This window comes from Streptomyces sp. NPDC048142 (assembly GCF_043202835.1).
In the GTDB taxonomy this organism is placed as follows: Bacteria; Actinomycetota; Actinomycetes; order Streptomycetales; family Streptomycetaceae; genus Streptomyces.
On the sequence record NZ_JBIDBC010000034.1, the window covers coordinates 1 to 54,782 of the forward strand.

The following is a 54,782-nucleotide window of genomic DNA, read 5'->3' on the forward strand; positions in this document are numbered from 1 at the left end:
CTGATACGTCGTCACAAACGTTCATGATCGCGGTGGCCGTACTCATGCCCGCACCCGCCCCGACCAGCACAGACGCTGGAACTACAGCTGCCGTGACTGATCAGCAGACTCTCGTCCTGCGGCTCCAGATAGACGAGATGCTCGTGCGCCGGGGTCTCCACCAAGGTCATCGCGCCGCGAGCACCGGCATACTCCCCGTACTTCCCGGCGTCCAGGGGCAGCACCAGCAGCGTGACATTGCGGCGCTGGCCGCCGCCGCCGAATAGCCGATCTCCGTGCCCTCCTGCTCCTGCGTCCACCCGCGCTGGATACGCAGCATCCGTGCCACCTCAGCGATCATGCGTGCCGTCGGACTGGCCGATTCCTTGTTCCCCGCACTTGCCATGACGTGATCTCTTTTCGACTCAACCGAACTCAACCGGTCACTACGCGATGTGGCCGAAATCAACTGCCCAACAGCGAAGTTCGCGCAGGTCAACGGCTGTGCGACGACGCTCGCCATTCATGGAGAACGCTAGGTGATCGCGGTCACAATCGTCTTGTGAATGCACTGAATGGTGAGCGGAATATCGAGTGGGTTCCGGACTCCGGATTCCAACTCCGCAAGGCGGGCGTGCAATTCGACGCCGTCCGCGCGGACGGCGACGACGGGCGGCGGCTGGCCGACCTGATGGAGGAGCTGGTCGGTGGTGAACCGGGGCCGGTCGTCTCCGAGTCGAACGGCCGGCGCGGGGTGTACTTCCTCGTTCCGGCGGGGTCGACGGCCGGGCGGCCGTGGCCGCGCGGGGTGACTCCCTTCAACGCGGCGACGGGCCGGATCAGTTACGTACCCGTCCCGGCGCTCGGCGGGGACACCTGGCCGCTGATGTGGCGGTACCCGCCCACGCGCACGGGGCGGTTCGTGCACACGTTGATCCTGTTCAACGCGGCGTACGCGTTGCTGAGCTGAGCTGAGCTGAGCGGGGCGGGTGGGGTGCGGCCGGGTTGAGCTGGGTGGGGCGGGCCGAGTGCGGGTGCGGGACTTCCCGCCGGTTCCGGCCCGCCCCGGCCAGGCGGACTTGACACTAAAGTGCATGATCGTGCAACCTTCTGGCCGTCCGTCAACTCCTGCCGCCCTGCCGGGGGAAGTTGTTGCTTGCGCGATCATTGACCTGGAGGTCTGCGCATGGCTGATCCCGTGAAGATCAAGATCTGGTCCGACTACGTCTGCCCCTTCTGCATGCTGGCCGAAGGCCCCCTCGAAGAGGCGATCGACGACGTCGGCGCCGAGGTGGAGGTCGAGTGGATGCCTTTCGAGCTGCGTCCCCACCCCCAGCCCACCCTGCGGCCGGAGGACGACTACCTGCCCGACATCTGGAAGCGCGCCGTCTACCCCATGGCCCGCCGTCTGGGGGTCGACATCACGCTCCCCGACGTGTCTCCCCAGCCCTACACCGCCCTCGCCTTCGAGGGCTACCAGTACGCGGCCGAGCACGGCCGGGGGACCGCGTACACCCGGCGGATGTTCCGCGCCTTCTTCCAGGAGAGCCAGGACCTGGGGCAGGTCGACGTCCTCGTCGCCCTGGCCGGTGAGGTCGGTCTGGACGAGGCCGGGTTCCGGGCCGCGCTGGCGGACGGCACCTATCGCGCCCGGCACCAGGAGGCGCTGCGGGAAGCGGCGGCGCACCGGGTGCAGGCCGTTCCCACCATGCTCATCGGTGACACCCGGATCGAAGGCGTTCCGCGTCCCGCCCAGTTGCGCAAGGCGATTCTGGACGCCCAGGCGCGGCAGGCGGAGGACGCCGCCGTCTACGGCGCCGCCTGCGGCATCGACGGGAGCTGCTGAGTTGTCCGGCACCGCCGCCGAGTCGTCCGGCGTACCTGCTGAGCCGTCCGCCATCGCTGTTGAGCAGTCCGGCACGGCCGTTGAACCGTCCGGCAGCCATCCCGCTCTCGCCGCCTGCCGGTTCGCGGGTCTTGAGCTGTGCAACAGATTCGCCGTCGCCCCCATGACCCGGATCTCCGCGACCGAGGACGGCCGGGCCACACCGGAGATGGCCGACTACTACGCGGCCTTCGCCGAGGGCGGCTTCGGGCTCCTGATCACCGAGGGGACCTACACCGACAGGGCCTTCAGCCAGGGGTACCTGCACCAGCCCGGGATCACGGACGAGGCCCAGGCCGCCGCCTGGCGGCCCGTGGTCGAGCGGGCGCATGCCGCCGGGGCGCGCGTCGTCCTGCAGCTGATGCACGCCGGTGCCCTCGCGCAGGGCAACCGGTTCCGCGACCGGGCCGCGGGCCCCTCGGCGGTACGTCCGCTGGGCGAGCAGCTGGCCAAGTACCGCGGCAGCGGCCCCTGGCCCGTACCGATGGAGATGACCCGCCGCCAGATCGCCGAGACCGTCGACGGCTTCGCCGCCGCCGCGGTCCGCGCCCGCGACGCCGGCTTCGACGGCGTGGAGATCCACGCGGCCAACGGCTATCTGCTCGACCAGTTCCTCACCCCGTACACCAACCTGCGCACCGATGAATACGGCGGTGACGTGGAGGAGCGCCTGCGGCTCGTACGGGAGGTGACGGCCGAGGTCAGAGGCGCGGCCGGGGCCGGCTTCACGGTCGGCGTCCGGCTCTCCCAGGGGAAGATCAACGATCCCGCGTGGCAGTGGCCGGGAGGTGACGCCGAGGCGCGCGCCGTCTTCACGGCGGCCGCCACGGCCGGGGCCGACTATCTGCATCTCGCGGGCAGCGCACGGGACTGGTTCCCGGAGGGCCGGACGCTTGCCGCGCTGGCCCGGACGGTCACCGGACTTCCCGTGATCGCCAACGGCGGGCTGCACCGGGACGCGGTGGCGCGGCGCGTCCTGGACGAGCGGCACGCCGACGTCCTGGCGATCGGGACGGCCGCGCTGGCCAACCCCGACCTGCCGCGCCGGGTGGCCGCGGGCACGGTCCGGGCGGCGTTCGACCCCCAGCTGCTCGAACCGCTGGCGACCTTGGGCAACGCCCGTACGCACGTAAACGCTTGACAGTTTTTAGATGCACATGCAAGAGTGGTCCTGCGAGCCAAGCTTTCAGCGGCGCCTTGCGGGAAACATTCTCTTGCATGTGCAGGCAAATGGACGATATAGGGCAACCGGGCAACTCGGGAGACGAACCGCTCATGGGTACACACGAAAGCGAACTGCTGGGCTACGCCCACGAAGCGATCCGGCTCAGCCGCGAACACGTCGCGCAGGGGGGCATTCCCTTCTCCGGCGTGGTTGTGGGCGGCGGACGGATCCTGGGGACCGGCTTCAACCGGGTCCGCGAGGACAACGACCCGACCGCCCACGCCGAGGTCGTCGCCCTCCGGGAGGCCACCACCAAGCACGGGATCCGCTCCGTGGCGGGAGCCACCCTGATCGCCTCCGGTGAACCCTGTGCCCTGTGCTACCTGGCAGCGCGGTACGCCGGCATCGGCCACATCGTGCACGCCGCCGACCGCAGGACCGCCGCACAGTACGGCTTCGACTACACGAGCACGTACACCCTCTTCGCCGAGGACCCGGCGGACTGGCCCATCAAGGTCACGGCGCTCCAACTCCCCGAAGCGGAGCAGCCGTTCCATGACTTCCTCACTCTGAGCCGGGCCGTGCGCTAGCCGAGGATCCCTCGACCCGGGCCGGGCCGCGCGCCGGCCGAGGAGCCTCGTACGTCAGCTCAGCTCACTCCTCGCGTATCGGTTCACCCCACCCGCCGTCAGCTCACTCCCCGCACGTCAGCTCACTCCCCTCACTTCAGTTCACTCCCGCTCATCCACCGCACGGAAGGACCTCCCATGCACTGGCTCTACCTCGCCATCGCCGTCGCCTTCGAGATCTTGGTCGCCATCGCCGCCGGAAAGGCCGAGGGCTTCAAGAACCGCAAGTGGACCGGCATCACCTTGGCCAGCGGTGCCGCCGCGACCTTCTTTCTCAGCAAGGCGCTGCTGACCTTCGACGTCGGCGTCGGCTACGCCCTGTGGACGTCCGTCGCCGGCGTCGGCATCACCCTCCTCGGAGCGCTGTTCTTCGGCCAGCGTCTGAACTGGAACAAGGCGATCGGCATCGTCCTCGTCATCGGTGGCGTCGTCGGCCTGCAGCTGAGCGGTTCCGCCTGAGCCCGGAGCCCGAACTCCCGGCCTGGCTCGTACCGCACCCCAGCACCGCACCTCCGCGCAACCACCTGACGCCATCACTGAGAGAGGACTCACCTCCCATGTCCAACGCAGCCAAGAGCTCCACCAACGCCTGGCTCTCGCTCCTTCTCGCCGGAGGCTTCGAGATCGGGTACGCGCTCGCCGTCGGCGGCAGCGAGGGCTTCACCGTCCTGACCTGGTCCCTGGTCGCGGTGGTGTTCTTCCTGCTGACGCTCTACGCACTGAGCCTCGCCCTCCGCACCATCGACGTGAGCATCGGCTATGCCGTCTGGGCGGGTATCGGCGCGGTCGGCGCCGCGGTGCTCGGCCCGCTCTTCTTCGACGAGACCCTCACCCTGGCCAAGGGCATCTGGCTGGCCGTCATCATCGTCGGGGTCATCTGGCTCAAGCTCGCCGACCGTACGAAGCCCGAGGCGGCCGCCGGGACCCAGGAGTCCGGGCAGCTCGCGGACCGGCCCACTGCGGTTCAGGTCTGACGCTCTTCCGGAGTCCGGTGTCCGGTGTCGCACGTCCGGTGTCCGGCGCCAGCGATCTCGCGACAGTACGCCCCAGGCGCCTGCTGCCCCTTTCCGATCAGGGGAGCAGGCGCCTGGGGCGTACGCGTGCCCCGTCACTTCGCGGTTCTGCCGCCGTCCACGGCGAGGGCGGTTCCGGTGGTGAAGGACGAGGCGTCCGAGCAGAGCCAGGCGGCGGCGCGGGCGATCTCCACCGGATCGGCGAGACGCTGCTGGATCGCCTTGCCGCCGAAGGCGGCGCGCACGGAGGGCCCGGTCGCGAGGATGCCGTCCATCATCTCCGTATCGGTGCTGCCCACCACGAGGGCGTTGACGCGGATGCCGAACTCGCCGTACTCGGCGGCCGCCGCCCTGGTCAGGCCGAGGACCGCGTGCTTCGCCGCCACATAGGGCGCCGATGCGGAGGTGGCGCGTACGCCCGCGACGCTGGAGGTGTTGACGACCGAACCGGCTCCGGCCGGCAGCATCGCGGGGATCTGGGCGCGCAGACAGTTCCACACACCGCGCAGATTGACGTCCAGGGTGCGTTCGAAGACGTCGTCGGGGAGTTCGTGCAGGATCGTTCCGGCGCTGGCGTAACCGGCGTTGTTGAACGCGCAGTCGAGCTTGCCGAACCGGTCGACCGCCGTGGCGACCGCGTGGTCCATGTCCGCCCGGCTGGTGACGTCGCCCGGTACGGCCACGGCTTGGCCGCCGTCCTTCCTGATGCGCTCGGCGACCTCCTCGACCAGCTCCGCCCTGCGGGCCACGAGCACGACGGCGGCTCCCTCGTCGGCGAAGTGCCGGGCCGCCGCGGCGCCGATTCCGCTGGAAGCACCGGTGATCAGCGCCACCTTCCCGGGCAGCAGCGGTCCGCCCGGCGTCATGCGTACATCCCCTGGCCGGCCGCGGACAGGGGGGCGCTCCACAGCGTGTCCGAGCGCATCTCCAGGTCGATCCGGTGCAACAGACCGTCGTCGAGCGCGTCGAGACCGCTGATCAGATGACGCACGCCCGCCTCCCGCATCAGTGCGCGCTGGTGGCTGTGGACGAAGTCGGAGGGGCGGCCGACGAAGGCGGCGCCGAGCTCGCGGGCCACGTCGGCGACCCGGGCGACGTCGTCGACGAAGAGGGCCTGGGCGGGGCGGAGCTCGAACACGTCCTCGGTGATCTCTCTGAGGCCGGGGCGGAAGTCGTTGGTGCAGACGTAGCCGGGTCCGTCGAACAGGTCGGCGTAACGGCCCAGATGGTGGTCGAAGTGGTCCTTGCGCAGACCGCCGTAGCAGACCGTGAGCAGGCCCGCTCCCCGCAGCCGGAGGAGCAGGTCGTGTGTGCCCGGCGTGATCGTGACCGGGTGGCGGTCGAGGTGGGCGGCGCGGTCCTCGAAGTAGGCGGCGAGCGCTTCCTCGCCCGTCATGTCACCGCCCACGGCGGCCGAGAGCAGCCGGCCGGCGATGTGCTGCGGCTGGGAGAATATGGATCTTTCCAGCTCGGCGGAGTACGTACCGCCTCTGCTGACGATGAAGTGGTGGATGACCGGGCTGAAGGTGTCGTTGAGCAGGACACCGTCGATGTTCAGGGCGGCCAGGCGCAGGGAAAGCATGCGGCTCCGTAGTGATCGTCGTAACGGACGGGGCGGGCAGGGCAGTCGGGCGGATCTGGTCGAGCTGTCGGGCTGTCGGGCTGTCGAGTTGGTCGCACTGGTCGCACTGGTCGAGCTGTCGGGTTGGTCGCGCTGTGCGGTCAGGGTGAGTCGGACGGTTCGGGCTGTCCGGACGGTTCAGGCTTTTCGGGCATCAGTGCGTTGCCGCGGGCGGGGGTCGCGTCGGCGCGGATGATCACCGATGGGACCGCGATGCCCGGGAGGAGTAGATTCCACAACTGCTGGGTGCGCTCGGGAAGGTCCTCGCGACCGCTCACGACGTTGGAGTACATCTGCATCCCCGTACAGGCGGCGACCACGAACTCCGCGACCACGGTCGGATCGATGCCTGGCTGCAGCTCACCCGCGTCCCGCGCCTCGTGCAGACACCCGGTCATGATTCCGCGGAAGTTCTCGTACGGGTCGGCGTTCAGGGAACCGCCCATGGCGGCCTGTTCGTTCGTCAGCCGTACGCCGGCCCGGAGCAGCGGGTCGCGCTGGAGCTGCCACGACCACACCAGGGTGAGGTCGATGAGCCGCTGCAGTCCGCCGGCGGCGAGCAGCGGGACGAGGGTCTCCGGCTGGCTGTTCATCACCGCCCTGGCCAGGTCCTCCTTCGAACCGAAGTGGAAATAGAGCGCCCCTGCCGTCACGCCGGCGCGCTTGAGGATGCGGGTGATGCTGGCTCCCGCGTAACCGAACTCGTCAAACACCTCTGCGGCGGCGTGCAGGAGAACGCGGCGGGTCTGTTCCGCCCGTTCTTGCTTCAGTTGCGCCATATCTTCACCTTCCCAAAAAGAATGCTCCTTACGTTACCCGAGTCGACTCCGGTCCTAGCAAGTCCGTTATGGCTGGATTAGATGGGTGTGGCGGTAAATTGCCCTTCGAGAAAATCAGAATGCCGCACCCCTTGACGCGAGAAAACAGAAGGATCATTATTTTTGAGTCGGGTACACGGAGTTGCCTGCACGCATCGCTGTGTAGTCACCCGCATCAACTACCGATCTTGGGGGGCCAAGTTGTCTGTTTCTGTACTGAGCCGTGAAGTCCAGCCGGTCCAGCAGTCGCAGGTGCACCAGTGGCAGGTGCACAAGCTTCGGAGTGAGGAAGTCCTGCTCGCGACGTGGGCCGAGCAGGCCCCGGGGCGCTATGTGCTCACGGGGCGCTGGCCGCGGGGGCACGCCTTCTACCGGCCGGTGCGGGGTGCGTACGACCCGATGCTGCTCGCCGAGAGCGTGCGCCAGGCGGTGCCGCTGCTGTCCCACGCCGTGCACGACGTTCCGCGGGAGTACAAGCAGGCGTGGGAGCACTTCAGATTCTCGGTCGACCCGCTGGCGTCGCTGGTGACCACCGTCGACGAGGAGGTGCGCATGGTGGTGACCTGCTCGGACGTGCTCCGCCGCGGCAGCAGGTTCGCCGGCATGACGATGGACGTCGAAGTCCACCTGGGGGAGCGGCTGATGGGCACCGCGCACACCCGCTTCAACAACCAGCCCGCGGCCATATACCGGCGGCTGCGCGGGAGTTACGCGGACGTCGACGCCGCGCTCGCGAACTGCCTCCCGGCGGGCCCGCCCGTGGAGCCGCACCGGGTGGACCGGATCTCCCCGGACGACGTGGTGCTCTCACCGGCTGCGGGCGCGGGGCCCGGACGGTGGATGCTGCGGGTGGACCCCACACACCCGGTGCTGTTCGACCACGCCGTCGACCACGCGCCCGGGATGCTCCTCCTCGAAGCCGCCCGGCAGGCGGCGCACGCCGTCGGTGGCGGTTCCTCGGCCGTCCACGGGATGGAGACGCACTTCGCGCGGTACGTCGAGCTCGACGCCCCCGCCGTCGTCGTGGCCGGTGAGCCGGTCCCGGACGGTACGGGCCGGCGCCGCGTGGGTGTGTCGGTCGAGCAGCACGGCGTCCGGGTGTTCACGTCCGAGGTGACGATCTAGACGATCCAAGGGCAGTCCGGCGTCCCCCACACGCACAGCGCGGCGGGCGGCCCGTATCCCCCAGAGGGACATACGGGCCGCCCGCCGCCGGGTGGGCCGGCCTGTTCCGGGCCGGGCCGGGCCTGTAACGGTCCGGGCCCGCCGCCGGTCAGGCCCGTACCGGCTGCGGCTGCGGCATCGGCTCCGGGAGCTCCTCGTGCACGGTGACCGCGACGTGCACCGAGGCCGGGACCGCGAAGCTGGCCTCGTACCCGGGTGGTGCGAGCAGCTGCCGCACCCGCCAGCCGAGTGGCTGACCGGTGAGATCCAGCCGGTTCATGATGGCGGCCATGCCCTGTCCCGTCGCTTTGGCCATGGCCTCCTTGCGGGTCCACAGGCGGGCGAAGTCCCGGACGAGTTCGTCGTCCGGGCGGCCGCCCAGCCACTCCTGTTCCTTCGGGTGGAGGAACGGCAGGTAGCCGGCGACGGATTCCGGGGTCGGCCAGGACTCGATGTCGATGCCGATGGTGGCCTCGGCGACCGCGATGGCGACGTGGTCCCCGCTGTGCGACATCGAGAACTCGGGCGGTTCGCCGGCCGGGTCCGGATCGCGGATGGCCGGCCTTCCGTGCGCCCCGCCGCAGCCGGGACACGGCTGCCGCAGGAAACCGACGCTCCTGGGTGAGCAGCCGAGCGAGGACCCGAGAACGCTCCGCAGCGCCCAGTGGGCGAAGACGTAGGCCTCCCGGCCGGCCGGCTGCGGTATCCCTGCCAGCCGGCGCCGTTCCTTCTCGTCGAGCCAGTCGGGCGGGTCCCCGCCGGGCGTGAGGTGCTGCCCGGCCGGGGCCCGGACGATCCAGACGCCGACCGGATCGAGGACCTCTCCCGGAGGAGCGTCGGACCACTTGAGGTCGTGTGTCATATCGATACGGCTCCTGATGCGGCGGGGACCCGGCCGGCCCCCGCCACGGTTCGGATCAGGCGGTTGCTGCGAGCAGCGGCCACGGGCCGGTCATGGCGTGCTGCTCCAGGTCCTCGGAGGCGAGATAGCGCCGGAACCCCGGCACCTGCTCCGCCGGGCGCAGCGCCCCGCGGTACAGCACCAGGCCGCGCACACCGGCCCCGTCGTCGTGCCAGCACACGAGCGGGAGGTGGTACTCCGGCGTATCGCAGGTCTCCTGCACGGCGGCCTGGTAGCCGTACGCGGGCAGCATGCTCATCGGGCCGCACCCGCGCCCTCGGGGCGGACGCCGAACAGGGCTCCGTAGTCGGTGATCCGCGCGGCCGCCCCGCTGCCGCCGGCGGCGTGCAGCGCGTGCCAGAAGAGCACCTGGTTCGCGGTGAGCACGGGAAACCCGAGCCGCTCCTCCAGGCCCGAGATGGTGCCCACCGCGCGGATGCCGTTGCCGGCGACCAGCACCGCCTGCGGCCGCTGCGGGGCGACGGCGGTCTCGATCCACTGCACCAGCGCCTCCGGTGTGATCAGTTTCTGGTTGCTGGGGAGGCCGCAGGGGGCGTGGTGGACGACGTCGAAGCCCCGCTCGCCGAAGTACGAGGCGCCCAGCGCCGACAACTCGTCGTCGAACCACGGCGGGTTGACGAGCGCGATCCGCTCGGCGCCCAGAGCCTGGAAGCCGGCCGCGGCCGCGTGGGTCGTGCCGGTGAGCGGGATGCCACGGGTCCGCGTCGCGAGCCGCTCGAACAGCTTCCGCTCGCCGGCGGCGCCCAGGACGTAGGCCGAGCTGGTGAACCCCAGGGCGATGGAGTCCAGCGGGGCGGCGGCGAGCAGCTCGACGGCGTCGTCGATGAAGGGCGGGTCGATGAAGGCGCGCACCGGGTCGTGCGGGATCTTGGGGTCCATCTCCCCGCCGGGGCGCATCGCCCCGAAGTGGACGCGTGAACCGTGGATGTAGACGTCGCGCGGTGCCATCGCCTGGAGCTCGGACTCGGGCCCGACGTCCGCGTGCGGGACGACGACACCGACGCGGGCGGCCACGGCCCAGCCGTCCTCACGGGCCTGGAACTGCGTCATGGGGTGCTTCTCCTTGTCTGCTGTTCTTCTGCTGGGTCGTTTCTGCTGGGTCGTTTCTGCTGTGGCGTTACGGGGACGGCGTCGCGGCTCGTCACGGGAACCGCGACGCCGCGGGTCAGGCCGCTTCGTCGGCGAGCGAACCGCCGCTGACCGTGCCGGTGCCGTCCGCGTTCAGGAACTTCGGGTGCTTGCGGCGCATGGTGTCCATCACGAACGCGTGCGGGACGTCGTCGAAGTCGCCGTGGTCGGTGAGGAACTCCATGCTCTGCCGCCCCTGCGCGTCGAAAGGGTGGTAGAGGCTGTCGGAGCGGCCGTCGAACTCCAGCGGGGTCATGCCGTACAGCCGGCACAGGAGCTTGTTGAAGACCGGGGTCACCTGCAGCCAGCGGCCTTCGAGATACACGGTGGCCAGGCCGTGGAAGAAGACGTCGCCGCCGATGTAGGAGCGCAGCCGGTCGGAGGCCAGGTGGTTGCGTACGTCGCTGTAGTGCAGCCGGGCGGGGATGCCGACGGCACGGCAGCAGGCGGCGTAGAGCACCGACTTGTGCAGGCAGAAGCCCTTGCCGCCGGCGATGATGCTGGACGCCTTCAGGCCGTCCGGCGACAGGCTGGCGTCGTAGACCTCGTAGTGGATGCCGTCGCGCACCGCGTAGTAGAGGGCGACGGCGAGGTCGACCTGATCGGCGTTCTCGCGGTCGATCTTGTCCAGGGCCTTGTCGACGAAGGCCTTGACGCGCTCGTGCTCGTGGTCGAGGAAGTCGGTGGCCGCCGTGAGGCGGGCGAGATCGTCGGCGGTCAGCTGCTCGGGCGTGGCGTCCGTGGTCGGCTGCTCGGGCGTGGCGTCGGCGGTCGGCTGCGTGGCCGTGGCGTGGGCCAGGGTGTCGGTCATGAGGGTGCCTCTCGTCACAGGCCCATCAGGGCGGCGATGCAGTTGCGCTGGATTTCGTTGGTGCCGGAGTAGATGGAGCCGGCGGTGGCGTTGCGGAGCTCGCGCTCGATGCCCGTGCCGGTCAGGTAGCCGCGGGCGCCGAAGATCTGGATCGCGTGCTGGGCGGTGAGCTGGTTGGCCTCGCTGACGACGATCTTGGTGGCGGCCACGTCCGTCGAGGCGTCCTTGCCCTGCTCGACCTTGTGGCCGGTGTCGTACAGCCACTTGCGGGCCGTCTCCACGGCGATCTTCATGTCCGCGATCTTGTGGGCGACCGCCTGGTTCTTGCCGATGGCGCTGCCGAACTGCTGCCGGGTGGTGGCGTGTTCGACCACCCGCTTCAGCCGGTGGGTCATCTCGCCGAGGTTGACGGCGAAGGAGAAGAGGACCTCCCGCTTCATCACGTAATCCATGATCAGGAAGCCGGCGCCCTCGCTGCCCAGCCGGTTGCCGACAGGCAGCCGCACGTCCTCGAGCATGACCTCGCTGATCGGGGAGGTGCGCAGCCCCATCGTCTCCAGCGGCTCGCCGATCGTCAGGCCCGGTGTGCCGCGCTCGGCGAGGAAGGTGCTCAGCCCGAAGGCGCCCGGCTTGCCGGTACGGACGTAGAGCAGGAAGAGGTCGGCGACCGGGGCGTTGGTGATGAACATCTTGCCGCCGTTGAGGACGTACTCGTCGCCCTCGCGGACGGCCGTGGTCCGGATGTTCATCACGTCCGAGCCGTGACTCGGCTCGGTGATCGCGTGTGCGGTGATGGCCTCGCCCGAGGTGACCCGCGGCAGGTAGCGGCCGCGCAGGTCCTCGGAGCCGAACGCCTGGAGCGGGATGCCGACGCTGACGATCTGCGTGGACGCCGAGAAGTTCAGGCCGGCGTCCCGGCTGGTGTGACCGAGGCCCTCCAGCGCGGCCATGGTCTCGGTGAGCGTCCGGCCGGCGCCGCCGTACTCCGGGGCGAAGGGGAGGGTGAAGAGCCCGGACCGCTGGAGCGGCTTCCACTTCTCGTGCGGGAACTCGGCGGCGCGGTCCCAGCGGGTGACGTCGTCGTTCAGCTCGTCGCCGTAAGGCGCTGTGACGCCGTAGGTGTCTGCGGCCTTCTCTGCTGACATGGGTGTTCTGCCTTGCCTTTCGCGGGGCCGTGGGGCGCGGGGCGTGGGGGGGAGCCGGGTGCGGGGCCGCGCCGACGCGGCCCCGCACCCGGCCTCGCGGATCAGTAGCGGGAGAAGCCGTCCTCGGAGAGCGAGTGCTTCTCGTCGCCCCGCAGCGCAGGGCTGAACACGGAGACGAGGAGGAGGTCCTCGTCGTCGGAGGCGATCAGGTGGTGGGCGTCGTTCTTGTCCAGGGCGTAGATGGTCCCGGTGGCGATCTTGTGGTGGACGCCCTCCGTGGTGACGACCTCACCCGAGCCGCCGATGCAGTAGCAGGCCTCCAGGTGGCCGAGGTACTGGAGCGCACTCGACGTGCCCTGGCGGACCAGCGTCTCGCAGACGGTGAAGCCCATACCGTCGGCTTCGGTGAGCAGGCGGTGACTGGTGCCGCTGCCCCACTCGACTGCGGGGACGTCGGAAAGAGAACGGACGATCATGGGAGTACTCCTGTCATCGCTGAGTTCTGGACGTGTGCTGGTGGTGCGCCGCCTGGGCGAGTCGTGCGGTCATGGGCGGGTGGTGCGGGTGGTGCGGGTGGTGCGGGTTGAGCGGCGGTGCGGGTGGTGCCGGTTGTGCGGTACGTGAGAGTCGCGCGGGTTTGTGCGCGTCGTGCGCGTCGTGCGGCGGGAGAGGCCGGTCCGTCAGCTCGCGGCCGCGGCCGCCGGAGCGGCCTGGCTGACGAAGCTGCGGATGTCGGCGAGCGTGCGGTAGGCGGCCGGCTCCAGCGGGATGTCGTCGACGGGGATGCTGTACGTGTCGGATATCCAGGAGATGAGGCGGACCAGGCCGAGGCTGTTCACGACGGTGCTCTCGATCAGGTCGAAGTCGTCGGTCAGGTCCTCGGCGTCCTCCCCGGCCAGGAACTCATTGACGATGTAGGCGCGGATCGGGTCGTTGCCACCGGTGTTCATGGTGCTCATCAAGAGGCTCCGTTCAGTTGGGTGTTCTTGATCGAATTACGGTCGGGCTTGCCGGTCGGGGTCTTCGGCAGCGGAGTGCGGGCGAGCCCGACCGAGCTGGGCACGGCGTGCCGCGGCAGGTGCTTCGCCGCGTACGCCCGCAGGCCCAGCGTGCTCAGGGAGGTGCCGTCCCGGCGCACCACTTCGGCGTGCAGCCGGGTGCCGGCCTCGGGGCAGGGCAGTGCGACGACGGCGGCCTCGATGACGTCCGGGTGGGCGCCGAGGACGGTCTCGACCTCCAGGGTGTTGGTGCGCACGCCGCGCACCTTGACCTGGAAGTCGGTACGCCCCTGGAGGAAGTAGCGGCCGTCGGCGTCGCGGTGGACGAGGTCGCCGGTGCGGTAGAACATGGCGCCGCCGCCGCGGGGGTCCGGCATGAAGGCGTGCGCGTTGCGGGCCTGTTCCAGATAGCCGCAGGTCTGGAAGGGCGTGTGCACGAGCAGTTCGCCGGTGCCGGGGCCGCGCAGGACCTCGGTGCCGTCGGCCCCTTCGATCAGCAGCACGGCGTCGGTGCCGTCGATCGGTACGCCGATGGGCAGCGGGTGCGTGTACGCGCCCGGATCGATGTCGTGGATGAAGCTGTCGTTGGTCTCCGTACAGCCGAAGACGTTGTGGAAGCGGGCGGCCGGGCACGCGGCGAGCGCGTCCCGCAGTCCCTGCTCGGAGACGGCCTCCCCGGTGAACACGACCGTGCGGACCGCCGGGTAGCGGGCGCCGTCCGCGGCCAGGAGCCGGTGCAGCAGGGGCACCCCCTGGACCAGGGTGACGTCGTTGCCCTGCGTGAGGTCACGCAGATAGCCCGCGTCCCCGCTGGCCCCGGCGTCGGCCAGCACGACGGTGCCGCCGGCCTCCAGCACCGTCCAGACGTCCAGGAGTGCCAGGTCGAAGTTGAGCGGGGAGAAGCTCAGCGAACTGGTGTCGCCGTCGATCCCGAACTTCGCCGTGGCCCAGTCGCCGAAGCGGTCGAAGGCCTCGGTGCGGACCGGGACGAGCTTGGGTACGCCGGTGGACCCGGAGGTGGTGAGGGTCAGCAGCGACTCCTCGGGGTCGGGGGCGCTGAAGCCGTCCGCCAGCGCGGGGTCGGCCTCCTCCCGCGTCAGGGTCACGCCGCCGCCGGTGACCGCGGTGGCCAGCAGCGGGCCGCGGGTCTGGGCGGTGAGCGTGGACAGGGCGGCGGCGCCCAGGGCGGGCGACGGGACCAGGGTGTTGATCCCCTGACGCCATGCCGCCAGCAGCAGCGCGACGGTCTCCGGCGACTTGTGGGCCGGGACGCACAGGGCGCGTACGGATCCGAAGCCGGCGCCGTCGAGGTCCGCGGCGGCGCGGCCGGTCAGCCGCTCCAGGTCCGCGTAGGTGACCTGTTGTCCGGCGAAGACGAGCGCGGTGCGGTCGGGCTGTTCCTGCACGTGTCTGCTGAATGCCTGCAACAGGCGAGGCGAAGGCAACGGTCCCCCCTCGGTGGATGGGCTGTCTTGGCTACGAGAGAGAACCTACGCGCTTCTATATGCATGGTCAAGCAAATAGATATGAGGTTCGAGTGATCCAGGTCACAGGCCCTTGCGCCGGTGAAGAAGCCCGAACATGCAAAAGACGGCGGGGGGCCGGGTTGCCCCGGACGCCTCCCGCCGCCTGTCGTCCTCGTGTCAGGCGGCGCTGCGCAGCGCCTGCACCGCCCGTGCGAGCTGGTCGTCGGCGCTCGCGGTGTTGAGGGCCGAGCTGAGGACGTCGGCGTACGTGGCGCGGGCATCCTGGTAGTGCTTGCGGCCCTCGTCGGTGATGACGGCGAAGACGCCGCGCTTGTCGTCGGCGCAGTTGTCCTTGTAGGCGTAGCCGGCGCTGTCCAGGCGTCCCACCAGGCGGGTGACCGAGCTCTGGCCGAGGCCGATGTGGTCGGCGAGCTCCTGCATGCGGCATTCGCCCTTCTCCGCCTGGGTGAGGGCCTCCAGGGCCCGGTACTCGGACAGTCCGACGCCGTAGCGGCGCTGCAGGGCGTGCGCGAGCTGGCGCTCCACGAAGGCGTGCAGGCCGAGAACGGCCTCCCACATGGTCTGATCGGAGGCGGCGCGTGGCTGCTGCTGGATCGTCATGGAACGGCTCCCCTTCTCGACTGCGATGAACAACAAGATACATGCCCATGCAATCATCTGGGGAGAGTTGTCGCCCGCAAGGAGGTGTCCGGTCGCTATATACTTGTATAAGCAAACAATATGGTTAGGGTGCCATGCCCTCCAGGGTGCTGGAGGCGTAGGCGGCCGAGACGAGTGTCATGTGCCGGTGCCAGCCGGGGAAGGAGCGGCCCTCGAAGTCGAGGAGGCCGAAGTCCTCGCCCATGCGACGGGTCGCGTCCAGCGCGCCCGCGGGCGAATGGGCCAGCTCCAGCAGTTCGGCCGGGTGGCGGTCGGTGATGTTCGTCAGCCAGATCCGCCCCGGGCGCCCGCCGCTCGTGTCCCACTCGGCCATCAGCCGGCCCGCCCCGTGGCTGGGCTCACCGTCCGGGCGCAGCCCGTGTACCGGCGCGTCGCACGAGACGACCTGCCGGCCCGGCCCCGCCGGGTGCCGCACACCCCGGCGCAGCAGCAGGCCGCGTGCCGACTCCCGTTCGCCGGGCGGCAGTTCAGGTCCGGAGAGGGCGGTCTGGCCCGGGATGGCGAGGACGAAGGCGTGCCCGCCGCCGTGCAGCCGCCGCGCCAGTGGTGCGACGTCGCACAGGGACGTCAGGTCGGCCACCACGGGCGCCGTCTGCCCGTTCGACCGTGACGCCATCTCCTGGACCAGGCACAGCGCGTGCTCCCACAGCGGCTGGGCCGTGGTCGTCGCGGGGATCTTCGCCCGGTCGCGCACCGCCTCGTCGCGGGTGAATCGAGGAGGCAGGAAGAGCCGCCAGTCGACGGGCAGGTGCGCCTGTCCGGCGTCCAGGAACAGGCCGAGGCCCAGTTGGCAGTTGACGGTGCGCCCGGCATCCGGGAGGAAGCGCTGGTGCACTCCGGCCGAGCAGTTTCCGCGCTTGGGCAGCACCGCGGGCGCCAGGGTCCAGGCCCGTACCGGCAGTGAGCGGGCGGCCCAGCGGGCCAGTTCGCCGCGTGCCGGGGCCCACTCCCACGGGCTGGCGTTGACGAACTGGTGCAGCGACACCGACGCCGCCTCCGAGCCGGTCACGACGGCCGCCATCCGGCGCACGGTCTTCTTGCCGTGCGTCCGCAGGAGCCCCTGGAGATACACATGCCCCCAACGCTGCTGGTCGGAGCGGTGCAGGTGGCCGAACAGGAGCCGGGACAGATCGCCCGGCGGCCGGCCCGTCGCCATGTCGGGCGTCTCGTACGTCGTCGTCACTGCAGGTCCCTCCCAGGTGAGCGTCGCTGAGCAGACTAACAAACATAGAGAATGTTCGTTATATTTCTTTCACAGAGCACGACTACTTGCCGAGGTCCAAGGAGAAGGCGCATGCAGGAACGGGCGGCCAGGACGCGCCAGGCCGTGTTGGAAGCGGCTGCTGATGAGTTCGCCGAGAGAGGCTATGAGGGCGTCTCCCTGCAGCAGGTGGTCTGGCGGGCGGCGACCTCGATCGGCGCTCTGACCTTCCACTTCCGGACGAAGATCACTCTGGCCGAGGAGGTGCGCAGGGTCGGGCGCGACCGCTTCGGGCGCTGCATGGAAGAACTCGCGTCCGCCGCCGACCCGTTGCGGGAACTGCGCACGCTGATCGGTGCGCTGGCCCGGCTGGCGGACGAGGACCCCTTCGTCCGCGCGGCGCGCCGTCTGGAGGCCGACCGTCCCGAGGGCGTACCGCCGCTGGCCGAGGTCTGGCTGCCGGTGCTCCGTGGTCTGCTCGACCGGGCCCATGCCACGGACCGGCTCCGTCCCGGTGTGTCTCCCGAGGACGCCGTGGCCCTGCTCGCGCACCTGGCGGAGGGGGCCATGGCCGCTCACGACGCGACCCGGAACCCGGCCTGGGACTCGGTGTGGGACTCGGTCTGGGACGTCGTCCTGCACGGTCTCGCTGCCGACCCGCCGGGCGGGGAAGCGGCCATGGGTGGAGAAGCGGCCCCGGGCGGGGAAGCGGCCCCGGGCCGGGAAGCGGCCACGGGCCAGGAAGCGGCCACGGGCCAGGAAGTTGCGACGGACGGGGACGCGGCTACGGGCCGCGAAGCGGCCATGGGTGGGGGAACCGCGACGGACGAGGAAACCGCGACGGGCGGGGAGACCGCGACGGGCTTACCCGGGCGCGGGGCGGAACCCGCCTGAAGCCGGGCTCCGGCCCATCCCATCCCATCCCGTTCCGGCCGTGGCTCAGGCGGTCCGCAGCGCCCGAGCCACCGCGCCCGCCACCTCGTCCAGGACCTGCGCGCCCGGGTCCGCCGTCAGCCGGCTGCGGACCCAGGCGGCCCCGGCCCTGGCCTGCGGCCAGGCCTGGTAGGCGATTCCGCCGGGACCCTGGTGGCCGAAGGCGCCGGAGCGGACGGCCGGGTGGAGGCCCTCGTCGAGGAGCTGGAGGCCGCCCTCGCCGTACGCGCTGATCCCGCCGAGCAGCGGATCCAGACCCTCGACCCAGAAGCTCCGCGCCTGGTCGAGCGTGCGGCGCGACAACAGCAGCGGCTCCTCGCCCGGGGCCCGTACGGCGTCCGCGGCCAGGACGCCCTGGAGCCGGGCGAGACCGCGGGCCGACGCGTACGCCCCCAGTGAGGGGATGAGCGCGTAGCGCCGCCGGCTCTCGCTCCACACCCCGGCGTCCGCGGGGAACGGTGACGGGTTGTTCCACACCCGCCCGAAGAGGTCCGCCCCGCTGTCGCCCGTCCCGCTGCCGGCCGTCCGGCCGTTGCCCGTTCCGCCGTCCAGCGCCGGGAAGCGGGCGCGGAAGTCCGCGTCGTACGAGATACGGGCGGCCTGCGGCAGTTGGTCGGGTACGAGGCCGAAATGGACGTCGAGACCCAGCGGGCCCGCGATCTCCTCCAGGAAGAACAGATCGAGATCGCGGCCGTCGACCCGGCGGATCACCTCGGCGGCGATCCACCCGGCGGCCCACGGGCCGTGCAGCACACCGCCGGCCCGGGGGTCCTCCTCCAGACTGTGCAGTTCGAGCAGCGCGGCCATCATGTGCGGGTTCTCGATGTCCCGCTGGTCGAGGTCCGCCGCCATGCCCGGGAGGCGGGCGGTGAACGTCAGCACGTCCCGCAGCGTCACCGCGCCCTTGCCGCGCGTCGCGAACTCCGGCCAGTAGTCGGCGACTGGCCGGTCCAGTTCGAGCGCGCCCATGTCGGCGAGCAGCAGGACCGCAGTGGCCAGGATCCCGTGGGAGCCCGTCAGCACCGGCTCCAGGGTGTCGCCGGTCCACTGCGCTCCGGTGACCGGGTCGGCGGTGCCGTGCCACAGGTCGACGACCAGTTCACCGTCCCGTACGACCGCGAGCGCGGCTCCCTGGGAGCCGGGCGGACCCGCTTCTCTGCAGGCTCTCTCGAAGAAGTGGCGCACGGAGGAGAACCCGGGCGCGGTGGTTCCGTGGACGTCGGCCGTCGCCGCCCGCGGCCGTGGCCTCGGGAGGACCTGCCGTACCAGAGAGGTCGTCATGTCAGAACTCCAGAAGAGGTGGGGAGTCGGTTGCAGCGGTGCGCGGTGCGCGGTGCGAGGCGGGAGCCGGGTCCGGCTCACACCTCGGGGGCGCCCGCCGGGTAGGGGAGGAACTCCAGGTCGGTCAGGTCCTGCTCGGTCAGGCGGATCCGGTCCCCGCCGAGGTTCTCCGCGAGGTGGTACGACGCCCTCGTGCCGGGCAGCGGCACCACGTGATCGCCGAGCCGGAGCAGCCACGCCAGGGCGACCTGCGCCGGGGTGGCCCCGTGCCGGGCGGCCACGTGGGCGACGGCCTGCGTGAGAGCGAAGTTGTGGCGGATGGCGCGCGGGGCGAAGCGGGGCTGGGTGCGCCGCCAGTCGTCCAGGGGCAGGTCGTCCGAGCGGGACAGCGTGCCGGCCAGCAGGCCGCGGCCGAGCGGGGCGCCCGCCAGCAGCGCGATCCTGCGCTCCACCGCGTACGGCACGACGTCGTCGAGACCGCAGCGCGTGAACAGCGACACCTCGGCCGCCATCGCCGCCGCCTCGTGCACGGCTTCGGCGTCGCGGGCCTCCTGCACGGAGACGACGGGCAGCCCCAGCATGCGGATCTTTCCCGCCCAGACCTGCTCGGCCAGCGCACCCCAGCTCTCCTCCAGCGGCACGCCGGGATCGACGCGGCGCAGCAGATAGAGGTCGATGTGGTCGACGTGCAGCCGGCGCAGGCTCTCGTCCACCGCGTCCCTCAGCGCCTGCGGACCGCCCGCGGGCCGCAGCGCACCGTCCGCGTCGCCGAGCAGCCCGCCGCCGGTACACAGCACGACCTCGTCCCGGCGGCCGCGAATGGCCTCACCGATCAGCCGCTCGTTGTCCCCGGCCGCGTAGGCGCCGGCCGTCTCGACGAGGTTGACCCCGAGGTCCACCGCCTCCTGCACCAGCGATACGGCCTTGGTCCGGTCTCTCAGGCCCGGGGCGTAACGGTACGAAAGGCCCATGGCCCCCAGTCCCAGCCGGCCGACGACCGGTCCGTCCCTGCCCAGTGTTGTGGTCCGCATCCTGCGAGAACTCCCTTCTCCACAGAGGAAAGCGACCACTCCATAGCAACAGCCCGGGACGTCGAAGCACAGGATCCCGTTGCTACTTGCCGACCTCGGACGACTTCGGGATGTTCACCACGCTCCGCATCCGATCGCGGGGTGGGGCGTGCCGGCCGGATCGGCAACGGCAGGACCGTGCTCCGCTTCGACTTCGCTCTCCGGCAGCGGTTCCTTGCGGCTGTCAGTCCGACTTGGTGTAGATCAGGCTCTCGCCCGCCCCGGCCGTGGACCGGCGCAGGCTGCCGTCCGGGAGCAGGGTCAGCTCGGTGGGCTTCCCGGGTGTGCAGGAGGAGGCCGGGCGGCCGGAGGACACGGTGGAGGGACCGATGCGGACCGGGCCGTCCCCGGCGGGGCTGCCGGAGAGGGGGGCGGTGAACTCGCAGTGGTACGTGGAGCCGGAGGCGAGGGGCCCCTCGGCGGTGAGGGCGAGGACCTGATCGCCCACGTCACCCTGCCGGATGGTCAACGTCCGTGAAGAGATGCCCTGTTCACCGGACAGGGAGCCGGACCAGGTTCCCAGGAAGTCCTCGGGTACGGCTCCCTCGTCGCTCTGTCGTCCGCCGCCGCCGGGCTCGGCGGCGCCTGCCGGGCCGGGGGAGGCGGTTTTCCCCGGGGCATCGCCGTTCATGAACGCGTACACCGATCCGCCCGCCCCTATCGCCACGACCACGGCGACGGCGATGAGCGCGGCGGTGGCCCCGGCGGAACGGCGCTCCGGGGCGGGCGGGGGAGGAGTGGGCGCGAAGTAGGCCGGGGGAAGGGGCTGTTCGGCGGTGTGGCCGTAGCCCGACGGCGGGGCGGCGGGGCCGTAGGGCGGGTGGTGCTGCGCGTACGGGTGGGGCGGCGGGGCGGCTTCCGTGCCGGCGGCCGGGGCCGGGGCCGGTATCGGGGCGGCGGCGGGCGGTATGGGGTTGTTCTGGGCGGCAGGCACGGGGTGGAACGCCTGTGGGTGCTGCGGGGCCTGCGGGTCGTGCGCGCTGTGCGGGCCCTGCGTAGCGTCCGAAGTCCCCGAGCCCCCCGGGTCCCCCAAGTCCCCCGGCTCCTCCGCGTCGAGCAAGCCCACCGCGTGGCGGCCGAGCTGGGCGATCAGGGTGGCGGGCAGCCAGGGTTCGTCCGTGTCCGGCTCGCCCAGGCGGGCCAGGAGCTCGGCGGTGCCGGGGCGGGCCGCCGGGTCCTTCGCCAGGCAGTCCCGGACGACGTCGGCCAGCTCCTCCGGTACGCCGGTCAGGTCCGGGTCCGCCTGGGCGATCCGGAACATCAGGGCGTGCACCCCGCCGCTGTCCGCCGTACCGAACGGCAGCCGGCCCGACGCGGCGTACGCGAGGACGGCCCCGAGGCAGAACACGTCGCACGCGGTCGTCACGCGCTCGCCGCGCACCTGCTCCGGGGCCATGAAGCCGGGCGAGCCGACCAGGGCCCCGGTGCGGGTCAGTTCGCCGTCGGGCACGGACTCCAGGGCGCGGGCGATCCCGAAGTCGATGACCCGGGGGCCGTCGATGGTCAGCAGGACGTTGGAGGGCTTCAGGTCCCGGTGGATGAGCCCGGCCCCGTGGATGTGCTGGAGCGCGTGGGCGAGCCCGGCCCCCAGGAACCGTACGCAGCGCGGCGGCAGCGGACCGTACGCCCCGGAGGCCGCGACCGGGGCGCCGGGGCGGCCCGAGACGACGCGCTGGAGGGAGGGCCCGGCGACGTAACCGGTGGCGACCCAGGGGACGGGGGCCTCGGTGTCGGAGTCCAGCACCGCCGCGGTCCACGCGCCGCCGACCCGGTGCGCGGCGCGGACCTCCTGGCGGAAGCGGGCGCGGAACGCGGGCTGCTCGGCGAGCTCGCGGCGGACGAGCTTGAGGGCGACGGTGCGGCCGCGGTCGGAGCGGGCGAGGAAGACCTGCCCCATGCCGCCTTCGCCGAGGCGGCCGAGGAGACGGTACGCGCCGATGCGGTGCGGGTCGTCGGACCCGAGCTTGTCCATGGTGCGCTTCCTCCCGTGCGGCCCGCACGAGGATAACGCCGCGCCCCGACGCCCGCCCCGCCCCGGATCTCCCCGCCGGGATCCGTATGCGCCGCCGCCCGCCCCGCTTGGTTTGGACGACCGTCCAGGGCTACCGTCCAATACGGACAGTGAGTCAGGCCTCCGCAACTCTGGAGTGCGTGATGGATCATTCCCTGTAGACGACCCTGACCGGCGGTGACCTCATCGCGGCGATGGACGGCTTCCTGCTCCAGCGAACGCTCGACCCGGACCTCGACCCCGCCCCCCTCATCGAAGGCATCACCGCCCTGGTCACACGCCAACTGGCATAGCGTTCCCGCGCGAAACCACGCCGGGCCCCAGCCTGCCCGGCCTCACAGGCCGGGCAGGCTGGGGCGGGCCGGGTCCGGGCCCGGGGCGGACGGCCCCCGGCGGTCAGTCACTGGCCCCGACAACCGCTCCAGCACGCGCACCGTCTCGCGGGTCCCGGACCCGACACCCTGCCGATCCATCCGCCCCAGGCCGTACAGGATGGCCATGGAGACGGCCCCCCACCAGCGCCTACGCTCGCCGCATGACCCCTCATGCCCCTCATGCCCCGTACGCCGACCCCGCGGCCGGTGCGGCCGTGAAGGCCGCGGACCGCGCGCACGTGTTCCACTCCTGGTCCGCCCAGGGCCTCATCGACCCGCTCGCCGTCGCCGGCGCCGAGGGGTCCTATTTCTGGGACTACGACGGCAACCGCTACCTCGACTTCACCAGCGGGCTCGTCTACACCAACATCGGCTACCAGCACCCCACCGTGATCGCCGCGATCCAGGAACAGGCGGGCAGGCTCGCCACCTTCGCGCCCGCGTTCGCCGTCGAGTCGCGCTCCGAGGCCGCACGCCTCATCGCCGAGCGCACCCCCGGCGACCTGGACAAGATCTTCTTCACCAACGGCGGCGCCGAGGCCGTCGAGAACGCCATCCGCATGGCCCGGCTGCACACCGGCCGTACGAAGGTGCTCTCCGCCTACCGCTCGTACCACGGCGCCACCTCCACCGCGATCAACCTCACCGGCGACCCGCGCCGCTGGCCGTCCGACAACGGCTCGGCGGGCGTCGTCCGCTTCTGGGCCCCGTTCCTCTACCGTTCCCCGTTCCATGCGGCGAACGAGGCCGAGGAGTGCGCCCGCGTGCTCCAGCACCTGGAGGACACCCTCGCCTTCGAGGGTCCGTCCACCATCGCCGCGATCATCCTGGAGACCATCCCGGGCACGGCGGGCATCATGACCCCGCCGCCCGGCTATCTGGCAGGCGTCCGCGAGATCTGTGACCGGTACGGGATCGTCTTCGTGCTCGACGAGGTGATGGCCGGATTCGGCCGCACCGGCGCCTGGTTCGCCGCCGACCACTTCGACGTCGTGCCGGACCTGCTGACCTTCGCCAAGGGCGTCAACTCCGGTTACGTACCGCTCGGCGGCGTCGCCATCAGCGCCGAGATCGCCGCCACCTTCGAGACCCGCCCCTACCCCGGCGGCCTCACCTACTCCGGGCACCCGCTGGCCTGTGCCGCCGCCGTCGCCACCATCGGCGTGATGGAGGACGAGAAGGTCGTCGAGCACGCGGCCCGGATCGGCGAGAGCGTCCTCGGCCCCGGCCTGCGCGAACTCGCCGAACGCCACCCCTCGGTCGGCGAGGTCCGCGGTCTCGGCGCGTTCTGGTCGCTGGAGCTGGTCCGCGACCGGGAGACCCGCGAGCCGCTCGTCCCGTACAACGCCTCGGGCGAGGCGAACGCCCCGATGGCGGCCTTCGGCGCGGCGGCGAAGAAGCAGGGGCTGTGGCCGTTCATCAACATGAACCGGACCCATGCCGTCCCGGCCTGCAACGTCTCCGAGGCCGAGGCCAAGGAAGGGCTCGCGGCCCTGGACGTCGCGCTCGGTGTCGCCGACGCGTACACGGTGCAGGGCGGGTAGCGGCACCCCGGCGCCCCGGCACCCGTACGCCGGGCAGCGGCACACCGGCCCGTACGCCGGTAACGGCACACCCGGCGACCCCTACACCGGGTAACCGGATGACCCGATTCCGTACACGATCGACCCCGTACGCCTCCCCGCCGTGCCCGGAATCGGGCACGGCGGCGGCCCTGGCTTAAGGTGACCCGAACCAGAGGTGCCCCCCGGCCGGAAACAGCCGGCGAACGGGGCGAGCGGGGCGGACAGGGGCAGACGGGACGTGCGGATGGGGGCCGGTATGAGTCCGAGCGGAGGTGTGACGCGCAACACCCTGCGCCAGCAGATCGCCGACGCGCTGCGTGACGAGGTGCTCGCGGGGCGTCTTCCGCCGGGCCGGGAGTTCACCGTCAAGCAGATCGCCGAGCAGTACGGGGTCTCCGCGACGCCCGTCCGCGAGGCGCTCTTCGACCTCTCCGCACAGGGACTCCTCGCCTCCGACCAGCACCGCGGCTTTCAGGTACGCGAGTTCACCGTCGCCGACTACCGGGCGATGGCCGAGGCCCGCGCCCTCGTCGTCGAGGGCCTCTTCCGCGATCACGCGGAGCGGGTCGCCGTCCGGCCCGAGAGTCTCGCCCCGATCCGCCGGCGGGCCGCGGAGGCGGTCCGCGCGGCGAAGGGCGGCGATCTCGACGTGCTGATCGGGTACGACCTGCGGTTCTGGCGGGAGCTGGGGCAGTTCGTCCTCAACCCGTACCTCGCCGACTTCCTCACCCGGCTCCGCGTCCAGGCCTGGGTGTTCGCCGTGCACCGGCTGCGCCGCGACGGCATGGACGAGAACGTGCTGTGGTTCGGCCACGAGGACCTGGTCGAGGCCATCGCCCGGTGCGACCACGAGCAGGTCCACGCCGCCATGCACTCCTACTACGCGCACGCGCTCGCCTGGGCGGACCGGCTGGAGGCGCGGGAGGCCGCAGGGGACATCCCCGAGCAGCCGCAGCCGCAGCCGCCCCCGCAGCCGTAGCCCCGGAGCCTCCAGGGGCTTGCCCGGAGCCTCCGGGCGAGTCCCTGGAGGCGCCGGGGCACTGTGCGTGAGGTTCGCCCCGCATTACGCTGTCCCGACGATCGCCCGAACCCGTTGGAGAGCGAGACTTCGTGGCCTGTGACCTGTGGCTGGTCCCCCTCGTCGATGTGCTGTGCCACAGCCCCGACAATCCGTTCGCCGAAGAGATCGCCGTCTACGACAAGGCGCTGAACGACGCCGGGCTGCCGCCCGTCCCCGTCTACGCGTACATGCCGGGCCTCACCGGGGACGTCGCCCCCGTGGCCGGTTTCGACTACGACGCCCTGCACTTCCTGCGCCGCGCCTACCTGCTCCGGCTGAGCGGCCTCGCCGTCGCCCCCGTCGCCGGTCTCGACGGCGACTACGAACAGCTCCTGGAGATGTTCGAACAGAGTGCGCAGCAGTCCCACCTGGTCTGGCACTACGACCACGCCGGGGCGTACGTCCCGGTGGACTTCCCGGTCCCGCTCTCCGACGACGCGCTCCTGGCGGGCGGCGGCCCGCTGGGCTCCGCGCACGGGCTGCTGCGGGAGCTGGAGTTCGTGGCCCCGTCCATCGGCATCGACCCGGCCAACCCGCCGGCCGCCCCGCAGCCCCCCTCCGGTCCCACCGCCCTGGAGGAACCGGCGGGCCCGATCCCCTACGACGACAGCCCGTTCGCCCGGGAACGCCATGTCTGGCTCGGCCTCCACGCGGCAGCGACCCGCAGCCTGGCCCAGGGCTCGATGATCATCTTCAGCTGAAGGCCCGAGCGGGCCGGGGCACCCGCTGTCAGCCTGTCCGGCGTTTGAGGACCGGGGGTACAGGGGCAGCGACCCGAAGCCCCACCCCGCACCCCCGGCCCCCATACCTCCGGCCTCCGTACCCCCCGGCCCCCGGATCCTCACCGCGGCGGCGACTCCGGCGGCCGCTGCCGCGGCATGTTCGGCCGTGCGGCCACCGACGGCATCGAGAACCGCCCCGGTGCCGTCCCCGGCTCGCCCCGCCCCCCGGTGCTCCCCGACGCCAGGGCCTGCATGCCCATCGGCGCGGGCCCCGCCCGGAACTCCACCATCCAGTCCGCCGTCTCCGACCGCACAAGATCGGTGATGTCCTCGGAGAACCTCCGCAGCACCCCCAGGCACCGCTCGGCGGCCTCGCTGGCCGTGCCCTCGGTCGGCCCGAGCATCTCCCGTACGCACTCCGAGGCCCAGTCGAACTGGAGCACTTGGAGCCGCCGTTGCACGGCCTGTGCCGTGGCGAGGTTCCTTATCCACCCGGAGGTGAGGCCGAAATACCGGTCGCAGGCCATGCAGGCGGCCCCCAGCAGCAGCGACAGATAGCCCCAGCCCGCCGAGCCGCTCAGCACGCCGGTCAGGTCGAGCAGCGGCAGGGCGGCCCCGGCGATCACCCCGGCGGCGGTGCCCGTCCGCAGGGCCCTGGCGGCCCGGCGCTTGAGGATCCGGTCGTTCAGATACCAGTCGGCGGTGTCCAGGGCGCCGGTCTCGACCCAGCGGTAGAGCTCGTCGAGCCGCTCGGCCGGCTCGCCCCAGTCGCCGAGCGGGAACGGGCGCCCGGTCAGATCGCGCCCGGCGGGGCGTTCCCTGCCCGAACCGGAAGCGGAATGCTCAGCTCCGGCCTCACCGGATCCCGCGTCGGACTCCTTGCGGGGCGGCCCCTCGGGCTGCATCTCCGGCTGACTCACCGGGGCACTCCTCTGCACTCTGACGGACGGGACGGACGCGTTGGGCTCTTCCGGGACCGACCGACCCGACCGGCCCGGAGAGGGCGGGGCGGTCCGCACGACCGACGACCCCCGCGAGGTAACTCTGCGTCACTGCACATGCGCGCTCGTGTGCCGATGTGCATGCCCTTCCTACCGCCGAATGGTGGGCCGTGGGGTCGAAATCGCGGGATTCCCGCCTGGGCGGGGCCGCTGGTCAGGTATAGGAGCCCGCACGCCGGGTCCGCGATCTCACCCGAAAGAGTTGGTCCCCGGTGGGTGGAGCGCGGTGACCGGGGAGCACGTAGGCTCGGCTTACCGAAACATTTGTCGTCGAAATGCCAGGAGTGACCGTGATTCCCGGTGGTGGTCAGCCCAATATGCAGCAGCTGCTCCAGCAGGCCCAGAAGATGCAGCAGGATCTCGCGGCGGCCCAGGAGGAACTGGCCAGGACCGAGGTCGACGGACAGGCGGGCGGCGGTCTGGTGAAGGCCACCGTGACCGGTTCCGGCGAGCTCCGTGCCCTGGTGATCGACCCGCAGGCGGTGGACCCGGAGGACACCGAGACGCTCGCCGACCTCGTCGTCGCCGCCGTCCAGGCGGCCAACGAGAACGCGCAGGCGCTCCAGCAGGAGAAGCTCGGCCCGCTGGCGCAGGGCCTGGGCGGCGGGGGCGGCATCCCCGGCCTGCCGTTCTGACCGGACCGGCTACGAGCAGGCCCACAGGGCCTACTGGTACCGACCCGTACCCACTACGGTACGGAGACAGGAAGCAAAGAGAGGCGTTCCGTTGTACGAAGGCGTTGTTCAGGACCTCATCGACGAACTGGGCAGGCTGCCCGGCGTCGGTCCCAAGAGCGCGCAGCGGATCGCCTTCCACATCCTGCAGGCCGAGCCCACGGACGTACGCCGGCTCGCGCACTCCCTCCTGGAGGTCAAGGACAAGGTCCGGTTCTGCGCCGTGTGCGGCAACGTCGCGCAGCAGGAGCAGTGCGGGATCTGCCGGGACGCGCGCCGCGACCGCAGCGTCATCTGCGTGGTCGAGGAGCCCAAGGACGTCGTCGCTATCGAGCGGACGCGCGAGTTCCGGGGCCGCTACCACGTCCTGGGCGGGGCGATCAGCCCCATCGAGGGCGTCGGACCGGACGACCTGCGCATCCGTGAGCTGCTGGCGCGGCTCGCGGACGGCTCCATCACGGAGCTGATCCTCGCGACCGACCCCAATCTGGAGGGTGAGGCCACCGCGACGTACCTGGCGCGGATGGTCAAGCCGATGGGACTCAGGGTGACCCGGCTGGCCAGCGGCCTGCCGGTCGGCGGCGACCTGGAGTACGCCGACGAGGTCACCCTGGGCCGCGCCTTCGAGGGGAGGCGGCTGCTGGATGTCTGACGCCACCGCCGTAGCCCCCCGGCCCCCGCACGTACTGCCGTCCGCTTCGCCGTCCGCTTCACCGTTTGTGACCGCGCCCACGGGAGGTCCCCTCGATGTCTGACGCCACGCTGAACTCCGTCACGCAGGACCCGGGCGACTTCGCCGTCCAGATCGCGGACCAGATCAAGACGTTCATCGTCGCGGTCACCGAGGTGTCCAAGGTCGACGAGCCGGAAGAGGCCGTCCCGGTCCTGCTCCTCCAGGTCTCGCAGCTCCTGCTCGCGGGCGGCCGCCTCGGCGCGTACGAGGACGTCCTGCCCGACGAGCGGTACGAACCGGACCTCGGCGCCGAGCCGGACGCGGACGGACTGCGCGAGCGGTTCGCGGCGCTCCTGGAGCCGATCGACGTCTACTCCGAGGTCTTCGACCCGTACGAGCCCCGCAAGGCCCCGGTCCCGCACCGGATCTCCGACGACCTGGCCGACCTGGTCACCGACCTCGGTCACGGTCTCGCGCACTACGACGCCGAGCGCACCGCCGAGGCGCTGTGGTGGTGGCAGTTCTCGTATTTCTCCAACTGGGGCTCCACCGCCTCCGCCACCCTCCGCGCCCTCCAGTCCCTGGTCGCCCACATCCGCCTCGGCCAGCCCCTGGAGGAGCTGGACGGCCTGGACACCGACCAGGACCCGGGCGAGGAGGAACTCGCCGAGGAGGCGGGCCGCGTGATGCTCCAGGAGATCGCGGCCCCGCTGGGGCTGCGCCCGGTGAAGTAGGGGTACGGGGCGGGGCCCGCGTGGCCCGGAACCACGGAGGTGTCCGATGAGCGAGCACAGCGGCTGGGCCGAGGTGAAGCAGCGGATGCGCGCGGCCGCCCGGCGGCAACCGACGCCGAGCGGGAAGGGCGCAGGCAGGCGGCGCGTACCGCCACCGAGGCGTACGTGCTGGGGCACCATCTGCGGGTGATCCGCGAGGAGCAGGGACTGACCCAGGCGCAGGTGGCCAAGTCCGTCGGTATTTCGCAGGCGCGGGTTTCCCAGATCGAACGGGGCGAGATCCACAACCTGGAGAGCATGCGCACCTACGCGGCAGCGCTCGGTACCAGGACCAAGGCGTCCGTTGAGTGAGGGGATCGAACGGTCGGGGCGGTCTGAAGGGCGGTCGTCGCCGGTGTGGGGCACGCCCAGCAGAACGCGCTACCCGACGCCTTCCTCGACGGCTTCCGCGAGGACGCCATCTGGACCACGGCCCACGGCAAGCGGCTGACCGGCCTTCCGGAGATCAGCGCCTTCACCCGCAAGGTGCTGCCCCCGCAGGCGGACTCCCCGGTGACCGCCACGTACACGGTCGACCTGATCCTCTTCGTCCGCCCCGACATCGCCGCCGTCAAGATCCGCCAGCGCCCGGCCACCCGGGACGGGGCGTTCCTGGACGAGATCTTCCACGGCCAGGAGGACCCCTCCGAGCTCATGGCCGCCCACCCCGAGGCGGTCCCGGCACCCCGGCCTACGGGCTGGCGAAGGACGACGGGTCTGGCCCCCTCCCCACGATCGCCGCACTGGCCGCTATTGCTGCGGTCCTCGTCGCGGCATGGCAGTTCGGTAGCCCGTAGCCCGTAGCCCGTAGCCCGTAGCGCGTAGCGCGTTGCGCCCTGCGTCGGCATCTGCTGGGGCAGGGCGCCCTTTGGCGTGTAGCCCCCGAGGTCTACGCCTCCTCGTCTGCGATGCCGCTTTCGATCTCGTCCAGCTCGTCGGTGGACAGCTCGCCGGCGAAGAGGGCTTCGACGCGAGTGCGGGACACGTCGGCAGGCGTCAGGCTGGGGGTCGGCATGTTGAGGGGATGGGACCACCAGCGACCAGGATGAAGTTCGTCCCAGGGCGGTCGCTTACCCGTTTTGCGGCGATCCTTGCCTGGATCGTGGTTGCCGAAGCCGTCGACGATGCTGTTCCAGACAGGGCGGTACTGCCTGATCATCACGCGCTCGGCCAGGCTGACGAACGCCTCAATCGCGACGAGGTACCGGACTTGGAAGTCATTGACCGCAAGGTCATGTACCTGCTCGATGGAGCCTCTGTGGTCCTTGATCCGATCCCAGAGCGCCGTTGAGTCCGCGCTCGCGTCCACAGAGCCCTTCCGCGTCCCCTGCGGGCGCGCCTGGCCGACGTAGATCGGAACCCTGCATTCCTCGGAGCTGATCGGCGCGTAGAGCTGGTTCGGGCCGCAGTAGTAGATCGCGTAGACGCCGCTGCCGTAGGTGGGACCGACTTGGCCGAGCGGCTCGGGGGCGCGGGCGAGGAGTTCCGCTTCGACGCTGCGGCCCAGGTTGTCCAGATCGAGAGGGTTGTACGGCTCGTAGTGCCGAGCGTCGGCGAACCATTTCTTCGTCTTGCGCGGAGACTTCGGGCGCTTTGGTGCGGCGGGCTGTTCGCCTTCCGGTGGTGGCGGAGCTGCGGCTGACAAGTTTTCCTCCGGTTGGAATTTCGATCAGCGCCTCATAGACGGGAGGGCGCCTGTGCTCAGGGGCGAAGGGAAGGGGCGACCGTCAGAAGACGTCTATGACGTCAGGGCCCCGGTAGTAGCGACTCGCGCTGGGGTACTCCTCGACCTTGGGATACATGATCACGTATCCAGGCAGTGCGGTGATCTGCCAGCCCGGCGGCAGGGACTCCGAGACCGACATCAGCACGTCGTGAGCGGTGAGAGGTGGCTCCGGGTACGACACGTAGATGTCTTCGAACGCCTTGGACGACTCGTAACGAAAGACGTACGGAAGCTCTTGCTTGGCGGCCTGAAGCAGCGAGCTGAGCGATACGGATCCGTCCAGCCGTGTGGGACCCAGAGGCCTTTCAACGCACTTGAAATCGAGATCAATCGGATAGTCCCGGTCGAAGTGTCCTTCGTCCACCTCAGTCGTGTCTCGCCTTTTGCCGGGGTCGTTGTTTCCGAACCCGTTGTAGTTCCACGGGACCTCACCACGCATCCGGTGACTGTTGATCAACAGTCGCTCCGGAGCCACGGCACCGAAGTCCTCGTCGACGTAGAGGCAGGTGAAGCTCATCTCGGCTATGTCGATGTTCGTTCGGCCCGAGATCTTCCGGAAGTGTTTCTCCACGCGCTTGGGCAGAGATCGGTCTGCCTTGCCGACGTAGACCAGCTCCTCGCCCTTGCGGAGCTGGTAGACGCCAGGCAGCGGACGGAGAGCGTTGATGTTCTCAAGCGTGAGCGGGGCGGGAACGAGGTCTTCAAGGGCGGCCGCCAGCTGGTCGCCGAGCGCCTTCGTGATGCTCAGCTTGAACTCGGCGTGGTTCTCCAGAGGCATGTAACCGGCTTCCTTCCGCGGAGTGATCAACTTCACCCTATCCGGTGAACCTGGTGAACACGTTGCGTAACTTCCTCAAGGAGGGTGGAAGATCACCAACTCCGCGGTATGCTTTGCCTATGTCTGAACTGCGAGAAGACCGCCAAGAGGTGGGAACGTGTGTCGAGCTGTTCGCCGGCGGCGGGGGGCTCGCGATGGCTGTGCACAAGGCCGGTTTCCGGCCGCTCCTGGTGAACGAGTACGCCAAGCGGGCGTGCAAGACGTTGGAGACCAATCCGCCTGAGTCCGACCGGCCGGATATGCCCTGGCCGCTCATCCCAGGGGACGTCCGGGACATCAAGTTCGCGGACGTGGTGACGGACGAGGTTGATGTCCTCGCCGGTGGGCCGCCGTGCCAGCCGTTCAGCCTGGGGGGCGCCCACAAGGGCATGGAAGACGAACGGAACATGTTCCCGCAGATGTTTCGTGCGATTCGGGAGCTGCGGCCCAAGGCTGTCATCTGCGAGAACGTGCGCGGTCTGCTTCGGCCGTCGTTCAAGCCGTACTTCGACTACATCCTGAATGAGATGCGTCTGCCGTTCGCGGAGCGGGAGGAAGACGCGACGTGGGAGGAGCACAACGAGCTCCTTGAGAAGATGATCGCGAACGACTCGGTTGACCCTTCGGAGCGCTACGTCGTCACGGAGATGTCGGTCAACGCGGCTGACTACGGGGTGCCTCAGATTCGGCAGAGGGTGGTGATCGTCGCCTTCCGTGCCGATCTGGATGTGGACTGGGAAGAATTCAAGCCCAAGCAGAGCCACTCCGAGGAGTCCATGATCCATTCAATGCGCGAGGGCGGACCCTACTGGCGGGAGCGGCACAAGAAGGTGCCCGCCGAGGTCCGTAAGCGCGTCATCGAGAACCTTCGCGAACTCGACTACGAGAACGAGGACGTCAAGGCCAAGCTCAAGCTGCCGCCATGGCGCACGCTGCGAGACGCGATCGCGGGCATCGACGAGAACGAGGGGAAGCCGCTCCCCCGAGTGTCGGAGGAAGCGGTCAAGGACAAGCTCAAAGTGGGCGGCATCGAGGACCACATCGGGTGGCCTGGTGCCCGTACCTACGCCGGTCACACTCCGAATCTGCTGGACCGCCCGGCGAAGACTGTTAAGGCTGGTGTGCACGGCGTCCCGGGTGGGGAATCCGTCATGCAGCTGGACGAAATCGACTTCGGTGGCACCGGGTACCGCTACATGACCGTCCGCGAGACTGCCCGAGTCATGACCTTCCCGGACCGTTGGATCCTCGACGGTCCACGTGGAGAGAAGATGCGGCAGTTGGGCAACGCCGTCCCGGTCAAGCTCGGCGAGGCATTCGCGAAGGCTGTTGCCACGGCCCTCACAGCCGTTGGAGCCCTGGAGGACCCGGAGAAGCGGAAGTGACCGAAGCCCCGAGTGATCGGCAGAGGCGCTGGAACGACCAGATGCCTCCTGATCGCGCGTGGAAGTCACGACCAGGAGTGAACAGGGCGTCCCGAGTCGCCGAGCAGGACCGTGCCGCCGGCGGACGGCACGCGCGAGCTGTCGATATCGGCGACGGTCGATACGCGCGCGCGTCGATCGCGCTCCGCCTCTATCGCAGCACCCGTCGCATCCGTGCCTACCTGCGATGGTCGCAGGACGGCGGCACCCGCGAGAAGTATGTGGGCGAGGTGGACGCGGCCACGCGCGCCGCGAATCTGGCACTGGCGTGGTCTATGGCACACGCGGCCGGACAGGCCACTGACGAGGTCGTGCCTCCGGAGTCTCAGGCGTCCTCGCCGGCTACCCGCGCGGTCATGGTGGCGAACAAGGGGCGCGACACTAAGCCCGAATTGCTCCTGCGCTCCGCCCTTCATCGCAAGGGACTTCGATACCGGGTGTCGGTGAGGCCCGTGCGTGATCTCAGGCGAACGGCCGACGTCGTGTTCACTAAGGCCCGCGTGGCCGTGTTCGTCGACGGCTGCTACTGGCACGGCTGCCCCGAGCACCACCGACCCGCTACCAAGCGAGCCGAGTTCTGGCAGGAGAAGATCGCGGGAAACCGGGCCCGCGACGCCGACACGAACGCGTCCCTCAGCGCGCAAGGCTGGGCCGTCGTGCGTGTTTGGGAACACGAAGACCCCGAAGCGGCCGCCGACAGGATCAGAGGCATCGTCGGATCCCGGCTCGGAGAGTCGTCACGCACCGCGCCCCACCGCGGCTGATGCCGAGGCGGGGCGCCTTTGTCGATGAGGTGAGGTCGTTACGCCGCGGCGACCAGCTCGCGCGCCCGTTCGTTGAAGTCGGCCACCAGGCGATGCGTCCCGAACGGCTCCATACGTCGCTGCAAGTCCTGCACGGCCTCGACGCACCGCGAACTCTTGACCTGCCGCGACAGCGAGAGTGTCCGCAGCCCTGCGGAGTGGGCCGCCTCAAGGTCACGCCGCTGCAAGTGGGATACAGCGAGTGCGGCCTGCGACATGGCACCCCGGCGGGCGCGACGCTGCTTGCGGGCGTGGTCGATCGACTGGCGCGCGTGCCGCTCGGCGGTCTCGGCCTGCCCGAGGTCCCGGAAGGTGTTCGCGTGCTCGCCATGGAGGTACGCGGGGTCGATGAACGCCGCCCACTCCTGCTCGTCCTCCAGCCGTACGCGTCCGTACGCCGTCTCGGACTGCGTCACAGCCCGAGCCGCGTCGGACTTGTCACCGAGCTTCGCCAGCGCACGAGCCTCCAGGGCCCACAGATCGGCGAGGCAAGCGGGGGAGGTGTTCTTGCCCAGCCCGGCGCGGCCGGCCTGGGCAAGCCGCCGGCCCTCCGCCGGGTCGCCGAGCAGCGTCGCCTGGTCGGCCATACCCGCGAGGACGTGAGCGCCGAGCGCCGCGTTCCTCGACTCCTCCGCCAGGCGCAGCGACTGGATCAAGTACCGCTGGGCCGTGCCATGTTCTCCGGTGTCGTACGCCATCCATCCGAGGAGATACGTCTGCTCGGCCGCCGCTTCGCACAGAGCCCGCCGCACCGCGTCCGAATGCGCTCGGCGCAGCAGCGGGTAGACGTGCTGGTTCATGTACTCGGCGAGGATGAGACGGCCCGAGCCGCCGCCCTGGAGTACGTCCATCTTCTGGAACTCGCCGAACATGTTCTTCACTGCGGTGACGTCTTCAAGGCGTACGCGCGGGCCGGGATCCGGGTGCTGATCAATGGTGTTGAGCAGCCAGTCGCGCGAGGGCCCAACGGCTGCGACTGCGGCGAAAGGTGCCGCTGCCAGGAACTTTCGACGATCCACGTCCGCTCTCCCCAAGTCGGCAACGGCTTCCACCGTAACGGCGAAAGAGGAGTTGTAGGCGAGCGAACGATCCGCGGTGCCGCCCTCGGCGAAGCCGAGGTCGTACGTGGTGACCCGAAATCCGACGCTCGCGGAGATCACGTCGGCGATGATCTCCGGCACCGGAGGCCGTGGCTGGAGGCCGGCCAGCCAGCGCCTCACTGCCGTGGCATCCGTCTGGATGTGCGGCTGACCCCATGCCTGAGCTGCGGCTTTGATGCGGCGAGCCAATTCCTTGTTACTCATGCCGGAGCGCTCAAGCCAACGTGCGAGGTCTGTGTTCGGTGACGTCATGTTGAGTTCCTGCCCCTTCGCTGCGGCCGGTTGTTCAAGTGCCACCCCTTGCCACCCCTTCCGACGGTACCCCCGGACGCGCCCTGGAGGTTGCCTGGATGAACGAACCATCCGTGTAGGCAAGGGAGTTGCGCTCAGATGCCAAAACCAGCGGAGCGCAGGTTCTTCCGAGCCGATGTCGCGGTGCCCGAGGCGCGTTCATTCTTACGCCATGTGCTGAGCCAGTGGGACATCATCGACCGTTCCGACGACGCCCTGCTCTGCCTCTCGGAACTCACGACGAACGTGATTCGGCACGCGGTCCCGCAAGGCGGGTACTTCCTCGTCGCGGCATCCCTCATCGACGGCCGCCTGCGCGTCGAGGTCCATGACCAGTCCGGTCGCCTTCCCCATATCAACTGCCCGGATGCCGAGGACGTGTCCGGACGAGGGTTGTTACTCGTGGATGCCCTCGCCGACGAATGGGGTGTGCAGCCGCACGTTCCGAGCGGCAAGACCGTATGGACCGAGTTCAAGATCGAGACCCGGCAGGAACCAGCGTCGGGAGTGATCGCATGCTGACACAGCCCGGCATGATCGCGCCGAGCGCCGGACTGCTCGCCCCGGTAGCCGCAAGGTTCTGGATCGATCCCACGAAGGTCGGCCACGTCGCCTTCCCCCTGATCGCGCACCCGTCCTTGGGCGCACTTCGTCAAGACCCGCGCCGCCCCCTCCTCAGAGCTTCCGCCCCGCTGCCCCAGGGCGGCCCGGCGGGGGGTTACCGCACCATCCCGAGCACCATCGACCAGTGAAAGGCGACAGTGATGTCCGTACTCGTTGACCGCGTCCCGACCCTCTCGCACGTGACCCGCTCCCAGCCCGCCGGCCCCCTGGCCACCCGGCCCTTCGGACTGGACGCCCTGACCACCCCCGTCCCCGTCGGCCGGCAGCCTGCGGTCTCGGTCGATCCGGACTCGCAGCTCTCGCTGGTCGAAGGCGCTATCGCCATCAACATCGAGGCAATGGCCGGTACGTCGTGCAACACCGAGTCGGACGGCAGGGACGCCATCGCCATCGACACCGACCAGAACGACGACTGATGACCCCCACCCATGGGCAGAGCACGCGCGGCGCGGTGGCGCCTCGCGTGCTCGTCATCACCTACGCACTCGACCCCACCGCCGACTTCCTGTTGCGCGAGCTGGGCGAGCGTGGCGTGCCGTTCTGGCGTACGGACCTGGCCGACTTCCCCAGCCGGTCGACGCTCACCGCCGAGTTACGGCCCGATGGCCGATGGCACGGGCGAATGTACGACCAGCTGCGCGGCGTCGACCTGTCCGAGGTCCGATCGGTGTGGTGGCGCAAACCCACCATGTACTCCTTCCCCGACACCATGAGCGACCCCGAACGACGCTTCGCCGCGTCGCAGGCCAAGTGCGCGCTCCCGGGTGTGCTCGGCTCGCTCCCCGACGTGCTGTGGGTCAACCGCCCGGAGCGGAACGCCGATTGCACGAAGCCCGCACAGCTCGCCGTCGCGGCCGAGGCCGGGCTCCGCGTCCCGGAGACGCTGATCACGAACGACCCGGGCGCCGTCGCCCCGTTCGCCGCCAAGTGCGGCGGGCGCATCGTGACCAAGGTGTTTGGCAGCATCGTCCACACCGAGGACGGCAAGCGCGGGCAGCTCTATACCCGTCGCGTCCCGTCCGAACAGTTCAGCGACCCGCGCATCGGGCTCACCGCCCACCTGTTCCAGCGCGAGATCACCGACAAGGCGTACGAGGTGCGCGTCACCGCCGTCGCTGGGCAGCTCTTTCCCGTCGCCGTCCACGCACCAGAAGGCCCCGCCCGCCTCGACTGGCGCCGCGACTCGTCGACACTCGCCTACACACCCGCCGAGCTCCCGAGCGACGTCGCCCACGGCATACGCGCCCTGCTGCGCGACCTCGGCCTGGTCTACGCCGCGCTCGACCTCATCGTCGACACCACCGGCACGCACTACCTGATCGACGTGAACCCCGGCGGGCAATGGGCATGGATCGACCTCACCCGTGAGGCCATCACCCACGCTCTCGCCGATCTACTGGAGGAAGGCACCCCGTGACCACCGATCCCGACCTCGCCCAGGCCGCCGCCGTCGGACGCGCCAAACTCGCCCAAGCCCTGGTCGACTCAGGCGACGTGACCGACTCCGACTGGCAAGCCGCGTTCGAGAGAGTGCCCCGGCACGTATTCGTCCCCTACTTCTACGACCACACTGGCCGCAAAATCTCTGCGGACGACGCTGAGACGCGCGACCAGTGGTTCGACGCCGTGCACGAGGACCGAGCCTTGGTCACGCACCGCACCGACGGCGCGGCGACCTCGTCGAGCTCTCAGCCTTCGATCATGGCGACGATGCTGGAGGCATTGCGGGTCGAGGACGGTGTCGGCATGAAGGCGCTGGAGATCGGCACCGGGACCGGCTACAACGCCGCACTCCTCGCGCACCGCCTCGGCAGCCACTTCGTGACCACCGTCGACACCGAGCCCGAACTCATCACCGCAGCGCGCGCTCGTCTCGCCGAAGCCGGATACGAACCGCGTGTCGTTCTCGCCGACGGCGCGTACGGACACGCGGAACTCGCTCCGTACGACCGCATCATCGCCACCTGCCGCATCGACTCCGTACCGCCCGCATGGGTACGCCAACTCGCCGATGGCGCCGTCACCGGCAGCGGCGCAGGCCAGATCCTCGCCCCGCTCGGCAACGCCTTGGTCCGCATCCTCCGCACTGGCCCCCTCAGAGCCGAGGGCCGGTTCCTCCCCGGGGGCGCCTACTTCATGCCGCTGCGACGCGCCGCCGGTGACGGCGTCCCGACGCGGCGGCCCGAGCTTCCCACCGGCGAGGGCCGCCTCACGGACGTACCCGCCGCCGCAGTTGCCAACAACGCGTACCGCTTCCTGCTGAGCATCGTCGAGCCCGACCTCGACTGGCAGTACGACCTCGACGAGGACAAGAAGCCGACCGCTGTCCGCGTCTGGTCCGCCGATGGCGCGATCGCCAGCCTCCACGCCGACGGCACCGTGAGCGAGGCCGGCCCCCGCTCCCTGTGGTCCCGGCTCGAAGACGCGCACCGCGTCTTCACCGAGCACGAAGAGCCCGGCCCCGAGCGCTACGGCCTCACCGTCGACAACGATGCCCAGCGCGTATGGCTCGACTTCTCGGACGGCCCGAGCTGGGACCTCCGCACATAGCCGAGTCGCGACACCACACGTTCAAGAGCAAGCACCCGGCGGCCGACGTCTCCGCAGGTCCGCCCGAGGCTCAAGCCCCGAGGCTCAAGCCCCGAGTCGCAAGCCCCGAGGCTCAAGCCCCGAGTCACGAGCGTCGGGCCCCGAGCTCTCTCTTGTAGGAATGGGTGGTGGGGTTCAACCCACCCACCCTCCCTGTCTTTCCCACCAGGTTCCGAACTGCGCTGCGGGCTGCGCGAATTCGACCAGGAGTGACGTTTGGTGACCGAGTTGCGCCGGAGCGTTAGCGCGCTCTAGGTTCGCGATGAGCAACCCACTATCCGTAAAACGGACAACCCCGGTGGTGCTCGCAACACCGACCGGGGTCTGACCGTAAGAGATCGCCTGCTAGAAAGGCTCGATCCCCATGGCTTCTGCCAACCTTAGTGCCGCCCTGCGCGCGCCCGCCCACCCCATGGCGAAAGCCGGGTACGGAAAGCGCCACGCCCCCGACCAGGCCCCGCCCCGCGCCGACGACTTCGCCGGCCTGGAGCCGCGCGAGGCGGCCGTCGCCGCGTACGTCGACCGGCTCCCCGAAGGCGCGGCGATCGGCTACAAAGTGCTCGCCGAGGAACTGCCGGACTACGGTCAGCAGGCGTGTCGCAGCGCGCTGGACCGGCTGACCCGGGCCGGACATCTGCGGCGCATCAAGGTCCATGTCACCGTGGCCGACGGCCAGATGCGCTGGGTGACGCGTACGTACTTCTCCCGGACCGCCCGTGACGCCGACTGGTGGGCCGCCCATGTGCGGTTCGTCCGGGGCATGGACGCGCCGGGCCAGCCCCCGGCGCCCGCTGCCACTTCCGCCGCCGCGGAAACGGTCGAAGAGCCCGAGCCCGGCGTCCGGGCCCCGCGCTCGGAGGCGTACGACATCCTCGCCGGGCTCGGCGTCCGCGAGCCCCGGCTCCAGCTCGCCGAGGGCGACTGCGTGGAGCTGGAACACCTGGTCGGGGAGTGGCTGGCGCGCGGCGTCGGCCGCGAGCAGCTCACCCGGGTCCTGACGTCGGGCCTGCCGACGCCCGTGCACTCCGCCGGGCATTTCCTTCGTAAGCGACTGGAGACCAAGATGCCGCCGAACCCCGCCCCCCGGCCGGAGAAGGACCACCCGAGCGAGCAGGTCGTGAGCGTCGTGATGATGTGCCTGTTCTGCGACGAGGACGAGACGACGACCACGCTGGACCACGGCGTCTGCCGCGACTGCCGCGCTCAGATCGCGCGCGACGAGGCGGCCGGCCTGACCGGCGACGTACCGGACACCTTCCTGGCCCGGCCGCGCGCCGAGGTCGACGTCGCCGCCCGCATGGCCGAACTCCGCTCGGCCACGGTGCGCCCGGTCCTTCCGGCCCCGAGGCCGCGCCGGTGAGCGTGCGGGACATCCCGGTCGGGGCACCATGGAGGCAAGGAGGCGACGCCATGACCCCCAGGACCACCGCCCAGCCCCAGATGAGTACCGAAGAGTTCGAGGAACTCGCCCGCCGAGCTCCCGAACTGGTGCGGCTGGAGTTCATCAACGGAAAGGTCCAGGTCAAGCCCGTGCCCGACGGCAATCACGGGGCGATCGTCATGTGGCTGCTGAGGCAGTGCATGCAGCGGCGTCCGGAACTGTCGCTCTTTCCCGATCAGGGCCTCGCGATCGAGACGTACCGCAAGGGCCGAGCTCGCCCCGACGGCGTCCTCGCACCCGACGAGCACTTCGCCGGGGCGGGGGAGTGGGCCGACCCCACCGGCGTACTGATGACCGTCGAAGTCACCTCCCGTGACGCGGACACCAACCGGCGCGACCGGGTCGAGAAGCCCGACGGTTACGCGGCGGCCGGCATTCCGGTCTATCTGCTCGTCGACCGAGAGGGGTGCTCGGTCACCGTCTTCACCGAGCCGGAGAAGGGCGCGTACCGCTCCGCCACCACCCGGCCCTTCGGCGCGGTCGTCGAGCTGCCCGGACCGGTCGGCTTCACGCTCGACACCGAGAAGCTCAAGGAGTACGCCGACTGACGCTCCCGGCTCGCACGCCCGCGCCCGATCGTGTGGGCTGGGACACAAACGGGAGTGCTCCCGGGCTGGGCGGGCAACAGCCCCGTACGAGCGGTTCGGAGCGACACGCCGTACCGGGTGGTGAGCGGGACATCTCATCATCTGGTACGGACGGGTCGATTCCGGACTGCTCGTTAAACTGAGCCGACCGCAGTAATGACTGAGCGAGGAGCGCACGTGGGCCTTGTCGTGCAGAAGTACGGAGGCTCCTCCGTAGCCGATGCCGAGGGCATCAAGCGGGTCGCCAAGCGAATCGTCGACGCCAAGAGAAACGGCAACCAGGTGGTTGTCGTGGTGTCCGCGATGGGCGACACGACGGACGAGTTGATAGACCTCGCCGAGCAGGTATCACCGATCCCTGCCGGCCGTGAGTTCGACATGCTGCTGACCGCCGGTGAGCGGATCTCCATGGCCCTGCTGGCGATGGCGATCAAGAACCTGGGCCACGAGGCCCAGTCGTTCACGGGCAGCCAGGCCGGTGTCATCACCGACTCGGTCCACAACAAAGCGCGCATCATCGACGTCACGCCGGGCCGCATCCGGACCTCGATCGACGAGGGCAACATCGCCATCGTCGCCGGGTTCCAGGGCGTGAGCCAGGAGGGCAAGAACATCACCACCCTCGGCCGCGGCGGGTCGGACACGACCGCCGTCGCGCTGGCCGCCGCGCTGGACGCCGAGGTCTGTGAGATCTACACCGACGTCGACGGCGTCTTCACCGCGGACCCCCGGGTCGTGAAGAAGGCGAAGAAGATCGACTGGATCTCCTTCGAGGACATGCTGGAGCTGGCCGCGTCCGGTTCCAAGGTGCTGCTGCACCGCTGCGTGGAGTACGCACGTCGTTACAACATCCCGATCCACGTCCGCTCGTCCTTCTCCGGACTGCGCGGCACCTGGGTCAGCAACGAGCCGCTAGGGGACCAGCAGGTGGAGCACGCGATCATCTCCGGAGTCGCCCACGACGTCTCGGAGGCCAAGGTCACCGTCGTCGGCGTCCCGGACAAGCCGGGCGAGGCGGCCGCGATCTTCCGCGCCATCGCGAACGCCGAGGTCAACATCGACATGGTGGTGCAGAACGTCTCCGCCGCGACGACCGGGCTGACGGACATCTCCTTCACCCTGCCCAAGGCCGAGGGCCGCAAGGCCATCGACGCCCTGGAGCGGACCCGGAGCGCCATCGGTTTCGACTCGCTCCGTTACGACGACCAGATCGCGAAGATCTCCCTGGTCGGCGCCGGCATGAAGACGAACCCGGGCGTCACGGCCGGATTCTTCGAGGCGCTGTCCGACGCGGGCGTGAACATCGAGCTGATCTCGACATCCGAGATCCGCATCTCGGTGGTCACCCGCGCCGACGACGTCAACGAGGCCGTGCGCGCCGTGCACACCGCCTTCGGTCTCGACAGCGACTCCGACGAGGCCGTCGTCTACGGAGGCACCGGCCGATGACCGCACACCGCCCTTCGCTCGTGGTCGTCGGCGCGACCGGGGCGATCGGCGGTGTCATGCTCCGGATCCTCTCGCAGCACGCGGACGTCTGGGGCGAGGTCAGACTCGTCGCCTCACCGCGCTCGGCCGGCCGCAAGCTGGCCGTGCGCGGTGAGGAGAGCGAGGTCCTCGCGCTCACCGAGGACGTGTTCGACGGCATCGACGTGGCCCTGTTCCTGGTGCCGGACGAGGTGTCCGCCCACTGGGCCCCGATCGCCGCCGCCAAGGGCGTCGTCGTCATCGACGACTCGGCGGCCTTCCGGCTCGACGACGACGTACCGCTGGTCGTCCCGGAGATCAACCCCCATGCCGCGCGCCTCCGGCCGCGCGGCATCGTCGCGTCCCCGAACTGCACCACGCTGTCGCTGATCGTCGCGGTCGGCGCGCTGCACGCCGAGTACGGGCTGCGCGAGCTGATCGTCTCCTCGTACCAGGCGGTCAGCGGAGCGGGCCGGGACGGTGTCGCGGCCCTGCGTGAGCAGTTGGCGCTGGTGGCGGGCACGGAGCTGGGCACCCAGCCCGGGGACGTACGCCGGGCCCTCGGTGACGAGGCCTCCACGGCGGACAGCCCGTTCGCCGCACCCGTCGCCCTGAACGTCGTGCCCTGGGCGGGTACGGACGCCGGGGACGGCTGGTCCTCCGAGGAGATCGCCATCCGCGAGGAGTGCCGCAAGGTGCTGGGTCTGCCGGATCTGCGGGCCACCGCGACCTGTGTGTACGTCCCGGTCGTCGCCACGCACTCGATGTCCGTCCACGCCCGCTTCGAGAACGAGGTCGCCGTCGGCAAGGCGCACGAGATCCTGGCGACCGCCCCCGGCGTGGTGCTCTTCGACAGCCCGGCGTCCGGGGATTTCCCCACTCCGTCCGATGTGGTCGGCACCGATCCCACCTGGGTGGGCCGTGTCCGGCGGTCGATGGACGATCCGCATGCCCTGGAAATGTTCCTTTGCGGTGACAATCTCCGAAAAGGTGCGGCATTGAACGTGGCGCAGATCGCCGAATCCGTCGCCGCCGAATTTCCCCGGTGATGATCGAATCTGTTTTGTAGGATCTGTGAACGCCCTATGAGCAATTTGCTGGTCTGAACCTCTTGAGCTGGGGCGTTGCCGTATCCGACGATGATCACCCGGCCACCTGCAACCGCACCTCGGCCGGGCGGCGTCCATGCGGTCACTTCTTGCGTGACCGGACGCCAAGACGGGGCATTTGGGGAAGAGCAGGTATGTATGAGGGCATGTCGCACAGCGCTGAACCTGGCGCCGTCCGCGTACAACCCTGACGGGGGGCAGCGTGTCCAACAGGCGTGGCAGAGGTTCTCGACATCACTGTGGTGGGCCCGTTGCGAGGCGCGTCTGCGCGTCCGCTCCGGCGGCCCCGTCGTGCGCCCGGCGGTATGCCGGTGATCGCGCCCATGCCCGCCGCGCGCCCGGCGCAGCTGCCCTCGCAGCGCGGGGGTGCTGACGAGACCGTGGCAGCGGGAACCACGGTCGACCATCTCACCGAGACCTATCGCGCCCACTACCGCTCCCTGCTCGGCCTCGCGGCCCTGCTGCTGGACGACACCGCGTCCTGCGAGGACGTGGTGCAGGAGGCGTTCATCCGCGTGCACTCCGCGCGCAACCGGGTCCGCGAGCCGGAGAAGACCCTCGCGTATCTCCGCCAGACCGTGGTCAACCTCTCGCGCTCCGCACTGCGCCGCCGCATCCTCGGGCTGAAGCTGCTCTCCAAGCCGATGCCGGACATGGCGAGCGCGGAGGAGGGCGCCTACGACCAGCTGGAGCGGGACGCGCTGATCAAGGCGATGAAGGGGCTTCAGCGACGCCAGCGCGAGGTGCTGGTGCTGCGCTACTTCGCGGACATGACGGAGGCCCAGGTCGCCGAGACGCTGGGCATCTCCCTGGGGTCGGTCAAGGCGTACGGTTCCCGGGGCATCGCGGCGCTGCGCGTCGTGATGGAGGCCCAGGCGTGAGCGGGCCCGAGCAGCGACCCGGACAGGGCCCCGGGCAGCGCCCCGGGCACAGGCACGAGAATGACCCGACGGGAAACGGCATGGTGAACCACGGGCCGGAGGAGACTCCGGACACCGATCCGCAGCGCCCGTACGACGGGAGCGCGGGCCCCCGGCCGGTCGGGAAGCTGCGGCCCGTGCCGCCCGTGCGGGTGGACCCCGAGGCGGGCGAGGACCCCGACGGCCTGGACGAGGTGGCCCTGCGCCGCATGCTCCAGGGCGCGGTGCGGGAGCTCACGCCCGCCGAGGGGACCCTCGACCATCTCCTCCAGGCCGTCCCCGCCCGCCGGGCCAGGCGACGGCAGGCCGTCGTCGGGGCGGCCGCCGCGGTCCTGCTGATCGGCACCGCCGTCCCCGCCTTCGTCCACGTCGCGACTTCGGACGGCCCGTCCACCGTCCGCCCCGCCATCGCCGGACACGGCGAGCGGGCCCAGGGCGGCAACGGGGACGACACCGGCCCCGAGGAGTCCGGCCGGCGGACCGTGGAACCCACCGAGCGCGAGATCGCGGGCGGCGCCGGCGCGGCCGCCCCGGACCCCGGCCCCACCGAAGGCGAGGGCGGCGACCCCGGCGGGGCGGTGCCGGGCGAGGCGTCCGACGCCCCGAGCGCGGATTTCTCGTCCCTGCCGGTCTGCGGCCCGAGCCGGCTCGGCGTCGCCTCCGCGGATACGGACGCGCCGCGGGCGGACGGCACGGTCTACGGCAGCTTCAAGATCGCCAACGTGTCCCGCAAGGACTGCACGGTCAGCAGCAACGGCACGGTGGGCTTCACCGCCGTCGGCGCGGCCGACCCGCTCAGGATCGACGTCGTCCAGCACGCCGCGGGCGACGCGGCCCCCGGTCTGCCCGACCCCTCGCAGGAGCCGGGCACGGTGCTGCTGAAGCCGTCCATGGCGTACGAGGTGCGGTTCGCCTGGGTGCCGACCGACACCTGCCCGGCCGTGAGCCCCTCGCCGAGCCCGACCCCGTCGGCGGACGGCGCGGGAGGACCGGTCGGCGAGGACACCGAGGAGGCGGGCGTCGAGGCGCAGTCGCTGCACGAGGACGGCGGGGGCACGGCGGAGGGCAGCGTCACGGTGACGCACACCCCGGAGGCGGGAGCGCCCACCGCGGAGACGGAGATCCCCGACGCCTGCGCGGGCACGATCTACCGCACGGGTGTGCTCGCCACGTCGTAGTCCGGCTACCGCACGGGTGTGCTCGCCACGTCGTGGTCCGGCGCGGACGGGTCGCCCTGAGATGCGGACGGGTCCTCCGGCGAGGACGGGTCCTCCGGCGAGGACGGGTCCTCCGGGGCAGCGGCGGGGTCCTCCGGTACGAGACCGAGCGCGATGTCACGCACGGCCTCGGCCTCGCGGCGCACCAGCCGGAACCACATGAAGAGCACGAAGCCGGCGAAGACGAACCACTCGCCCGTGTACCCCAGGTTCTGGAACGCCTTCAGATCCAGGCCGCTGCCCTGCGGGGCGGCGGCGGGCACGGGCTTCATCGCACCGCCCGTAGCGCCCGCCCCGGCCTCGGGAAGCGTCACCCAGGCGTCGTACACGTCGTACGGGACGAGGTTCACCAGGGTCGCGGCGCTGATCATGCCGACCTGGCCCCTGGGGAGCCCGCCCCGGACGTCGACGCCGTCGCTGTTCGTGTTCTCGGAGGCCTGGAGGTCGCCGGTCACCGTGACCTCGCCCTCCGGCGCCGCGGGCACCCGGGCGTCGCTCGCGGAACCGGGCAGCCAGCCCCGTACCACCGGCAGGGCCTTGCCGCTGTCGGTACGCAGCATGTTCAGGACGTAGAAGCCCTGCCGGTCGTCCAGTTCACGGCCGGGCACCAGGAACTGGTCGGCGTACGTGCCGGTGGCGACGGCCGGGCGGCCGGACGTCACCTTGTCGACGGGCAGCAGCTCGTCCAGGGGCTTCGCGGTCCGGGTGCTGGGATCGGGCTGCTTCTCCGCCTGTTCGTGCGACTGCACGCGGTCCTCGAAGCGGCCGAGCTGCCAGGTGCCCATGAACACGCAGAACGGGATGGCCAGCACGACGAAGAGGTTGATCCCCCACCATCGCGGGGTCAGCAGGAACCGGTACACCCCTCCAAGGTACGGTTCCCCGCCCCGGGCTCCCGGAGCGGGGTCCGTGATTTATCCGGTTCTTACGCCCGTCTGCGGCCCATACGCCTGCTTCCGGGCCTTACGCCTGCTTCCGGGCCTTACGCCTGCCTCCGCCCTTACGCCTGCCTCCGGGGCTTACGCCGGCCTTCGGCCCGGGTTCACCCCGCCGAGCCGGTCACCGCGCCTCCGCCCAGGTGCTTCAGGGCGAACTCCAGCTCCAGCCGCACCTGCTTGATCCGCTCCTCCACCACGAGCGAGCCGTGCCCGGCGTCGTACCGGTACACCTCGTGGACCGCGCCGCGCGCCGCCAGCCGGTCCACGTAGTTCTCCACCTGACGGATGGGGCAGCGCGGATCGTTGACGCCCGCCGAGATGTAGAGGGGCGCGCGCACCGCGTCGACGTACGTCAGCGGGGACGACGCCTCGAAGCGCTCGGGGACCTCCTCCGGAGTGCCGCCCAGCAGCGTGCGGTCCATCGCCTTCAGGGCCTCCATCTCGTCGTGGTACGCCGTGACGTAGTCCGCGACGGGCACGGCCGCCAGCCCCAGCGACCAGGAGCCGGGCTGGGTGCCGAGGCCGAGCAGGGTCAGATAGCCGCCCCACGAACCGCCGGCCAGGACCATGCGCTCCGGATCCGCGAGCCCGGACGCCACCGACCACTCCCGCACGGCCGCGATGTCCTCCAGCTCGATCAGACCGACCCGGTGCTTCAGCGCGTCCGTCCAGGCGCGGCCGTAGCCGGTCGAGCCCCGGTAGTTGACCCGGACGACCGCGAAGCCGTGGTCCACCCAGGCGGCAGGACCGGAGGCGAAGGCGTCGCTGTCGTGCCAGGTCGGCCCGCCGTGGATCTCGAAGACCGTGGGGAACGGCCCTTCGCCGGTGGCGGGCTTCTGGACGAGGGCGTGGATCCGGCCGCCCGGCCCCTGCACCCACGCGTCCTCGACGGGCACCGACGGCGGGGCCTTCGCGCCGGGCGGGTCCAGGACCACCGCACCGCTCGTCGACCGCACCACGGGCGGCTGCGCGGCCGAGGACCACAGATACTCCACCGTGCCGTCCGGGCGGGCCGTGGCGCCCGACACCGTGCCGGCGGGGGTCTCCACGCGCACGGGCTCCGCCGCCCCCGGTTCGTACCGCCATAGCTCGCTGCGGGCCTCGAAGCTGTGCTCGATGAGCAGCGCGGAGCCGTCCGGATACCACTCGGCCCCCACATCGCCCGGCAGGTCGACCGGCAGAGCGGTCTCCGTACCCGCGACCGGGTCCCAGATCATCGGCTCCCAGCGGCCCCGGCGCTGATGCCCGACGAGCAGCCGGGTGTCCCCGGCCACCGGTGCGAAGCCCAGCACGGCGAGCCCCAGCTCCTTCGTGCCGCCCTCGGTGTCGTCCAGCTCGGCCACCGTGGAGCCGTCCGGGCGCACCACGCGGAGCGCGGAGTGCATCGCGTCACCGTGCTCGGTGTGCTCCAGCGCGATCAGGGTCCCGTCGTGGGAGAGGTCCCCGACCCCCGCGGACTCCCGGTGCCGGTAGATCTCCACGGGCTCGCCGCCCGGCTTCCGCACCAGGTGGACCGTCGTGCCGTCCTCGTCGGTCGAGCGGCCGATCACCGCCGAACCGTCCCGCCCGATGGCCAGGCCCGCCGGGTAGGAGGGCGCGAGACCCGGGGCGGCCGGCTCGTCCTCCCCGCCGCCGAACGGCTGGCGCATCCACACCCCGAACTCGTCGCCGTCGGTGTCGCTGAACCACCAGATCGCTTCGCCGTCCGGGGTCAGCACCCCGTCCGTCGTGCCGTTCGGCCGGTCGGTGACCTGGCGCTGCCGCCCGCTCGCCCGGTCCCACGCGTACAGCTCGTAGGTACCGGTGGCGTTGGAGACGAACAGCGCGTGGTCGGGGGCGTCCTCGGCCCAGTCGGGCAGCGAGACACGAGGCGCACGGAACCGCATCTCCCAGTCGGGCACATGTGCTGCATCAGTCGTCATGCCCCCATCCAACCCGATGCTGCGGCCTGCCCGTAACGGGATTCGGTAAGGGGATTCGGAAACGGGATTCGGTAGCGGGGTTCGAAATGTGGTTCCGTAACGGGATTCGGGAACGTGAAGTCGTCGTATTCGTTTCGCGCCATTCATTTCGCCGGCCCGTTCGCGCCTTTTCCCTTGCCGGTCCGCGACCCTGGACCGAGAGCGTGGAAAACCACTCGTGCCCCTCCCGGCCCGCGGGTAGCTTTCCGGTCATGTACTCCCCGGCTCCGGACGACTGGCACGACACCAACCGCGCGCGCTGGGACGAACGCGTGCCGATCCATGCGGCGAGCGACTTCTACGAACTGGACGCGTTCCGGGCGGGCAAGGACGCGTTGCGCGCCTTCGAGCTGGCCGAGGTCGGCGACGTCACCGGGAAGACCCTGCTGCACCTCCAGTGCCACATCGGCGTGGACACCCTGTCCTGGGCGCGGCACGGTGCCGCACAGGTCGTGGGCCTCGACTTCTCCGAGCCCGCCGTCGAGACGGCCCGGGGCCTGGCCGGGGAGCTGGGCCTGGGCCCGGACCGGGCGGCGTTCGTCGCGGCCGATGTGTACGACGCACCGGCCGCCGTCCCCGACTCCGCGTACGACATCGTCTACACGGGCATCGGCGCGCAGAACTGGCTGCCCGACCTCGACCGCTGGGCCGAGACCGCCGCCTCGCTGGTCGCCCCCGGCGGATTCCTCTACCTCGCGGAGTTCCATCCGCTGACCGACGCGATGGACGAGACCGGTTCGGTCGTCACCGACGACTACTTCAGCCGCGACGCCTGGGTGGACGAGACGCCGGGCACGTACGCCGACTTCGACGCGCCGACGGTGCACAACCGCAGCGTCGAGTGGCAGCACCCGGTGGGCCGGGTGGTGACGGCGCTCGCCGCGGCCGGCCTGCGGATCGAGTTCCTCCACGAGCACGATTCCTCGCTGTTCCAGCGGTTCGGCACGCTGGATCGCCACGCGGACGGTCACTACCGCTTCCCGGCGGGCCGGCCGAGGATTCCGCTGATGTACTCGATCAAGGCGTCGCGCCCCGCGGAGCGTCAGGGATAGGGGTAGGGGTAGGGCACAGCGTCGGGGGTCAGGGATAGCCGCAGGCCGGCGCCGCTCCGCAGGGCTTCTCCGGCCGATTGTCAGTGGCGGGGTACACACTCGTTTCCATGACCGACACGACAGGCGGAACGGCGGGCGGAGCCACGCCCGGTACGGCTTTCAGCACCACGCGCGGTACGGCTTCCGGCACCACGTCCGGCACGACGACGGCCGCGCTGCGCGGGGCGGTGGAGGCGTACTGGACGGCGGCCGAGGCGCGCGACTGGAGCGCGTTCGGGGCGACCCTCGCCGAGGGCGTGGTGTACGACCTGCCGCAGACGCGGGAGCGGATCCTCGGCAAGGAGCGGTATCTCCGGTTCAACCAGGAGTATCCGGGCGACTGGCACGTCCGGGTCGAGCGGATCGTCGTCGACGCGGAGGGCCGGCAGGCCGCCGCCCGGACCGGGTTCACCGTGACGGGAGAGCAGGCGGCGCAGGTGGGGGACGGGCCGGAGGAGATGGACGCCATCCACTTCTTCACGTTCGACGAGCAGGGCCTGATCACCGGGGTGACGGACTTCTGGCCCGAGTCGTACGAGCCTCCGGCCGGCCGGGAGCACCTGGCCGAGCGCTACTGAGAGCGGCGGCCCTACACCGCCGAGCGGAAGGCGGGCAGATAGCCGCCCGACTGCCCTGCGGCCTTGGGGTGGTACGAGTGGTGGATCGGGATCGTGACGCCGTGGAGCCAGGCGTCGCCGGAGCACAGCTCGTGTCCGGTGAATTCGTCCACCACGCCGGAGAAGGTGAACCCGGCGTCGGCGGACCGCTTGGCCAGGACGTCGTTCAGTACGTCCGACGCGTTGTTGATCGCGGCCCGTTCGGTCTCGGTGAGCCCGGCGACGCAGTTGCCGGACAGCTGGTAGAAGCGGGGGTAGCCGAGGACCACGACCTGGGCCTGCGGGGCGCGGGCCCGGATGTCGCCGTAGAGCGAATCGAGCCTTCCCGGCAGGGAGTTGTTCATCTGCGCGATGGCGTTGTTCACGCTGTTGACGCAGACGGCCTCGCTCGACAGCACGCAGTCCCGCATGACGTCGGCGAACCCGATGTCGTTGCCTCCGGCGGTGACGCTGACCAGCGAGGTGGACGCGCTGAGCACGCCGAGCTGACCGCTCGCCACGGACGAGGTGGTCGCTCCCGAGCAGGCGACGAAGTCGAACGAGGCGGGGGAGTGCGCGGCCTGCCACAGATACGGGTAGGCGTTGGTGCTGCGCCGGCAGTCGCCGCTGTCGGGGAGGTAGCTTCCGGCGCCGACGCCCGAGGAGTAGGAATCGCCGAGCGCGACATAACCGCCCGCGGTGGCGGCATCGGCCGAGTCGGCCGCGGCAGCCGGCCCGGCGACGCCGAGAGCGGCCACGGCGGCGAGCGCGAGCGTGGATACGGATGCCCAGATCCTTCGTGCTGACATGACTGCCGGCCCTTCGACGCGTGGGGGATGGGGGGTGAAGGAGCGATGCAGTTTCTAGCAGCTCGCGGTGTCCGTTCGTCATGCCCGCACGAGAAGTCGTCTGATATGCCGGGACGCTTGTTCGGCAGGCGTTTCTCCGCGCCTGCGTGAACCGACAACCCTGTTTGTGGGCAGGCGAGTTAGACGCTGTCCCGTGCGTCTCGGAGGGGGCCGGGAGGGCGGTGATTCGTGGCGCGGCAGGGTCCTGCCAGACGCCCGGCGTACCGGAGATTTCATCCGGTCGGCTCAACTCCCGGCGTGTTCGGGGAGCGAGGGGGGAGCTCGGGCGGCTCGTGTCCTGAGCGCCTCACCGGGGCCGCCGGTGCCAGGACTTCGGATCCACGTCAGAGGTGCGGTCGCCCGTGACGGGGCGACCGCACCTTTTGTTGCTCTGCGTCTCGGTGGAGATCAGGTCGTGGCGTGCCAGTACACAGCCAGGCGGGCCTGTCCCACGGGCGAGATGCGCTTGTGCCACTTGGTCCACTTGGTGGAGTACTTGATCCTGCCGTTGTGACTTCTGGAGCTGGTGGTGATGAGCTCGCCGTGGTTGATTCCGGCCTTGTACTGGACTTCGTGGTCCGCGGTGCCGGCGATGCCGGAACTCTCGGTGACGGTGTCGTCGTCGAACGAGGAGATGGTGGTCCAGTCGGTGCTCATGTTGCCGTACTTGGTGGTACTCGGCATCCTGCTCGGGAGGCCCTTGAGGAAGCTGCTTCCCGGCTTCATGTCCGCGCACTGCCGGGCTTTTCCGCAGAGGAACGCCCTGCTCTTGGTGATCCCGGCGTGCGGGGTGCCGAGCGTGACGACGTCCTCGATGTAGAGCTTCTTCGGGAAGCCCGCGGCGCGCTTGTGGGTGTAGTGCAGAGCGGCGCGGACGACGAGGCCGCCCATGGAGTGGGCTACGACGTCGACCTTCTTGTTCTTCTTCGTGTAGTGCTTGGAGACGTAGTTCGCGAATTTCTTCGCGACCTCCTTGATGGGCGTTTCACGGCTGCCGCCGGCGTTGTACGAGCAGTTCTTGTTCTTCGAGTAGTAGCCGAAGGTGAGCAGGTTCCCCTTCCAGCCGTTGTTTGAGAAATGCTTGCGGGCGGTGCTGAAGACCTTGGCGCAGTCGTGCTTCCCGAAGGGGGAGTGGCCGTGAACGAAGATGACCCGGTTGCTGGTCCCGTTCGACCGGGACGGCTTGCCCGCCGCACCGGCCGGCGCGACGGTGAGCATCGTGAGCACAGCCGCCAGCGCCGCAGCGAGAAGCAGCGTGAACCGCCTCTGAGTTCTCTGCATGAAAAGTTCCCCGTTTCCCCGTCTTCGAGTGTGTTCTCGACCGGCACATTAGCCCGGTCCGGTCGCTGGGTGTGACGGTCGTTCGCCCCACATCCGGACCCGATCGTTCGTTGGTCAACTAACCTCGGGCCCATGCGGCTTGGGGGGCACGAGGGAAACAGCGAGCGGCTGGTGAACCGGACCGTCGAGCGGTACGGGGTGTGGCTCAGGTCCACCGTGGTCTGTCTGTGCGGTGCGCTGGGCTTCGTCGGGGCGGATGCGGCGGATGCGGCGGACGTGCCCCTGGCGCTGTCGCTGCTGGTGCCCGCTGCCCTCGCCTGCGGTGTGCGTCTCTGGTCGCTGCGCCGTCCGCTTCCGTCCGCCCTCCTCTGGACGCTGGACGCGGCGGTGGTGACGCTGATGGGGCTGTCTCAGCCGGTCCTCGGCGGCGAGGGCGCGAACGCGATGGTGGAGGTGACCATCGGCATCAGCGTCATCGCCTTCCAGTTCGAGTGGGCGACGCGTCCGGTGGCCGGGGCCGCCCTGGCCGTGGGGGGAGCTGCGGCCTGCGCGCTGGGTGACATCCTCTCCTCGCCCGCGCACGGCCTCGGCGTGGTGCCCCTGGTGCCCTTGGTGCGCATGGCGATCCAGGTGGGCCTGTCCAGGGCGGCCTACCTCATCGTCCGGGCGCGGGCCAGGGGGGCCGACCGGTCGGCCGCGGTGCGGGCGGCCCTGCGCCGGGAGGCCGATGTCGCCGCGGCGCGGCGGGCGACCGAGCGCGCGTATCTGGCGACCTTGCACGACACGGCGAGCGCGACCCTGCTGATGGTCTCCCAGGGCGACAGCCGGGACTGGTCGTGGCTTCCTCCCCGTGCCAGGCAGGATCTGGAGGCCCTGTCCGCCATGCCCGGATTCGAGACGGGGAGCGTCGATCTCGCGGCGCTTCTCGGCTGTGTGCCCGAGGGGGAGGGAAAGGCCCGGGTGCGGCTCACGACGTACATCGAAGGCCCGCTCGCGATGCCGTCCGGCCCGGGGCTCGCGATATTCAACGGCGTCCGAGAGGCCGTCACCAATGTGGGACGCCATGCCGGGGTCCGGGAAGCGGAACTGAGAGCATGGCGAGAGGGAAGCGACGCGGTCGTCGAACTCTCGGACGCGGGACGGGGCTTCGACCCGGATTCCGTCCCGGCGCGACGCCGGGGCATCTCCGGGTCCATCGTCGGCAGGATGCACGCGGTCGGAGGCACCGCTTCCATCACTTCGCGGCCGGGCGCCGGGACCCGCGTACGGTGGCGCTGGCACGAGCCGGGCCGGGGCCCGTACACGGGCAGCGGAGGGCCGCACGCCACGGGGGCGCCGTGCCCGCCCCGCTCCCCGGCCCAGCACACGGCCGCAGCCCGCTTCCTCCGCGGACAGATCCTCTACGGGGCCCAGCTGGTCGCCCTGCTGATCTGCCTGGTCTGGCAGTTCACCATCTCCCTGCCCCGGCTCATGGCCCACCAGGACGCGTACCACCCCGCGTGGGCGCAGACCGCCGCCTTCGTCTGCCTCGTCGCCGTCGCGGCGACCGGGGGCGCCCATCTGCTGCGTGGCCGGCAGATCCCGCCGGCGGTGCGCGCGTGGTGCCTGGGTTCGGTGCTGGCCGTATCGGCGGTGAGCGCCTGCACGCTCCCGCCGGAGCAGTCGACGGGCGCGGCGGACTGGGCGTTCGGAGTGGTCGGCTGGCATGCGCTGTTCCTGCTGGCAGACCTGCGGGTCAGGGTGTTCGCGGCGTTCCTCGGGGCGCACATAGGGATCAACGCGGCCGCTGTGGCCTGGTCCGGGGCCCCGACCGCAGCCGAGTCGGCCGTCCTGGGGATCGCCACGATAGGCAGCTGTGGTCTCCAGCTCTCCGTCGGTGTCCTGATGTCGCATCTGCTCCGCGGCACGGCGGCAGCGGGGTCGGCCGCCGAGCGGGAGGAGCAACTGCGTACCCGAGAACGTATCCACGAGCACCTGCAACGTGATCACAAGGAGCGCTACCGCGCGCTGACGGCGACGACAGTGCCGCTGCTGGTGGGCCTCGGCCACGGTGTACTGAGTCCGCACGACGAGGAGGTCAGGCTGCGGTGCGGCGTGGAGGGCGCCCGTATGCGCCGCCTGTTCGCCGAAGGCGATGCCGTCTCCGACCCCCTGCTGAACGAGTTGCGCGCCTGCGTGGAGGTGGCCGAACACCGGGGCGTGACGGTGAGCCTGGCGGTGCGCGGCCGGCCGGGCGAGGCGCCTGTGGAGGTACGCAGGAAGCTGATCGACCCGGTGGCGGTGACCCTGGGGCGCACCCGCTCGACCGCGCGGGTGACCGTCGTGTGGACCCCCGGCACCGTCCGGGTGAGCGTCGTGGGCGTGGACTGCGCCGACGACCGCACCGCGGGAGCGGATGTCCCGTCACCCGGCTGTGCCACGGAATCGGAGGTATCCGTGGTAAGAACCAGGCGTGGTGAGAGTATGTGGGCCGAAGCGAGCTGGAGCAGATCGGCGTCATCAGGAGTTGACCTGCCATGAGTAACGACGCACCGGTCAGCGTGGTCGTCATCGACGATCATCCGGCCATCCTCTCGGGCGTGGAGATGTGGTACGGCGCTTCACCACGGCTCATCACCGTGGTCGCGGCAGGCGCCTCCGTACGGGAAGCCTGGAACGCCCCGGGCGATACGGCCGATGTGGTCGTCCTGGACCTGCAACTGGGCGAACCCGGCTCCGCCTTCAGCAGCCTGCGGAGACTTGTCGACGCCGGGCGGCAGGTGGTCGTCTACTCGATGCGGGACGACGAGAAGACCGCGCTCACCTGCCTGGACCTCGGAGCCGCGACCTTCCTGACCAAGAGCGAGGGCCAGGAGCACCTGGTCGAGGCGACGCTGGCAGCAGCCGATGAGCGGCCCTACATGCCGCCCGCGCTGGCCGGCGCACTGGGCACGAACGTCCGCGCCGACCGCCCGCAGCTCTCCACGCGCGAGGAGAACGTGCTCATCGAGTGGTTCCAGTCGGAGTCGAAGGAGCTGGTCGCGCAGCGTCTCGGCATCTCCGTGCGGACGGTCAACTCGTACCTGGACCGGGTGCGGATCAAGTACGCGAACGTCGGCCGTCCCGCGCGGACCAAGGCGAGCCTGGTGGCTCGGGCCGTCCAGGACGGGCTCGTCGACGTGGACGACCTCTGAGAGCACTCATCGACGC

Annotated in this window: 56 protein-coding genes and 2 pseudogenes; 33 read left to right on the forward strand and 25 right to left on the reverse strand. The window is 70.6% G+C overall.

What is annotated here, in order from left to right; genetic code table 11:
* Positions 1-95 precede the first annotated feature (95 nt).
* Positions 96-248, reverse strand: a pseudogene (locus ACGF2Y_RS30685) (transcriptional regulator); the annotation flags it as partial.
* A 365-nt stretch (positions 249-613) separates the two neighbouring features.
* Between ACGF2Y_RS30685 and ACGF2Y_RS30690 the strand changes: the two are divergent.
* From ACGF2Y_RS30690 to ACGF2Y_RS30715, 6 genes are all read left to right on the forward strand, one after another.
* Positions 614-949 carry a hypothetical protein gene (locus ACGF2Y_RS30690; protein ID WP_392954374.1) on the forward strand — a complete coding sequence of 112 codons (336 nt, stop codon included), beginning with the start codon at positions 614-616 and terminating at the stop codon, positions 947-949.
* Between the two features lie 216 nt (positions 950-1,165).
* Entirely contained in the window at positions 1,166-1,825 is a 660-nt protein-coding gene (locus ACGF2Y_RS30695) for a DsbA family protein (RefSeq protein ID WP_392954243.1), read from the forward strand.
* Position 1,826: 1 nt separating this feature from the next.
* Positions 1,827-3,005, forward strand: a complete 1,179-nt coding sequence (locus tag ACGF2Y_RS30700; RefSeq protein ID WP_392954245.1) for an NADH:flavin oxidoreductase — start codon at positions 1,827-1,829, stop codon at positions 3,003-3,005.
* A 134-nt stretch (positions 3,006-3,139) separates the two neighbouring features.
* The gene (locus ACGF2Y_RS30705; RefSeq protein ID WP_392954247.1) at positions 3,140-3,619 is read left to right on the forward strand and encodes a nucleoside deaminase; all 480 of its coding nucleotides are present in this window, start codon (positions 3,140-3,142) and stop codon (positions 3,617-3,619) included.
* 177 nt (positions 3,620-3,796) lie between these two features.
* Positions 3,797-4,117 carry a DMT family transporter gene (locus ACGF2Y_RS30710; protein ID WP_392954249.1) on the forward strand — a complete coding sequence of 107 codons (321 nt, stop codon included), beginning with the start codon at positions 3,797-3,799 and terminating at the stop codon, positions 4,115-4,117.
* 98 nt (positions 4,118-4,215) lie between these two features.
* Positions 4,216-4,632 carry a DMT family transporter gene (locus tag ACGF2Y_RS30715; protein ID WP_392954251.1) on the forward strand — a complete coding sequence of 139 codons (417 nt, stop codon included), beginning with the start codon at positions 4,216-4,218 and terminating at the stop codon, positions 4,630-4,632.
* A 134-nt stretch (positions 4,633-4,766) separates the two neighbouring features.
* Here the strand turns inward: ACGF2Y_RS30715 and ACGF2Y_RS30720 are convergent, their stop codons facing one another.
* The 3 genes from ACGF2Y_RS30720 to ACGF2Y_RS30730 form a co-directional block, all read right to left on the reverse strand.
* Positions 4,767-5,537: an SDR family NAD(P)-dependent oxidoreductase gene (locus ACGF2Y_RS30720; RefSeq protein WP_392954253.1), complete on the reverse strand. Its 771-nt coding sequence runs from the start codon at positions 5,535-5,537 to the stop codon at positions 4,767-4,769.
* Positions 5,534-6,253, reverse strand: coding sequence for an HAD family phosphatase (locus tag ACGF2Y_RS30725; RefSeq protein WP_392954255.1), 720 nt, complete (start codon positions 6,251-6,253; stop codon positions 5,534-5,536). The genes ACGF2Y_RS30720 and ACGF2Y_RS30725 overlap by 4 nt, the downstream gene beginning before the upstream one ends.
* Positions 6,254-6,393: 140 nt before the next feature.
* Complete coding sequence (locus ACGF2Y_RS30730) at positions 6,394-7,071, reverse strand: ScbR family autoregulator-binding transcription factor (RefSeq protein ID WP_392954257.1); 678 nt, start codon at positions 7,069-7,071, stop codon at positions 6,394-6,396.
* A gap of 240 nt (positions 7,072-7,311) precedes the next feature.
* Here ACGF2Y_RS30730 and ACGF2Y_RS30735 point away from each other — a divergent pair, with 240 nt between their 5' ends.
* Positions 7,312-8,235, forward strand: a complete 924-nt coding sequence (locus ACGF2Y_RS30735; protein ID WP_392954259.1) for a ScbA/BarX family gamma-butyrolactone biosynthesis protein — start codon at positions 7,312-7,314, stop codon at positions 8,233-8,235.
* 148 nt (positions 8,236-8,383) lie between these two features.
* On the opposite strand, the gene ACGF2Y_RS30740 is transcribed toward ACGF2Y_RS30735, so the two are convergent.
* From ACGF2Y_RS30740 to ACGF2Y_RS30785, 10 genes are all read right to left on the reverse strand, one after another.
* Entirely contained in the window at positions 8,384-9,136 is a 753-nt protein-coding gene (locus ACGF2Y_RS30740; RefSeq protein WP_392954261.1) for a 4'-phosphopantetheinyl transferase family protein, read from the reverse strand.
* Between the two features lie 55 nt (positions 9,137-9,191).
* Entirely contained in the window at positions 9,192-9,434 is a 243-nt protein-coding gene (locus ACGF2Y_RS30745; RefSeq protein WP_392954264.1) for a DUF6253 family protein, read from the reverse strand.
* On the reverse strand, positions 9,431-10,246 hold the full coding sequence (locus ACGF2Y_RS30750) for a maleate cis-trans isomerase (protein WP_392954266.1): 816 nt from the start codon (positions 10,244-10,246) through the stop codon (positions 9,431-9,433). Before ACGF2Y_RS30750 ends, ACGF2Y_RS30745 begins: the two co-directional genes overlap by 4 nt.
* A gap of 115 nt (positions 10,247-10,361) precedes the next feature.
* Positions 10,362-11,135 (reverse strand): transglutaminase family protein, encoded by a 774-nt coding sequence (locus ACGF2Y_RS30755; protein ID WP_392954268.1) that lies wholly within the window; start codon positions 11,133-11,135, stop codon positions 10,362-10,364.
* A gap of 14 nt (positions 11,136-11,149) precedes the next feature.
* Positions 11,150-12,280 carry an acyl-CoA dehydrogenase family protein gene (locus ACGF2Y_RS30760; protein WP_392954270.1) on the reverse strand — a complete coding sequence of 377 codons (1,131 nt, stop codon included), beginning with the start codon at positions 12,278-12,280 and terminating at the stop codon, positions 11,150-11,152.
* A 101-nt stretch (positions 12,281-12,381) separates the two neighbouring features.
* Complete coding sequence (locus ACGF2Y_RS30765; RefSeq protein WP_392954272.1) at positions 12,382-12,756, reverse strand: ectoine synthase; 375 nt, start codon at positions 12,754-12,756, stop codon at positions 12,382-12,384.
* Positions 12,757-12,960: 204 nt separating this feature from the next.
* Positions 12,961-13,239, reverse strand: coding sequence for an acyl carrier protein (locus tag ACGF2Y_RS30770; RefSeq protein ID WP_392954274.1), 279 nt, complete (start codon positions 13,237-13,239; stop codon positions 12,961-12,963).
* The gene (locus ACGF2Y_RS30775) at positions 13,239-14,684 is read right to left on the reverse strand and encodes an AMP-binding protein (protein WP_392954276.1); all 1,446 of its coding nucleotides are present in this window, start codon (positions 14,682-14,684) and stop codon (positions 13,239-13,241) included. Before ACGF2Y_RS30775 ends, ACGF2Y_RS30770 begins: the two co-directional genes overlap by 1 nt.
* Before the next feature lie 237 nt (positions 14,685-14,921).
* Positions 14,922-15,365 (reverse strand): MarR family winged helix-turn-helix transcriptional regulator, encoded by a 444-nt coding sequence (locus ACGF2Y_RS30780; RefSeq protein ID WP_030588591.1) that lies wholly within the window; start codon positions 15,363-15,365, stop codon positions 14,922-14,924.
* A 124-nt stretch (positions 15,366-15,489) separates the two neighbouring features.
* Complete coding sequence (locus tag ACGF2Y_RS30785) at positions 15,490-16,608, reverse strand: IS701 family transposase (RefSeq protein WP_392954279.1); 1,119 nt, start codon at positions 16,606-16,608, stop codon at positions 15,490-15,492.
* Positions 16,609-16,719: 111 nt separating this feature from the next.
* Between ACGF2Y_RS30785 and ACGF2Y_RS30790 the strand changes: the two genes are divergently transcribed.
* Entirely contained in the window at positions 16,720-17,520 is an 801-nt protein-coding gene (locus ACGF2Y_RS30790; protein ID WP_392954281.1) for a TetR family transcriptional regulator, read from the forward strand.
* Positions 17,521-17,565: 45 nt separating this feature from the next.
* Here ACGF2Y_RS30790 and ACGF2Y_RS30795 read toward each other — a convergent pair whose 3' ends face one another.
* The 3 genes from ACGF2Y_RS30795 to ACGF2Y_RS30805 all read right to left on the reverse strand — a co-directional run bounded on the left by ACGF2Y_RS30795 (position 17,566) and on the right by ACGF2Y_RS30805 (position 21,882).
* Positions 17,566-18,840, reverse strand: coding sequence for a serine hydrolase domain-containing protein (locus ACGF2Y_RS30795; protein ID WP_392954283.1), 1,275 nt, complete (start codon positions 18,838-18,840; stop codon positions 17,566-17,568).
* Between the two features lie 77 nt (positions 18,841-18,917).
* A complete protein-coding gene (locus tag ACGF2Y_RS30800; RefSeq protein WP_392954285.1) occupies positions 18,918-19,871 on the reverse strand; it encodes an aldo/keto reductase in 954 nt (317 codons plus the stop codon).
* Positions 19,872-20,094: 223 nt separating this feature from the next.
* Positions 20,095-21,882, reverse strand: coding sequence for a serine/threonine-protein kinase (locus ACGF2Y_RS30805; RefSeq protein ID WP_392954287.1), 1,788 nt, complete (start codon positions 21,880-21,882; stop codon positions 20,095-20,097).
* Positions 21,883-22,456: 574 nt separating this feature from the next.
* Here ACGF2Y_RS30805 and ACGF2Y_RS30810 point away from each other — a divergent pair.
* From ACGF2Y_RS30810 to ACGF2Y_RS30820, 3 genes are all read left to right on the forward strand, one after another.
* Positions 22,457-23,839 carry an aspartate aminotransferase family protein gene (locus ACGF2Y_RS30810; RefSeq protein ID WP_392954289.1) on the forward strand — a complete coding sequence of 461 codons (1,383 nt, stop codon included), beginning with the start codon at positions 22,457-22,459 and terminating at the stop codon, positions 23,837-23,839.
* A 295-nt stretch (positions 23,840-24,134) separates the two neighbouring features.
* Positions 24,135-24,839: a GntR family transcriptional regulator gene (locus tag ACGF2Y_RS30815; RefSeq protein ID WP_392954291.1), complete on the forward strand. Its 705-nt coding sequence runs from the start codon at positions 24,135-24,137 to the stop codon at positions 24,837-24,839.
* 131 nt (positions 24,840-24,970) lie between these two features.
* Entirely contained in the window at positions 24,971-25,621 is a 651-nt protein-coding gene (locus tag ACGF2Y_RS30820) for a hypothetical protein (protein ID WP_392954293.1), read from the forward strand.
* A gap of 140 nt (positions 25,622-25,761) precedes the next feature.
* Here the strand turns inward: ACGF2Y_RS30820 and ACGF2Y_RS30825 are convergent, their stop codons facing one another.
* The gene (locus ACGF2Y_RS30825; protein ID WP_392954295.1) at positions 25,762-26,562 is read right to left on the reverse strand and encodes an SLATT domain-containing protein; all 801 of its coding nucleotides are present in this window, start codon (positions 26,560-26,562) and stop codon (positions 25,762-25,764) included.
* A gap of 371 nt (positions 26,563-26,933) precedes the next feature.
* Here ACGF2Y_RS30825 and ACGF2Y_RS30830 point away from each other — a divergent pair, with 371 nt between their 5' ends.
* The 5 genes and pseudogenes from ACGF2Y_RS30830 to ACGF2Y_RS30850 form a co-directional block, all read left to right on the forward strand.
* Positions 26,934-27,278 carry a YbaB/EbfC family nucleoid-associated protein gene (locus ACGF2Y_RS30830; protein WP_392954376.1) on the forward strand — a complete coding sequence of 115 codons (345 nt, stop codon included), beginning with the start codon at positions 26,934-26,936 and terminating at the stop codon, positions 27,276-27,278.
* A gap of 91 nt (positions 27,279-27,369) precedes the next feature.
* Positions 27,370-27,969 (forward strand): recombination mediator RecR, encoded by a 600-nt coding sequence (gene recR, locus ACGF2Y_RS30835; protein ID WP_392954297.1) that lies wholly within the window; start codon positions 27,370-27,372, stop codon positions 27,967-27,969.
* Positions 27,970-28,064: 95 nt separating this feature from the next.
* Positions 28,065-28,724, forward strand: a complete 660-nt coding sequence (locus tag ACGF2Y_RS30840; RefSeq protein ID WP_392954299.1) for a DUF5063 domain-containing protein — start codon at positions 28,065-28,067, stop codon at positions 28,722-28,724.
* 39 nt (positions 28,725-28,763) lie between these two features.
* The gene (locus ACGF2Y_RS30845) at positions 28,764-29,075 is read left to right on the forward strand and encodes a helix-turn-helix transcriptional regulator (RefSeq protein WP_392954301.1); all 312 of its coding nucleotides are present in this window, start codon (positions 28,764-28,766) and stop codon (positions 29,073-29,075) included.
* 30 nt (positions 29,076-29,105) lie between these two features.
* A pseudogene (locus ACGF2Y_RS30850) lies at positions 29,106-29,560 on the forward strand (SgcJ/EcaC family oxidoreductase); the annotation flags it as partial.
* A gap of 92 nt (positions 29,561-29,652) precedes the next feature.
* Here ACGF2Y_RS30850 and ACGF2Y_RS30855 read toward each other — a convergent pair.
* The gene (locus ACGF2Y_RS30855; protein WP_392954303.1) at positions 29,653-30,408 is read right to left on the reverse strand and encodes an Eco29kI family restriction endonuclease; all 756 of its coding nucleotides are present in this window, start codon (positions 30,406-30,408) and stop codon (positions 29,653-29,655) included.
* Positions 30,409-30,490: 82 nt separating this feature from the next.
* The gene (locus ACGF2Y_RS30860; RefSeq protein WP_392954305.1) at positions 30,491-31,267 is read right to left on the reverse strand and encodes an Eco29kI family restriction endonuclease; all 777 of its coding nucleotides are present in this window, start codon (positions 31,265-31,267) and stop codon (positions 30,491-30,493) included.
* Between the two features lie 119 nt (positions 31,268-31,386).
* On the opposite strand from ACGF2Y_RS30860, the gene ACGF2Y_RS30865 reads away from it, so the two are divergent.
* Together ACGF2Y_RS30865 and ACGF2Y_RS30870 are read left to right on the forward strand one after the other, a co-directional pair.
* Positions 31,387-32,691 (forward strand): DNA cytosine methyltransferase, encoded by a 1,305-nt coding sequence (locus ACGF2Y_RS30865; RefSeq protein WP_392954307.1) that lies wholly within the window; start codon positions 31,387-31,389, stop codon positions 32,689-32,691.
* On the forward strand, positions 32,688-33,494 hold the full coding sequence (locus ACGF2Y_RS30870; RefSeq protein WP_392954309.1) for a very short patch repair endonuclease: 807 nt from the start codon (positions 32,688-32,690) through the stop codon (positions 33,492-33,494). Before ACGF2Y_RS30865 ends, ACGF2Y_RS30870 begins: the two co-directional genes overlap by 4 nt.
* Positions 33,495-33,532: 38 nt before the next feature.
* Here the strand turns inward: ACGF2Y_RS30870 and ACGF2Y_RS30875 are convergent, their stop codons facing one another.
* The gene (locus ACGF2Y_RS30875) at positions 33,533-34,885 is read right to left on the reverse strand and encodes a transcriptional regulator (RefSeq protein WP_392954311.1); all 1,353 of its coding nucleotides are present in this window, start codon (positions 34,883-34,885) and stop codon (positions 33,533-33,535) included.
* A gap of 138 nt (positions 34,886-35,023) precedes the next feature.
* On the opposite strand from ACGF2Y_RS30875, the gene ACGF2Y_RS30880 reads away from it, so the two are divergent.
* The 11 genes from ACGF2Y_RS30880 to ACGF2Y_RS30930 all read left to right on the forward strand — a co-directional run bounded on the left by ACGF2Y_RS30880 (position 35,024) and on the right by ACGF2Y_RS30930 (position 44,839).
* Complete coding sequence (locus tag ACGF2Y_RS30880; protein ID WP_392954313.1) at positions 35,024-35,446, forward strand: ATP-binding protein; 423 nt, start codon at positions 35,024-35,026, stop codon at positions 35,444-35,446.
* Complete coding sequence (locus ACGF2Y_RS30885) at positions 35,440-35,676, forward strand: hypothetical protein (protein WP_392954315.1); 237 nt, start codon at positions 35,440-35,442, stop codon at positions 35,674-35,676. The genes ACGF2Y_RS30880 and ACGF2Y_RS30885 overlap by 7 nt, the downstream gene beginning before the upstream one ends.
* A 12-nt stretch (positions 35,677-35,688) precedes the next feature.
* Complete coding sequence (locus tag ACGF2Y_RS30890) at positions 35,689-35,964, forward strand: hypothetical protein (RefSeq protein ID WP_392954317.1); 276 nt, start codon at positions 35,689-35,691, stop codon at positions 35,962-35,964.
* Complete coding sequence (locus ACGF2Y_RS30895) at positions 35,964-36,965, forward strand: MvdC/MvdD family ATP grasp protein (protein WP_392954319.1); 1,002 nt, start codon at positions 35,964-35,966, stop codon at positions 36,963-36,965. Before ACGF2Y_RS30890 ends, ACGF2Y_RS30895 begins: the two co-directional genes overlap by 1 nt.
* The gene (locus tag ACGF2Y_RS30900; RefSeq protein WP_392954321.1) at positions 36,962-38,098 is read left to right on the forward strand and encodes a methyltransferase domain-containing protein; all 1,137 of its coding nucleotides are present in this window, start codon (positions 36,962-36,964) and stop codon (positions 38,096-38,098) included. Before ACGF2Y_RS30895 ends, ACGF2Y_RS30900 begins: the two co-directional genes overlap by 4 nt.
* A 403-nt stretch (positions 38,099-38,501) precedes the next feature.
* Positions 38,502-39,497, forward strand: a complete 996-nt coding sequence (locus ACGF2Y_RS30905; protein WP_392954323.1) for a hypothetical protein — start codon at positions 38,502-38,504, stop codon at positions 39,495-39,497.
* A 50-nt stretch (positions 39,498-39,547) separates the two neighbouring features.
* A complete protein-coding gene (locus ACGF2Y_RS30910) occupies positions 39,548-40,126 on the forward strand; it encodes a Uma2 family endonuclease (RefSeq protein ID WP_392954325.1) in 579 nt (192 codons plus the stop codon).
* Between the two features lie 216 nt (positions 40,127-40,342).
* Positions 40,343-41,614 (forward strand): aspartate kinase, encoded by a 1,272-nt coding sequence (locus ACGF2Y_RS30915; RefSeq protein ID WP_392954327.1) that lies wholly within the window; start codon positions 40,343-40,345, stop codon positions 41,612-41,614.
* Positions 41,611-42,681: an aspartate-semialdehyde dehydrogenase gene (locus ACGF2Y_RS30920; RefSeq protein ID WP_392954329.1), complete on the forward strand. Its 1,071-nt coding sequence runs from the start codon at positions 41,611-41,613 to the stop codon at positions 42,679-42,681. The genes ACGF2Y_RS30915 and ACGF2Y_RS30920 overlap by 4 nt, the downstream gene beginning before the upstream one ends.
* A 365-nt stretch (positions 42,682-43,046) precedes the next feature.
* Complete coding sequence (locus ACGF2Y_RS30925; protein WP_015609509.1) at positions 43,047-43,622, forward strand: SigE family RNA polymerase sigma factor; 576 nt, start codon at positions 43,047-43,049, stop codon at positions 43,620-43,622.
* A gap of 83 nt (positions 43,623-43,705) precedes the next feature.
* The gene (locus tag ACGF2Y_RS30930) at positions 43,706-44,839 is read left to right on the forward strand and encodes a hypothetical protein (protein WP_392954378.1); all 1,134 of its coding nucleotides are present in this window, start codon (positions 43,706-43,708) and stop codon (positions 44,837-44,839) included.
* 5 nt (positions 44,840-44,844) lie between these two features.
* Here ACGF2Y_RS30930 and ACGF2Y_RS30935 read toward each other — a convergent pair whose 3' ends face one another.
* Positions 44,845-45,741 (reverse strand): SURF1 family protein, encoded by an 897-nt coding sequence (locus tag ACGF2Y_RS30935; protein ID WP_392954332.1) that lies wholly within the window; start codon positions 45,739-45,741, stop codon positions 44,845-44,847.
* Positions 45,742-45,920: 179 nt separating this feature from the next.
* Positions 45,921-47,738 (reverse strand): prolyl oligopeptidase family serine peptidase, encoded by a 1,818-nt coding sequence (locus tag ACGF2Y_RS30940; protein WP_392954334.1) that lies wholly within the window; start codon positions 47,736-47,738, stop codon positions 45,921-45,923.
* A gap of 251 nt (positions 47,739-47,989) precedes the next feature.
* On the opposite strand from ACGF2Y_RS30940, the gene ACGF2Y_RS30945 reads away from it, so the two are divergent.
* Both ACGF2Y_RS30945 and ACGF2Y_RS30950 read left to right on the forward strand, forming a co-directional pair.
* Entirely contained in the window at positions 47,990-48,829 is an 840-nt protein-coding gene (locus ACGF2Y_RS30945) for a class I SAM-dependent methyltransferase (RefSeq protein ID WP_392954336.1), read from the forward strand.
* Positions 48,830-49,056: 227 nt separating this feature from the next.
* Positions 49,057-49,446, forward strand: coding sequence for a nuclear transport factor 2 family protein (locus tag ACGF2Y_RS30950; protein WP_392954380.1), 390 nt, complete (start codon positions 49,057-49,059; stop codon positions 49,444-49,446).
* An 11-nt stretch (positions 49,447-49,457) separates the two neighbouring features.
* Here the strand turns inward: ACGF2Y_RS30950 and ACGF2Y_RS30955 are convergent, their stop codons facing one another.
* A complete protein-coding gene (locus tag ACGF2Y_RS30955; protein ID WP_392954338.1) occupies positions 49,458-50,273 on the reverse strand; it encodes an SGNH/GDSL hydrolase family protein in 816 nt (271 codons plus the stop codon).
* Positions 50,274-50,720: 447 nt separating this feature from the next.
* Positions 50,721-51,593 carry a lipase family alpha/beta hydrolase gene (locus tag ACGF2Y_RS30960; RefSeq protein ID WP_392954340.1) on the reverse strand — a complete coding sequence of 291 codons (873 nt, stop codon included), beginning with the start codon at positions 51,591-51,593 and terminating at the stop codon, positions 50,721-50,723.
* Positions 51,594-51,725: 132 nt separating this feature from the next.
* Between ACGF2Y_RS30960 and ACGF2Y_RS30965 the strand changes: the two genes are divergently transcribed.
* Together ACGF2Y_RS30965 and ACGF2Y_RS30970 are read left to right on the forward strand one after the other, a co-directional pair.
* Positions 51,726-54,113, forward strand: a complete 2,388-nt coding sequence (locus ACGF2Y_RS30965) for a sensor histidine kinase (RefSeq protein WP_392954342.1) — start codon at positions 51,726-51,728, stop codon at positions 54,111-54,113.
* Positions 54,110-54,766 carry a response regulator gene (locus ACGF2Y_RS30970; protein ID WP_392954344.1) on the forward strand — a complete coding sequence of 219 codons (657 nt, stop codon included), beginning with the start codon at positions 54,110-54,112 and terminating at the stop codon, positions 54,764-54,766. Before ACGF2Y_RS30965 ends, ACGF2Y_RS30970 begins: the two co-directional genes overlap by 4 nt.
* Positions 54,767-54,782: the final 16 nt, after the last annotated feature.

What these genes read in the sequence shown, in the direction of transcription:
- ACGF2Y_RS30695 (WP_392954243.1), top strand. Translation starts at nt 1,166, where the DNA reads ATGGCTGATCCCGTGAAGATCAAGATCTGGTCCGACTACGTCTGCCCC.
- ACGF2Y_RS30705 (WP_392954247.1), top strand. Translation starts at nt 3,140, where the DNA reads ATGGGTACACACGAAAGCGAACTGCTGGGCTACGCCCACGAAGCGATC.
- ACGF2Y_RS30710 (WP_392954249.1), top strand. Translation starts at nt 3,797, where the DNA reads ATGCACTGGCTCTACCTCGCCATCGCCGTCGCCTTCGAGATCTTGGTC.
- ACGF2Y_RS30715 (WP_392954251.1), top strand. Translation starts at nt 4,216, where the DNA reads ATGTCCAACGCAGCCAAGAGCTCCACCAACGCCTGGCTCTCGCTCCTT.
- ACGF2Y_RS30720 (WP_392954253.1), bottom strand. Translation starts at nt 5,537, where the DNA reads ATGACGCCGGGCGGACCGCTGCTGCCCGGGAAGGTGGCGCTGATCACC.
- ACGF2Y_RS30725 (WP_392954255.1), bottom strand. Translation starts at nt 6,253, where the DNA reads ATGCTTTCCCTGCGCCTGGCCGCCCTGAACATCGACGGTGTCCTGCTC.
- ACGF2Y_RS30730 (WP_392954257.1), bottom strand. Translation starts at nt 7,071, where the DNA reads ATGGCGCAACTGAAGCAAGAACGGGCGGAACAGACCCGCCGCGTTCTC.
- ACGF2Y_RS30740 (WP_392954261.1), bottom strand. Translation starts at nt 9,136, where the DNA reads ATGACACACGACCTCAAGTGGTCCGACGCTCCTCCGGGAGAGGTCCTC.
- ACGF2Y_RS30745 (WP_392954264.1), bottom strand. Translation starts at nt 9,434, where the DNA reads ATGAGCATGCTGCCCGCGTACGGCTACCAGGCCGCCGTGCAGGAGACC.
- ACGF2Y_RS30750 (WP_392954266.1), bottom strand. Translation starts at nt 10,246, where the DNA reads ATGACGCAGTTCCAGGCCCGTGAGGACGGCTGGGCCGTGGCCGCCCGC.
- ACGF2Y_RS30755 (WP_392954268.1), bottom strand. Translation starts at nt 11,135, where the DNA reads ATGACCGACACCCTGGCCCACGCCACGGCCACGCAGCCGACCGCCGAC.
- ACGF2Y_RS30760 (WP_392954270.1), bottom strand. Translation starts at nt 12,280, where the DNA reads ATGTCAGCAGAGAAGGCCGCAGACACCTACGGCGTCACAGCGCCTTAC.
- ACGF2Y_RS30765 (WP_392954272.1), bottom strand. Translation starts at nt 12,756, where the DNA reads ATGATCGTCCGTTCTCTTTCCGACGTCCCCGCAGTCGAGTGGGGCAGC.
- ACGF2Y_RS30770 (WP_392954274.1), bottom strand. Translation starts at nt 13,239, where the DNA reads ATGAGCACCATGAACACCGGTGGCAACGACCCGATCCGCGCCTACATC.
- ACGF2Y_RS30780 (WP_030588591.1), bottom strand. Translation starts at nt 15,365, where the DNA reads ATGACGATCCAGCAGCAGCCACGCGCCGCCTCCGATCAGACCATGTGG.
- ACGF2Y_RS30790 (WP_392954281.1), top strand. Translation starts at nt 16,720, where the DNA reads ATGCAGGAACGGGCGGCCAGGACGCGCCAGGCCGTGTTGGAAGCGGCT.
- ACGF2Y_RS30795 (WP_392954283.1), bottom strand. Translation starts at nt 18,840, where the DNA reads ATGACGACCTCTCTGGTACGGCAGGTCCTCCCGAGGCCACGGCCGCGG.
- ACGF2Y_RS30800 (WP_392954285.1), bottom strand. Translation starts at nt 19,871, where the DNA reads ATGCGGACCACAACACTGGGCAGGGACGGACCGGTCGTCGGCCGGCTG.
- ACGF2Y_RS30805 (WP_392954287.1), bottom strand. Translation starts at nt 21,882, where the DNA reads ATGGACAAGCTCGGGTCCGACGACCCGCACCGCATCGGCGCGTACCGT.
- ACGF2Y_RS30810 (WP_392954289.1), top strand. Translation starts at nt 22,457, where the DNA reads ATGACCCCTCATGCCCCTCATGCCCCGTACGCCGACCCCGCGGCCGGT.
- ACGF2Y_RS30840 (WP_392954299.1), top strand. Translation starts at nt 28,065, where the DNA reads ATGTCTGACGCCACGCTGAACTCCGTCACGCAGGACCCGGGCGACTTC.
- ACGF2Y_RS30860 (WP_392954305.1), bottom strand. Translation starts at nt 31,267, where the DNA reads ATGCCTCTGGAGAACCACGCCGAGTTCAAGCTGAGCATCACGAAGGCG.
- ACGF2Y_RS30865 (WP_392954307.1), top strand. Translation starts at nt 31,387, where the DNA reads ATGTCTGAACTGCGAGAAGACCGCCAAGAGGTGGGAACGTGTGTCGAG.
- ACGF2Y_RS30875 (WP_392954311.1), bottom strand. Translation starts at nt 34,885, where the DNA reads ATGACGTCACCGAACACAGACCTCGCACGTTGGCTTGAGCGCTCCGGC.
- ACGF2Y_RS30880 (WP_392954313.1), top strand. Translation starts at nt 35,024, where the DNA reads ATGCCAAAACCAGCGGAGCGCAGGTTCTTCCGAGCCGATGTCGCGGTG.
- ACGF2Y_RS30885 (WP_392954315.1), top strand. Translation starts at nt 35,440, where the DNA reads ATGCTGACACAGCCCGGCATGATCGCGCCGAGCGCCGGACTGCTCGCC.
- ACGF2Y_RS30890 (WP_392954317.1), top strand. Translation starts at nt 35,689, where the DNA reads ATGTCCGTACTCGTTGACCGCGTCCCGACCCTCTCGCACGTGACCCGC.
- ACGF2Y_RS30895 (WP_392954319.1), top strand. Translation starts at nt 35,964, where the DNA reads ATGACCCCCACCCATGGGCAGAGCACGCGCGGCGCGGTGGCGCCTCGC.
- ACGF2Y_RS30905 (WP_392954323.1), top strand. Translation starts at nt 38,502, where the DNA reads ATGGCTTCTGCCAACCTTAGTGCCGCCCTGCGCGCGCCCGCCCACCCC.
- ACGF2Y_RS30910 (WP_392954325.1), top strand. Translation starts at nt 39,548, where the DNA reads ATGACCCCCAGGACCACCGCCCAGCCCCAGATGAGTACCGAAGAGTTC.
- ACGF2Y_RS30920 (WP_392954329.1), top strand. Translation starts at nt 41,611, where the DNA reads ATGACCGCACACCGCCCTTCGCTCGTGGTCGTCGGCGCGACCGGGGCG.
- ACGF2Y_RS30925 (WP_015609509.1), top strand. Translation starts at nt 43,047, where the DNA reads ATGCCGGTGATCGCGCCCATGCCCGCCGCGCGCCCGGCGCAGCTGCCC.
- ACGF2Y_RS30940 (WP_392954334.1), bottom strand. Translation starts at nt 47,738, where the DNA reads ATGACGACTGATGCAGCACATGTGCCCGACTGGGAGATGCGGTTCCGT.
- ACGF2Y_RS30945 (WP_392954336.1), top strand. Translation starts at nt 47,990, where the DNA reads ATGTACTCCCCGGCTCCGGACGACTGGCACGACACCAACCGCGCGCGC.
- ACGF2Y_RS30955 (WP_392954338.1), bottom strand. Translation starts at nt 50,273, where the DNA reads ATGTCAGCACGAAGGATCTGGGCATCCGTATCCACGCTCGCGCTCGCC.
- ACGF2Y_RS30960 (WP_392954340.1), bottom strand. Translation starts at nt 51,593, where the DNA reads ATGCAGAGAACTCAGAGGCGGTTCACGCTGCTTCTCGCTGCGGCGCTG.
- ACGF2Y_RS30965 (WP_392954342.1), top strand. Translation starts at nt 51,726, where the DNA reads ATGCGGCTTGGGGGGCACGAGGGAAACAGCGAGCGGCTGGTGAACCGG.
- ACGF2Y_RS30970 (WP_392954344.1), top strand. Translation starts at nt 54,110, where the DNA reads ATGAGTAACGACGCACCGGTCAGCGTGGTCGTCATCGACGATCATCCG.